The following is a 46,242-nucleotide window of genomic DNA, read 5'->3' as shown; positions in this document are numbered from 1 at the left end:
CAACTCGTCAAACAATCGAAGAGACTTTTTCCTGAAATCAACTGTGTTGTCGCTGATGCTGGGTATAAGACACCTAAGTTTGTTCACTTTTTGACTCATTTGAACCTTCGACCTTGTTTGCCTTATTCAAGGCTCAAAGGGAAAAAGGGGCTATTATCAAAAAATGAGTTTCTCTATGACGAGTATTATGATTGTTACATTTGTCCGCAGGATCAAATGCTCGCTTTTTCAACGGTCACACGAGACGGGTATCGTGAATACAAATCGAATCCAAAAGAGTGTGTGCACTGCCCTCTGATAAAAACATGTACGAAAAGTAAAAATCATCAACGAGTCATCACGAGACATGTTTGGGGAGATCTGATGGATGAAGTGGAACATCTTCGCCTAACGGATCTGAATAAATCAATTTACAAAAAACGAAAACAAACGATTGAACGAATATTTGCAGATGCAAAAGAAAAGCATGGGATGCGTTGGACCAAGTATCGAGGCTTGGAAAAAGTCGCGACGCATACGATGCTGGTGTTTGCTGCAATGAATTTAAAGAAATTAGCCACCTGGCTATGGAAAGGCAAGGAGCCTTTATTTTTTTGTCCTGAATGTCGAAAGAAATCAGATAAAAAGACGTCCCAAACTCAAATTACGAGTTCGAGACGTCTTTTGTCTACAGTCTGACGCGCTCCTAAATTAAGGAGCGCGTTTTTGAGATATAAAGAACTTCATCGCTTTTAAGAGAAAATTGACCGCTGTGTAGGATCTTGCAGAAAAGCAGTGACTTGTTGTGCGTCTTCAGGTGTCTTTGAGATGATAATAATTGTATCGAAACTCGCCATCGTTGCAACAATCAACTCACTCGAAAGATCATCCAGAACAGAAGCCAATAGATGCGCATTATCAGGAAGTGTACTGACTATGGTCATAAATTGAACAGTATCGACTTTGACGATAACATTGTTTGTCATACGAATGAGTCGCTTAATATCATCATCCTCAGTCGGTTCTTGCTGGTCTTGGAACAATTCAAAACGTGGCTTGCCGGATTCATCAATCGTTTTTACGATTTTCAGATCACGAATATCGCGTGAAATCGTAGCTTGAGTCGCTGAAACTTGATACTGCTGTAAAAATTCCATCAATTCATTTTGATTTCGAATCGCGTTTTCTGAAATGATTTTCTTGATTAGTTCGTGTCGATCTTTTTTTCGCATAAAAAAACTCCTTAATTATATAATAGCAGAACGGTCAAATTATAAATCCTTAAGATTAAGTTGAAGGTTATCGTGAATAGCTCTTAATGGTTTGAGCATTCTTTTTCTAAAATCAGTACCGAATAAATGATAATTATGCATTCAGTATAGCAGAAAAAGATTTTTTAAACAGTATTCCTAGCTAAATAATAATTAACGAAAAGCTAAAGAAAAAAGATTGATTTATTAAAAAGAGTCTTGTATAATTACTAATTGTGTGTGGGCGACTATGCATAATAAAATCCACATTCTGGCTTGATTTGTGAGGCGGTGCTGCTAGTCAGTTCCTTATGAAGAAGAGAGCAGGAGAGGAAAACAAAAACCAAATTGGAGGAAACACAAATGTCAGTATTGTCTATGAAACAATTACTAGAAGCCGGCGTACATTTCGGTCACCAAACTCGTCGCTGGAACCCAAAAATGAAGAAATATATCTTCACAGAAAGAAACGGAATCTACATCATTGACTTGCAAAAAACAGTTAAATTAGTAGATGCAGCTTATGATTACATGAAAGATGTTGCTGAAGATGGCGGCGTTGCATTATTCGTAGGTACTAAAAAACAAGCTCAAGAAGCAATTAAAGAAGAAGCAGTTCGCGCTGGACAATTCTACGTAAACCATCGTTGGTTGGGCGGAACTTTAACTAACTGGGATACAATCCAAAAACGTATCGCTCGTTTAAAACAAATCAATGCTATGGAACAAGATGGTACTTTTGAAGTATTACCTAAAAAAGAAGTTGTTGGTTTGAACAAAGAACGTGAACGTTTAGAAAAATTCTTAGGCGGTATCGCTGATATGCCTCGCATCCCTGATGTTATGTATATCGTTGATCCTCGTAAAGAACGTATTGCTGTTCAAGAAGCTCAAAAATTAAACATTCCAATCGTTGCTATGGTTGATACAAACTGCGATCCAGATGAAATTGACGTAGTTATTCCTTCAAACGATGACGCTATTCGTGCCGTGAAATTAATCACTGCTAAAATGGCTGATGCGTTCATCGAAGGAAACCAGGGTGAAGATCAAGTAGCAGAAGAAGACTTCGTTGCTGAAGATGGCGGACAAGCAACTTCAATCGAAGAAATCGTTGATGTAGTGGAAGGCGACAACGCTTCTACTGAATCAGCTGAATAATTTCGTAGCATATGCTGCTTCAAAGTAAATATTTTCCTTTGAAGCAGCTTTTTTAGAAAATCTAAGGAGGCCCTTAAAATGGCAGACGTAACAGCTAAAATGGTAAAAGAACTACGCGACATGACTGGCGTAGGGATGATGGATGCGAAACGCGCACTAGTAGAAGTAGAAGGCGACATTGAAAAAGCTGTTGATCTTTTACGCGAAAAAGGTATGGCTAAAGCAGCTAAGAAAAATGACCGCATCGCTGCTGAAGGTTTAGCTTCAGTTGCAATTCACGGCAATACTGCAGCAATTGTAGAAGTGAACTCTGAAACAGACTTTGTTTCAAAAAATGAAATGTTCCAAGATCTAGTTAAAGAAATCGCAGCATTAGTTGCTGAACATAAACCAGCTGACATGGATGCAGCAATGAAATTAACAAACGCTAAAGGTGAAACGTTAGAAGCAGCATTGATCGAAGCAACACAAGTTATCGGTGAAAGAATCAACTTCCGTCGTTTTGAAGTTGTTGAAAAAGACGACAACGCTGCATTTGGTGGCTATTTACACATGGGCGGACGTATCGCTGTTTTAGCTCTATTGAACGGCACAACTGACGAATCAGTAGCAAAAGACGTTGCGATGCACGTTGCAGCAATCAACCCTCGTTATGTAAATGAAAGCCAAATTCCAGAATCAGAATTAGAACACGAAAAAGCAGTTCTAACTGAACAAGCATTGAACGAAGGCAAACCAGCGAATATCGTTGAGAAAATGGTTATTGGCCGTTTGAACAAGTTTAAAGCAGAAATCGCTTTGGTTGACCAACCATTTGTTAAAGATCCTGATATGACTGTTGAAAAATATGTATCTTCTAAAGGTGCTACAGTTGCAAGCTTCGTTCGTTTCGAAGTTGGCGAAGGTATCGAAAAACGCGAAGATAACTTTGTTGAAGAAGTTATGAGCCAAATTAAAAAATAATTCTGTTTTTTAAACAGTTGGGAACGCACGGAAAATGTGCGCTCCCTTTTTTTAAGCAAATTCAAATTTGGCTGGCTTCGAAGGCAGAGTATGCTAAAATATCAATAGAGTGACAGTGGAGGTATTGTGATGAATGAACCAAAGTATAAACGTGTAGTATTGAAACTCAGCGGGGAAGCATTGGCAGGCGATGAAAAATTTGGTATTAAACCACCGGTTATCCAAGAGATCGTAGAAGAAATTAAAGAAGTTCATGATTTAGGAATCGAAATGGCTATTATTGTTGGTGGTGGAAACATTTGGCGTGGGCAAATTGGTGCTGAAATGGGAATGGAACGTGCACAAGCAGATTATATGGGCATGTTAGCAACAGTGATGAATGCTTTAGCTTTACAAGATGCACTAGAAAATATCGATGTACCAACTCGCGTTCAAACATCAATTGAAATGCGTCAAATCGCTGAACCATACATCCGCCGAAAAGCAGAACGTCACCTTGAAAAGGGTCGTATTGTTATTTTTGCCGGCGGGACGGGAAATCCTTATTTCTCAACTGATACAACAGCAGCATTAAGAGCAGCAGAAGTAAATGCTGACGTAATCTTAATGGCGAAAAATAACGTAGATGGTGTTTATTCGGCTGATCCAAAACTTGATGAAAATGCTGTGAAGTATGAAGAATTAACACATTTAGATGTGATCGCTAAAGGATTGCAAGTTATGGATTCAACAGCAAGCTCATTAAGTATGGACAATGATATTCCACTTGTTGTCTTCAATTTAAATGAACCAGGAAATATTAAACGTGTTGTACTCGGTGAAAACATCGGGACAACTGTAAGGGGGAAATAACATGGCAGATGCAGTAATGAATGAAGCAAAAGACAAAATGAAGAAGGCTCAAGAAGCTTTGCAACGCCAATTAGGCCAAATTCGTGCAGGGCGTGCGAATGCGAGTTTACTTGACCGCATCACAGTTGATTATTATGGCGTACCAACACCAGTTAATCAAATGGCATCAATTACGATTCCTGAAGCACGTGTATTAATGGTTACACCATTTGATAAAAATATGATTAACGATGTGGAAAAAGCTATTTTAGCTAGCGATATTGGGCTGAATCCAGCTAATGATGGAAATGTGATTCGTTTAGTGATTCCTCAATTAACAGAAGAACGCCGAAAAGAATTGGCTAAAGAAGTAAAGAAAGAATCAGAAGGCGCAAAGATTGCTGTTCGTAACATACGTCGTGATGCGATGGATGAGTATAAGAAGCAACAAAAGAATGGTGATCTAACGGAAGATGATTTACGTAATATGGAAAAAGACATTCAAGCGTTGACAGATGACAATATCAAAGCCATTGATGGAATTGTTGCTGAAAAAGAAAAAGAATTATTAGAAGTTTAATTGATAAAACCTGAAGAATCGTTCTTCAGGTTTTTTTGTTGCTCATAAAAATCATTGAAAAAGCCTAAAGGTATTTATTTTTCGTAGGAATAGCCGCATTTTATTGTTATAATGGCAGATGACTTTTTAAAAGTATTTTTAAGTTATTCATTTAATAAAGGAGGGGAAAACATGGTGTTACGATTTTTTCCACAAAAACAGAAATACACACCAGAAGAATCGTCCTTCGTTTTTGATCCTAATAATGCAATTCCAAAACATATTGCGATCATCATGGACGGAAATGGGCGTTGGGCACAAAATCGTCGTTTACCAAGGATCGCGGGACACAAAGAGGGCATGGAAACAGTAAAAAAAATCACAAAGCATGCTAACCGTTTAGGGGTTAAAGTATTGACGCTGTATGCCTTCTCAACCGAGAATTGGAAACGGCCTGAAGAAGAAGTAAATTTCTTAATGCAGTTACCCGTTGATTTTTTTGATACTTTTGTTCCAGAATTGATTGAGGAAAATGTACAGGTTCACGTGATGGGATACGAAGAGTATTTACCTGCACACACTCAAGACGCAGTGAAACGGGCAATTGAGCAAACAGCACAAAATGATGGGTTGATTTTAAACTTTGCCCTGAATTATGGTAGTCGTGCTGAGATTATTACGGCGATCCAACAAATCGCTGAAGAAGTTAAAAATGAGGAGCTTGCAGTTCAAGAGATTAATGATGATATTGTCGGTAATCATTTGATGACAGGATTTCTACCTAAAGAACTTCGGGATCCAGAGCTAGTTGTACGCACTAGTGGAGAAGAACGGATTAGTAATTTTTTGCTTTGGCAATTGGCTTATAGCGAATTATATTTTACGAAAGCTCTGTGGCCAGATTTTGATGGTGATCACTTAGAAGCAGCGATTGCTTCGTTTCAACAAAGGAATCGGCGTTTTGGTGGACTAATTAAGGATACAAGTTCCACCTAAGTATAGAGTCAGTAATATAATGTATACTGTAGCTTAAATGTAGAATAAATACTTTGATTTAAACAAGGAGGATAATAAATGAGACAGCGAGTCATTACCGCGGTTGTCGCTTTAGCGATCTTTATTCCGATTCTATATGTCGGAGGTATTGCAGTCGAATTAGCTGCGGCAGTATTGGCGGGGATAGGTGTGTATGAATTATTCCGCATGAAAGGACTTGCGATTTTGAGCTTTGAGGGAGTTCTTTCAATTTTGGGAGCAGTCTTTTTGGTCTTACCAGCGGAGCGTTGGCTGCCATTTTTAAGTGGTAACAACAGCAATTTTCTTTTATTTTATTTACCAGTAATGATTATTTTAGGCTTCTCTGTTGTTTCTAAAAATACTTACACTATAGATGAAGCCGGCTTTCCCGTCGTAGCAAGTTTATACGTTGGCGTTGGCTTTCAAAATTTAGTTACAGCACGAGCAGAAGGTTTATCTATTTTACTTTTTGCATTCTTTGTTGTTTGGGCAACAGATATCGGCGCTTATATGGTTGGACGCCAATTTGGTAAACACAAATTATGGCCAGAAATTTCTCCGAATAAAACGATTGAAGGTGCTTTAGGAGGAATTGCCAGTGCTGTTGTGGTGGCGATAGTGTTCTTCTTAGTACAACCAGGAATTTTTCAACACAATTTGGTGATGATGGTTCTCTTCACAATTGTTTTCTCAATTGTTGGCCAATTTGGAGACTTAGTAGAGTCAGCAATCAAACGTCACTATGACGTAAAGGATTCGGGGAATATTTTACCCGGTCATGGCGGAATCTTAGATCGTTTCGACAGTATGCTGTTTGTTTTTCCCATGATGCATTTACTAGGAGTATTTTAAAAAGAGTGGAAACACTCTTTTTTTGATAAAAAATTATAAGCAGCTGAGATCAACAACAAATTTTGGATAAAGGAAATGTTTTTATACAAGGATTTTAATTTTATAAGTCTATTCTCAAGTGGATTTTCTTTCTGATAGACAGTTTTTGGATTCGCTTGAATAAAAAAGTATTGTTTTGATTGCAGCGTTCCATTGAAAATGATTCAGTCGCAAAGAGAGCGATAAGTATGTTAGTAGTAGATAAATGAGATCTGTGTCCTACAGAAGTTCTTTTTTAAATTTTCTATGAATTGATCTGTAAAAGAATATCTTATTGTCAGATTGTGATAAACTATCTCTAAGAAACTAATGAAGGTAGGAAAATTATGCGTACGATTATTACATTTTTAATCGTTTTTGGTGTTTTAGTGATCGTTCATGAATTTGGACATTTTTTCTTTGCAAAACGTTCAGGAATTTTAGTCCGAGAATTTTCGATCGGTATGGGTCCAAAGTTGATTGCTCATATGGGCAAAGATGGGACAACTTATACACTACGTCTATTGCCAATTGGCGGTTATGTAAGAATGGCTGGTCTGGAAGATGAAGAAACTGATTTGAGTCCTGGGATGCCTTTATCGGTTGAGTTGACTTCTAAAAATGAAGTGCAGCGAATTAATGTCAGCAAGAAAGTTCAATTACCTAGCAGTATCCCAATGGAACTGATTTCAGCTGATCTTGTCGACGATTTGATTATTAAAGGTTATGTGAATGGTGACGAAAGTCAAGAAACAACATACAAGGTTCAACATGATGCTACGGTGATTGAAGAAAATGGTACGGAGGTTCGAATTGCACCAAGAGATGTTCAATTTCAATCAGCAAAGTTAGGTTCACGTATTTTGACCAATTTCGCTGGGCCAATGAATAACTTTATTTTAACCGTGATACTATTTATTGCACTCGCTTTTTTACAAGGTGGCGTAGCAGTTTATGATACGAATCAAATTGGTGAAGTTCAGGAAAATAGTCCGGCTGCCACTGCTGGCTTAAAAGATAATGATACGATTTTGGCAGTTGACGGAAAGAAGATTTCTTCATGGGATGATCTGACAAATACGGTAACAAAAAAGCCAGGGAAAGAATTGAGCGTGTCAATTGAGCATGATGGCAAAGAAAAAACTGTTCAAATGACACCAAAGACAGTAAAAAGCAATGGTGAGAAGGTCGGACAAATTGGAGTCGGACCTTACATGAAAACGGGTTTTGGAGATAAAATCGTTGGAGGTTTAACTCAGTCATGGGACATGGTCAAGAGAATTTTTAGTGCTTTAGGTTCTCTATTCACAGGATTTAGCTTGGACAAGCTAGGTGGCCCTGTTATGATGTACCAGATGTCAGCAGAAGCATCACGTGCAGGAATTAGGACAGTTATCTATTTAATGGCGCTATTGTCAGTCAACTTAGGAATAGTCAATCTTTTACCGATACCAGCCTTTGATGGTGGAAAGATTCTTCTGAATCTAATTGAGGGGATCAGAGGCAAACCACTTGATCCGGATAAAGAAGGTATGATCACCATGATTGGTTTTGGTTTTATCATGCTTCTGATGATTCTCGTGACGTGGAACGATATTCAGCGTTTCTTCTTTTAAAATGAAAGGATCGAAATTTTTTCGATCCTTTTTCTAATGCAATCATAAAAAAAAACAGGTATACTTGAGCATACTTGAAAAAGTGAAGGAGATGTCATTTTGTCTAAGAATCGTGAACTATTTGAAAATTTATTACGACAAATTGAATTAGCCGAGGCGGAACAGCAGCATCCAATGATCCAGGCGTCAGAGATCAAAGAAGTGATTGTTCATGAAAGATCACGGGTGTGGGAATTTTTTATTCAAACTCCGCAAATTTTGCCGGCTAAATTATTTTATGCGTTCCATCAGAAACTGCAAATAGCGTTTCAATCAATCGCATCAGTGAAATTACATATTATTCCAGAAGATAATCAGTTTGAGGAAGAGCTTTTGCAGAACTATTGGCAATTGGCTTTGACTGAACAGGATTGCGATACACCGTTAGTCAAGCAGGTTTTGAGTACACCTTTGCCTGTAATTCAAGGTAAACGAATTGTTTTGCTGATTGATAATGAAACGGTCATTCCTTTTTTGAAACAGCAATATTTACCATTAATTGAGGAAAACTTGGTTTCTTATGGGTTTCCCCATTTGCGAATTGATCCTGAGGTTGATAAAGAACAGGCAGATAAAAAATTACAAGAGTTTGAAGTGCGAAAACAAGAACAGGCGCAGGCAATGCAAGAACAGGCTGCTGCCAGCTTAGCTCAATATGAATCGAAGAAAAAAGAGCAGAAGGAAAGTGCTGCTCATTTTGATGGACCTATCCAAATGGGTCGAAATATTCCAGCAGATGAAGCTATTACTCCAATGGGGAATATCATCGAAGAGGAACGACGTATTACGATTGAAGGGTTTATTTTTGATAAAGAGGTCCGCGAGTTACGCTCCAAACGAAAGATTCTGATCTTAAAGATGACTGATTATACATCTTCATTTGTAGTAAAGAAATTTTCTAACGGTGAAAAGGATGAAGCAATCTTTGAAGCAATCGCAACTAAGAGTTGGATTCGTGTACGAGGTAGTGTTCAGGAAGATACCTTTATGCGTGACCTTGTCATGAACGCTCAGGACATTCAAGAGGTTAAGCATCCAGAGCGTCAGGACACAGCGACAGAGAAGCGTTCTGAGCTGCACTTGCATACGAATATGAGTACGATGGATGCCATCAACAGCGCTAGTGACCTAGTAGCCCAAGCTGGAAAATGGGGGCACAAAGCCATTGCTATTACGGATCATGGTGGTGCGCAATCTTTCCCCGAAGCTCATGCGGCGGGAAAAAAGGCTGGTGTGAAGATTCTTTACGGGGTTGAAGCGAATGTTGTTTCTGATGGGGTACCGATTGCTTACAATGATGCTCATGAATCATTAACAGATGCTACTTATGTTGTATTTGATGTGGAAACCACAGGGTTATCTGCAGTATACGACACGATTATTGAGTTGGCTGCAGTTAAGATGCATAAAGGAAACGTGATTGATACGTTTGAAGAGTTCATTGATCCTGGTCATCCGTTATCAGAAACAACGATCAATTTAACTGGAATCACTGACGAAATGGTGCGAGGATCAAAACCAGAAAAAGAGGTCATGGAGCTATTTGAAAAATTTTGCGAAGGGTCAATTTTAGTTGCTCACAACGCAACCTTCGATATTGGTTTTATCAATACAACTTATTTACGACACAATATGCAGGAAACACCAAATCCGGTAATTGATACGTTGGAATTGGCGCGTTTCTTATACCCTGAGTTCAAACGATTTGGTTTAGGTGTCTTAACTAAGAAGTTCGGCGTAAACTTGGAACAACACCATAGGGCTGTGTATGATGCGGAAGCAACTGGCCATTTAGGTTGGATTTTTGTTAAAGAGGCAATCGAAAAGCATGGTATGAATTACCATGATCAATTGAACGATCACGTTGGTGAAGGCGATTCTTATAAACGGGCACGTCCATTTCATGCAACGATTTTAGCGAAGAATCAGGCAGGCTTAAAAGATCTATTCAAACTAATCTCTATGTCTAATGTAGAATACTTCGAAAGGGTACCACGAATTCCACGTTCGCAATTAAATAAATTGCGGGAGAATCTTTTGGTAGGTTCAGCTTGTTCACAAGGTGAAATCTTTGAGGCGATGATGCAAAAAGGAGTAGAAGAGGCGAAAAATCGTGCTGCTTTTTACGATTACATTGAAGTGATGCCTAAGGCTGTTTATGCTCCCTTGATTGAGCAAGAATTAGTAAAGAACGAAGCAGACTTAGAAGATATTTTACGTAATCTGATTCAAATTGGTAAGGATCTAAATAAAACAGTTGTCGCTACTGGAGATGTTCATTATTTAAATAAGGAAGATGCAATCTATCGGAAAATTTTGATCAGTTCGATGGGTGGAGCTAATCCATTGAACCGTCATAGTTTACCAGATGTTCACTTCCGCACGACGGATGAAATGCTACAGGCCTTCAGTTTCTTGGGTCCAGAACTAGCAAAAGAAATTGTAGTTGATGGTCCCGATAAGATTGTTGAAAGCTGTGAAGAAATCATTCCAGTTAAAGATGCCTTGTATACGCCAAAAATCCCAGGATCAGAAGAGGAAATCAAGGATCTAAGTTATAATCGGGCGCGAGAGCTTTACGGTGATCCATTGCCAGATATTATTGAAAAGCGTTTAGAGAAGGAATTAAATTCAATTATCGGAAACGGGTTCTCAGTGATCTATTTGATTTCTCAGAAACTTGTGCATAAGAGTAATGCTGACGGCTATTTGGTTGGTTCACGGGGGTCCGTGGGGTCAAGTTTTGTAGCTACAATGACAGGGATTACCGAAGTAAATCCATTGCCGCCACATTATTATTGCCCTGAGTGTCAATATTCGGAGTTTTTCGAAGACGGCTCTTACGGTTCTGGTTTTGATATGCCAGAAAAAGCTTGCCCTAAATGTGGTGCGCGGCTAAATAAAGACGGACATGATATTCCCTTCGAGACTTTCTTAGGTTTCCACGGCGACAAAGTTCCCGATATCGATTTGAACTTCTCTGGGGATTATCAAGCAGAGGCTCATAACTATACGAAGGTATTGTTTGGTGAGGACTATGTTTATCGTGCCGGAACGATCGGTACAGTTGCAGATAAGACGGCATACGGTTTTGTTAAGGGATATGAACGGGATCACAATTTACATTTCAGAAATGCTGAAGTTGATCGTCTAGCTAAAGGTGCAACTGGGGTTAAGCGAACAACGGGACAGCATCCAGGTGGGATCATCGTTATTCCAGACTATATGGATGTTTATGATTTCACACCGATCCAATACCCAGCGGACGATCAGAATTCTGAATGGAAAACGACTCACTTTGATTTCCACTCGATTCATGATAATGTTTTAAAACTCGATATTCTTGGACACGATGATCCAACAGTGATTCGGATGTTGCAAGAATTGTCTGGGATCGATCCTAAAACGATTCCAACTGATGATCCAGAAGTTATGAAGATTTTTGCTGGACCTCAAGTTTTAGGTGTGGAGGCTGATCAAATTTATTCGAAAACTGGAACTTTGGGAATTCCTGAATTCGGAACACGATTTGTTCGTGGAATGTTGGAAGAAACGAGCCCGACGACTTTTGCTGAATTATTGCAAATTTCTGGGTTGTCTCATGGTACCGACGTTTGGTTAGGCAATGCGGAAGAATTAATTAGTCGCGGAGAAGCAAACTTAGCTGAGGTTATCGGTTGTCGGGATGATATCATGGTTTATCTCATTCATGCAGGACTTGATAGCGGTATGGCCTTTAAGATCATGGAGACCGTGCGTAAAGGACAATGGAACAAGATTGATGATGATTTGCGTGAAACCTATTTGACTGCAATGAAAGAAAATAATGTACCAGACTGGTATATTGATTCCTGTTCGAAAATCAAGTATATGTTCCCGAAAGCCCATGCAGCAGCTTATGTATTGATGGCATTACGAGTAGCGTATTTTAAAGTATATTTTCCAATCCTTTATTATTGTGCCTATTTTTCTGTTCGAGCTGATGATTTTGATTTAGTTGCGATGGCTAAAGGAAAAGATGCGGTGAAGGCCGCAATGAAGGCTATCACAGATAAAGGGATGGATGCATCCACAAAGGAAAAGAATCAATTGACTGTTTTGGAATTGTGTAATGAAATGCTGGAACGAGATTTCCATTTCGGTATGATCGATTTATACAAATCGGATGCGCAAGATTTTGTGATTGATGGAGACACATTGATTGCACCTTTCCGTGCCGTACCGGGACTTGGTTTGAACGTAGCCAAACAAATTGTTGAAGCTCGTAAAGACGGTATTTTCTTATCGAAAGAAGATCTGGCTTCACGTGGGAAGGTTTCTAAGACCTTGATTGAGTACATGGACACTCATGGCGTCTTGAAGGATCTTCCAGATGAAAACCAACTTTCACTCTTTGATATGTAAAGAAAAAGATAAGTTCAATATAAAAATGAAAGAAAATTCCATCATGAAAATGACAAGGTTGAATTTTCAATAGAATTGTGCTAATATAACAATGTAATCATAGACTGATGATGAGTGAGCGGATTTTTCGCTCACTCTTTTTAATGGAATAAAGGAGGCTGACAGTTTGAGCAGTGTAGTCGAAACAGTGACTGACTTGGTAACACCAATCTTGGATGAACAAAATTTTGACTTAGTCGAGGTTGAGTTTGTCAAAGAAGGAAAAAGTTGGTTTTTAAGAGTATTTATTGATAAAGAAGGCGGTATCGACATTGAAGAATGTGCCTTTGTTAGTGAAAAGCTTAGTGAAAAGCTAGATTCAATCGATCCTGATCCAATCCCACAAGCATATTTTCTTGAGGTTTCTTCACCGGGGGCCGAACGTCCATTGAAAAAAGAAGAAGATTACCAAAAGGCGATGGGAGAATACATTAACATCTCACTTTATCAAAATATTGACGGTGAAAAACAGTATCAAGGTTTTTTGAAAGAATTGACTGAAGATGAACTGACTTTAACCGTCAAAATTAAGACACGCACTAAAGACATGGTTTTTGATCGTAAAAACATTGCTAAAGCGCGCTTTGCAATAGAATTTTAAACAATTGAAAATCAAACCTGTTTTTCTTTGGAAAATAGATTTGTCAGTTTTATTTCTTGCTTTAGCAAGTTAGTAAAATGGTATGCGTACGAGAGTTGCTTAAATTTTTACGTTAGAAAAATTCACACGTTATTAGCGAGCTAGCCCTCTTATTTAGTAAGTTAGCTAAATAATATGTGTAGGGAATTTTGATAATAGATGTATTAGCATGAATTTAGGAGGAAAGTTAAAATGAGTAAAGAAATGCTGAATGCGTTGGATACTCTAGAAGCAGAAAAAGGTGTTTCGAAAGAAATCGTAATTGATGCCTTGGAAGCAGCATTAGTTTCTGCCTATAAGCGTCATTATGGTCAATCACAAAATGTTGAAGTGGAATTCAACGAGAAAAAAGGTGACATTCATGTTTATGCCGTGAAGGAAGTAACGGAAGAAGTCATGGATTCGCAATTGGAAGTGTCATTGAAAGATGCGATGGAAATCAACCCAGCGTATGAAATTGGTGATACAATCCGTTTTGAAGTAACACCAAAAGATTTTGGTCGAATTGCTGCTCAAACAGCAAAGCAAGTAATTTTACAACGTGTTCGTGAAGCAGAACGTAGCATTATTTATAACGAGTACAGCGCCTACGAAAAAGATATCATGCAAGGTGTGGTAGAACGTCAAGATAATCGCTACATCTATGTAAACTTAGGGAAGATCGAAGCTGTTCTTTCAAAACAAGACCAAATGCCTAATGAGCATTATAAACCTCATGACCGCATTAAAGTGTATGTTTCCCGAGTAGAAAACACGTCAAAAGGTCCGCAAGTATTTGTAAGCCGCAGTCATCCCGATTTGTTACGCCGCCTATTTGAACAAGAAATTCCAGAAGTCTATGATGGAATCGTCGAAATCGTCAGCATTGCTCGCGAGGCTGGTGATCGTGCGAAAGTTGCCGTTCGTTCAACCGATCCAAACATCGATCCAGTTGGAACATGTGTCGGACCGAAAGGACAACGTGTACAAGCGATTGTAAATGAATTAAAAGGTGAAAACATGGACATCGTCGAGTGGGATGAGGATCCAGCGGTATTTATCGCAAATTCTTTAAACCCTGCGCAAGTAGAAGATGTTATCTTTGATATCGACAATCCAAAAGTTTGCACTGTAGTGGTTCCGGATTATCAATTGTCTTTAGCTATTGGTAAGCGTGGACAAAATGCCCGTTTAGCTGCTAAATTGACAGCACATAAGATTGATATCAAATCTGAGTCCGATATGGAAGAGTTTTATGCTAACTATGATGAAGAAGAAGTAGAGGAAGTCGCAACTGAGATTGAAGAAATTACTTCTGAAGCAGAAGCAATCGAAACTGAGGTAGCAGATATTGAATCCGAAGCAGAAGTAACAGTTGATGATATGATTGAAGACGAAGAAAACGTTGCTTCTGATCAAACAGATCAATAATTTATTAGGAGGACAGCAAATGAAAAAAAGAAAAGTTCCTTTGCGAAAATCGGTCGTTTCCGGTGAAATGTTCCCAAAAAAAGAATTGATTCGGATCGCTAAGTCCAAAGAAGGTGAAGTTTCCATTGATCCTTCAGGCAAGAAACCAGGACGTGGCGCCTATGTTGCGCTAGAACCAGCTGAGGTCGAGGAAGCGTGGAAAAAACGTATTTTGGACCGTACGCTTGGTACTGAATTAAGTGATGATTTTTATCAAGAACTACTTGATTATGTAAAACACCAAAAAGCCAGAAAAGAGCTCTTCGGCAATGAATAAACAGAAGGCCTTGAACATGTTAGGCCTTGCAATGCGTGCAGGCAAACTGATCACAGGAGAAGAAATGACGATCAATGAGATTCGTAAAAGGAAAGTGAGTCTCGTTATTGTTACTACTGATGCGAGTGAAAACACTCAAAAGAAAGTATCAGATAAAAGTAAGTATTATCAAACGACATGTTTTGTCGAATTTACTCAAGGGGAGATTTTAGGCGCGATTGGCAAACCTAGAAAAGTAATCGGGGTTTTAGACCAGGGATTCGCCGACAAAATTATGACGTTAATAACAGGTTAGGAAGGTGATTGCATGGGAAATAAAAGAGTATACGAATTTGCCAAAGAAGTGAATCAATCAAGTAAGGATGTTGTAGAAAAAGCACAAACTTTGGGGATTGATGTAAAAAATCATATGGGTTCATTATCTGGAGATGATGAATCAAAATTGAAACAAGCTTTTTCTAGCAAACCGAAACAAAATACTCAGGCAAAGCCATCAGCTAACCAGCACGAAAAACCAAAATTCCATGGAAAGAGCTCGAAGAACAACCCAAATTTCCAGAATAGAAAAGGAAATAAAGACTTGACACAAAATAATAGACAGAATAACTCAGCGAACGCAAACCGTTCAAACCAAGGACAACAACGTCCAACACAAGGAAACACAAACAATACACAACGCCAAAATCAGGGCCAACGCCCCGCACAAGGCAGTGGAAATAATGCGCAACGCCAAAACCAAGGGCAACGCCCAACACAACAAGGTAGCACAAATAATGCGCAACGCCAGAATCAAGGACAACGTCCAACACAGAGCAATGCAAATAACACTCAACGCCAAAATCAAGGGCAACGTCCAACACAAGGCAACGCAAATAATGCGCAACGTCAAAACCAAGGGCAACGCCCCGCACAAGGCAGTGGAAATAATGCGCAACGTCAAAACCAAGGACAACGCCCAACACAAAGCAATACAAAAAATGCGCAGCGTCAAAACCAAGGGCAACGCCCAACACAAGGCAACGCAAATAACGCTCAACGCCAAAATCAAGGGCAACGCCCAGCACAAAATAGTGCGAATCAAGGAGCGCGTTCAAACCAAAGTAGTTCAAATCAAGGACAACGTTCGAACCAAAGTGGTACAACACAAGGCGGCAACCAAAATCGCAATAAAAACAATTATGGCAACCAAAACCGTAACAATAGTTTTGGCGGCAATCAAAATCGTAACAAAAACAAATTTAACAAAAAAGGTAAAAAAGGTAGACAGCAACAAAGTAATAAACCTGCCGTTCCACCACGTAAGTTCCGTGAATTGCCAGAAGTATTGGAATATACAGAAGGCATGAACGTAGCAGATATCGCGAAGAAGATTCATCGCGAACCAGCTGAGATCATCAAAAAATTATTTATGATGGGGGTTATGGTCAATCAAAACCAACCATTAGATAAAGATACAATCGAACTGTTAGCTACGGATTATGGAATTGAACCACAAGAAAAAGTTACAATTGATATTGCGGATATCGACCGCTTCTTCGATGCAGAAGATATAAATGAAGAAAACTTAGTATCACGTCCACCAGTTGTAACTATCATGGGACACGTTGACCATGGTAAAACAACGTTACTAGATACTTTACGTCATTCTCGTGTAACAAGCGGAGAAGCAGGCGGAATCACGCAGCATATTGGTGCTTATCAAATCGATATCGATGGTAAACCGATTACTTTCTTAGACACACCAGGGCATGCTGCCTTCACAAGTATGCGTGCACGTGGAGCAAGTATTACAGACATCACTATTTTAGTTGTAGCAGCTGATGATGGTGTGATGCCGCAAACAATCGAAGCGATCAACCATGCGAAAGCAGCAAAAGTGCCAATCATTGTAGCAGTTAATAAGGTTGATAAACCAGGTGCCAACCCACAACATGTCATGCAAGAGTTAAGTGAATATGAATTGATTCCTGAAGCATGGGGCGGCGATACAATTTTTGTTGAAATATCAGCAAAATTCAATCAAAATATCGATGAACTATTAGAAATGATTCTATTAGTTGCTGAAGTTGAAGATTTGAAAGCTGATCCAACCCAACACGGAATCGGAACGGTTATTGAAGCTCGTTTAGATAAAGGTAAAGGACCAGTTGCGACCTTATTAGTTCAACAAGGTACGATGAACGTTGGTGATCCGATCGTTGTCGGTAACACGTATGGTCGTGTTCGTGTAATGACGAATGATATTGGCCGTCGTGAGAAATCTGCCGGACCAGCGACACCAGTGGAAATTACTGGTTTGAATGATGTTCCTCAAGCTGGGGATCGTTTCGCAATCTTTGAAGACGAAAAAACGGCTCGTGCTGCTGGGGAAGAACGTGCAAAACGCGCATTGCTCGAACATCGCAGTGCAAGTGCTCGTGTAACATTAGACAACTTGTTTGAATCTCTTAAAGAGGGCGAATTGAAAGAAGTTAATGTTATCATCAAAGCTGATGTGCAAGGATCTGCCGAAGCATTGGCAGCTTCATTGAAGAAAATTGATGTTGAAGGCGTACGTGTGAAGATCGTCCACTCAGCTGTAGGTGCCATCAATGAAAGTGATGTTACTTTAGCAGCGGCAAGTAATGCGATCATTATCGGCTTTAACGTTCGTCCTACACCACAAGCGAAACAACAAGCGTCAACCGAAGAAGTAGACATTCGTTTGCACCGTATTATCTATAAAGCAATTGAAGAAATTGAAACAGCGATGAAGGGTATGCTTGATCCTGAATACGAAGAAAAAATCACTGGTCAAATGACTGTACGTGAAACCTATAAAGTTTCTAAAGTTGGTACAATCGCCGGATGTTACGTTAACGAAGGATCCATCCAACGTGATAGCGGAGTACGTATCATTCGCGATGGAATCGTAATTCTTGAAGGCAAACTTGCTAGCTTGAAACGTTTCAAAGATGATGTGAAAGAAGTTAAGATGGGCTATGAATGTGGTGCCATGATCGAAAACTTTAACGACATCAAAGTTGATGACGTAATCGAAGGGTTCGTTATGGAAGAAATCAAGCCTAAATAGTATTACTCGTTCCGCTTCCTGCTTTTAAAAATAGCGGAGCGGAACGGGATCTGCTAAAAATTCGTCCATTATTTGTAGTTAGTTATTTTTTTAGTTAGTGGAAATAGAAGGAGGCAGTCGTTATGCCAAATTATCGTGATCGTCGTCTGGCTCAGGAAATCTTGAAAGAAGTCAATGACATCTTACGAAAAAAAGTCCGTGATCCACGTGTCCAAGAGGTGAACATTACTGATGTTCATGTCACCGGAGACCTACAACAAGCAACGATTTATTATAGTTTATTGTCTGATAAGGCATCGGATAAAGAAAAAGCGCAAGAAGGATTGAACAAGGCAAGTGGTTTGGTTCGACGTGAACTTGGTCATGCTTTGTCGATTTACAAGACTCCGGAATTGTTTTTTGAACTAGATGAATCGGTTGAGTATGGTTCTAAGATTGATCAAATGATCCGTGACTTAAATAAAGAATAAATTCGTTAGAACCTGAAAAATTTTTCGGGTTCTTTTTTGCATTATTGGGCAAATCCTGTTAAAGTGTATGCAGTTTGTAAATAATCCTTTTGCTGGATATTTTCAAGGAGGCAGAGTCTAGAATGACTACGGAATTTGAAGAACGGATGAAGGAACTCCACAAAGAATTTGACAACCTAAGTCCAGAAGAACGCAAAGCCGTTAAACAAAAAATAAAAAGAATCAACGTTTTAACTTCTCGAAAGTTGGAACGTATGAAACATGATTTGCTGCGTATGGAAACAAAGCGTGCCCAGCTTTCATTAGATGGTGAGTCGCAAGAATTATCCGAATTAGAAGATCGAATCATCAGTAAAAAAAGAGAGTTCTTGAAGCTATTATGTAAGGCAAAAGAGAATTGTTCCAAGAGGTGAGTGAATGGGCTTAATTGAGATTATCATCATTTTAGCCATTGCCATTACCTTGTCGAATGTTTTAGCAAAAGTTTTCCCGTCTTTTCCAATTTTTATGATCCAGATTATCCTCGGCATTATCCTTAGTTTTACAGAAGTTGGTAGCTCGATCCATTTTGAACCAGAGGTTTTTCTTGTAATGATTATTGCACCTTTGCTATTTAGAGAAGGCGAGACAGCCGATATTCCCTCAATATTGAAGCATTTTGGCTTGATCTTGCTGCTAGCTTTTGGTGGAGTGATTTTCACTCTGTTTGGATTGGGCTTTGTTCTGCATAGTATTTTACCGGCAATCCCGATTGCTGCTTGTTTGGCCTTTGGAGCTTCTTTAGGACCAACCGATGCAGTAGCAGTTAGCTCGCTGGCGAAACGTTTAAATATCCCCGAATCGGTCATGCACGTTTTAGAAGGGGAAGGCTTAATCAATGATGCAAGGGGTGTTACTGCCTTTCAGTTTGCCGTCGCCGCACTACTAACCGGACAATTTTCGGCGGCTGATGCATCGATATCTTTACTTGAATCAAGTGTTGTAGGAGTATTGGTTGGTCTTGTAATTATTTGGTTTAAGAATGAAGTCATAAAAATTATTGAACGAATCTCTGCACAAGATGTATCGGCGTATCTGCTGATTGAATTAATACTTCCGTTCGTTGCTTATTTTATAGCTGAATTGTTTCATGCTTCAGGAATCATCGCAGCGGTTGTAACGGGTGTATTACAAGCTACTGGTTTCCGACGCGTAAATCTATTCGAGGCGCAGCTTTCTAATGTAACTGAAAGCTCATGGAGTACGATTAGCTTTATGTTGAATGCATTGGTTTTTATTTTTTTGGGAATCGAACTTTCTCAAGTCTTTTCACCTGTGTGGAATAGTCGAAATTATTCCAATGTGCATTTGTTAGGGATTGTATTATTATTGACAGCCCTACTTTTTGTTTTACGCTTTTTATTCGTTAGCGGCTTTTACATTGTTACTCAAGGCTGGAAGAAAAATCATGAACAGCTGAGAGATCGCTTGCTACTGACCTTTGGCGGTGTTAAAGGTACAGTCAGCATTGCGACAATTTTTATTTTACCAACAACGATCAACGGTTTGGAGTTTCCCGAACGATCTTTACTGCTATTTATCACAGCCTGTGTAACCTTTCTAACGTTGATTATCGGAATGATTTTATTACCCATCTTATCTGAAGGTGAAGTAGTACCGTTAACCGATCCCAAACGAATGTTAATCTTGCGGGAAGTCATTAGCGAGTTATACGAAGATTTAGACGATAAAAAATTGAATGAAAAGGAACGTTTTGCACTGCTAGCGGTGATCGCAAATTATCAGGGGCGAATCCAGATGCTCTTCAATAATTCGATGCCGGAAAGTGCGCAACAAGAATTCCAAGAAATTCAAGCCTTGATTATTTCGGTTGAACGGGATGGATTGGATGAAAGCTTTAGAAGACATCAAATCGATTCAGGTGCCTATCGTTTGTATTCCCGTTTCATTTCAAATGTATCTGAATCAGTGACGAAACAAATGTTGTCATTACTTAGCTTTTGGTTAATTTTCGTACGAAGGATTATTCGCGTTATTATGCATCCAAAAATGTTTTGGGAACGTCGGCAAAGGCGTAAAGAGACGGTTGATAATGAAGATATTTCAACTCTTAGAAAAATCTTTATTCGCAATAGTGAAGCTATATTAGATAGTTTGGAAAATCTGCGGGATGTTTATGATGAGGATTTAATTGATTTTTTTGTGGATGAACGAAAAAATTTGATGAATCAAGTCAGTGGACACGGATTATTTGGCACTTATTTGATTCAACAAGATCCACTTTACGCGAAAGAGCTGATTCGCGGATTTTATTTAGAGAGAAAGATTATTGACAAATATGAAGTAAATGAAGATATCTCCAATTTTTCAGCAAATAATTATCGTGATCAAGTCAATCAATTAGAATCCTATGCGATGCAGCAACGATCAGAACCAAGTATTTCATTTGTGATCAATCGTCAGCGGCAAAAGAAAAAAGCAAAAGAAAAGAAATATTAAACCGTCATCTTGGCGGTTTTTTTCTTTGGACTTTAATAGAAATAGAAAGGGACTTCTACGTTTTTATTAGAAAGATAAGGCGAACATCTTCAGAGAGTTGGCTTGTCATTTCTTAGATCAGCTATGCTATAATGGGAGCGTTGATTATAAATAGAAATGAGGAAACAGCGATGGACGGTATCTTGCCGTTATGGAAAGAGCGCGGCATGACAAGTCATGACTGTGTCTTTAAGTTACGAAAAATTCTGCAAACCAAAAAGGTTGGTCACGGGGGAACTTTAGATCCTGATGTCGATGGTGTCTTACCTATCTGTATTGGCAAGGGAACCAAGGTGATCGAATATTTACAAGATAGTGGGAAAATTTATGAAGGTGAGATTACGTTGGGTTTTTCTACAACTACAGAAGATCGTAGTGGCGAAATAGTAGAGACAAAAGCAGTAGACCACCCTTTAAGTGAAGCTGAAATCGATCGAGTAATGGCTACATTTATCGGAAAAATCAAGCAGGTACCGCCAATGTATTCAGCGGTTAAAGTCAATGGGAAACGATTGTATGAGTATGCGCGTGCTGGTGAAACGGTTGAACGACCTGAACGGGAAGCGGAGATTGAGAGTTTTCAACGTACGACTGATCCGATTTATAATGAAGAGGCAAAAACTCAGAGTTGGCGATTTCAGGTTACTTGCGGGAAAGGGACTTATGTTCGAACCTTGGCTGTGGATCTTGGGACAAAGCTAAACTATCCTGCCCATATGTCCGATCTGACTCGTTTAGCCAGTGGCGGTTTTTCAGTGGGACAGGCAGTTACCTTGGCGCAAGTTAGCGAATTGATGGAAAAAGGTCAGATCAATCAAGCGTTGCAGCCGGTTGAAGAGGCAATGAAGGAATTTCCGCGAATTGATTTAACAGCTGCTGATTGGCAAAAGGTGAAAAATGGACAAGTTTTGCCTATGAAATCTTTTGGAATCAAAAAGATGCCAGCTAATCTAATCGCATTTTTTTATCAAGGCCAACTAGTTAGTCTTTACGGACAACACCCAGAAAAAAACTGGCTCTTGAAGCCAAGCAAAGTAATTCGAAACGAAATTGCTCAAGATCCTCACGCTTAGTGGCTGAAGAAAAATAATTATATTATTAAGAATTAAGATATCAGTCCAACTTTTGGCAGTGATTAAAGAGGAAAAGAACTATCTGATTACAACTAGAAAAAATATAAGCATGTATAGTTGGATGATATACGGCATGAAGATCAGACTTATTTTTCTTCAAGAAAAATAAATACATTACTATGAATTAGGAGGCACACTAAATGGAAATTGTTAAATTGCGGCATCCATATAAATCAGAGGAAATTCCTGCTGGAGATTGTGTGTTGGTGTTAGGATTTTTTGATGGTGTTCATCGTGGTCATCAAGAGGTCATTAATACTGGTAAAAAAATTGCGAAAGAAAAAAATTTAAAATTAGCTGTGATGACGTTTAATCAGCATCCGGCAATTGTTTTTCAACAAGTACAGAGCAAGCCGATTCAATATCTTTCGACTTTGAAGCAGAAAGAAGAACGGATGTCAGAGCTTGGTGTTGATTTGTTATATGAGGTAGCCTTCACCTCTTCGTTCGCTGCGTTAAAGCCTCAAGAGTTTGTCGATCAATACATTGTAGGGCTACATGCAAAAGTGGCAGTTTCAGGCTTTGATTACAATTTTGGAAAAGACCAAACGGCTGATGCCGAAAACTTACCTAACTATGCGAAAGATCGCTTTGAGGTAGTAATTGTTGCTAAAAAGACAGAAGAAGACGAAACTGAAAAAATTAGTTCTTCACGAATCCGCCGCTTATTGTCTGAAGGAAGACTAGACGAAGCCAACCACTTACTTGGCTATATCTATGAGATCATCGGGACGGTGATTCACGGCGAAGCGCGGGGACGAAAACTGGGTTATCCAACTGCAAACATCCAAGTGCCCGATGATATGAAATTGCCCAAAGAAGGGGTATATGTCAATGAGATTCAGATTGGCGATCAATGGTATCCGGCGATGGGTTCGATAGGCCATAATGACACTTTTGGAACCAATCGCATGCTGACAGTAGAGATCAATATTTTAGACTTTAATGAAGAAATTTATGGTGAAAAAGTTAAGGTACGCTGGTATCATATGTTGCGGGGACAAGTAGCTTTTGAATCAGTTGAAGGATTGATTCAGCAGCTTGAGATAGACGAAAAGGCTACTAGAGAATATTTTAAGGGTTAAGTAAGTAGGACATTCAAAAATGAGTGTCCTTTTTTGATTCCACCATTTGTAGTTAACGTTGTTTTATTAGAAAATAGCAATCTATTAAATTGTGTAAGTTCTAGTATTTTGATGGTTATTTGTTAGTATAAAATAAAAGGAGTTTTTTAGATGGAAAGTTCTTGGTATATTCGCCCTTATCAAGAGGAGGATGCAGACGCTTTATTTGAAATGATGAAAAAAGAGTCCGATTGGGCTGGCTATTGTATTGGTGAGGGGAAGAAAAAATACGCGCGAGCTTTATTGACATCAACAACTTATTTACTTTTTGAGAAAGAAAAGATTTGTGGGTATGCTCGTTGCCGAGAAGATGACGGTTTTGGCATATATGTTTATGATTTATTAGTAGATGCTGATTGTCGTGGAAAAAGCTATGGTCGCTTGTTAATGGAGCAAGCCTGTAAAGATTTTCCTGACCAAACGGTATATGTGATGAGCGATGTTGATCCTTACTACGAAAAGCAAGGCTATCAAAAAGAGGGAACGATTTTCATTGTGAAGCCGCAATAAAAATTATCCGCACGCTGTTGACTCTCCCTTAACAGGAGACAGTATTCTGTTAATGAAAGGGGAGGATCATCATGAGTATAGCTATCACAGCTGATCAATTAACGAAAGAAATCGGCGGTAGAAAAATCGTCAACCAACTCTCCTTCACCATCAATAAGGGTGAAGTTTTTGGTCTATTGGGACCAAATGGAGCAGGGAAAACGACTACTATTGAAACACTGCTGGGGATTAAACGACCGGATTACGGATCAGCAAAAATTTTAGGACTAGATCCACGCAAGCGAAGAAGAGAAGTTTTCGAAAAAGTTGGAGTCCAACTACAATCTTCCAGCTATCAAAACAATATTCGTGTGAATGAGCTCTGTCAAGAACTGTCTAGTTTGTATCAAAAACCTAGAGATTACTATGAGTTGCTGAAATTGTTTAAATTAGAGAAGTTTGAAAAACAATCTGTTGAGAAGCTATCAGGCGGAGAAAAGCAAAAGTTGTCGATCGTGCTAGCATTAATTCCTGATCCAGAGATTATTTTCTTGGACGAGTTGACGACTGGATTAGACACGGAGGCACGCAGAACAGTTTGGCAGACCTTGCTAAAATTAAAGAAGACAAATTTAACGATCTTTTTGACGACGCATTATATGGAGGAGGCTGAGATTCTGTGTGATCGTATTTGCCTCATTAAGCGTGGTAGCATTGTCGTTGAAGGAAGTATTCCAGAATTATTGGCGGAGAGTTCTCAGAGTAATTTAGAGGACGCGTATCTTTGGTTTGTAGGGGAGGACGAAGATGAATAAGGTAATCAATTTGGCAAAGGTTGAAGGAAAACTGGCGATTCGTTCTATTGACGGAATTTTATTTGGGATCGGAATGCCACTGGGTGTTTTACTGTTGACGACAATGATCGCTGGGAACAAGCAAGCGGGCAATACTTCTTATACTTTTTTAGATAGCAGCTTTAGTTCACTTTTAGTCGTTGGCATTTGCGCCACTGCATTCATGGGAATTCCGTTGACGATTTGTGATTATCGCGATAAAAAAATCTTGAAGCACTTTTTTGTGACCCCCGCTTCACCCGGACATTTAATCGCAACTCAAGTGTTAGTAGCTATGACAACGGCAATCGTTTCTGCCGGATTTGTTGCACTGGTAGCCATCGTCTTTCTTGATTATAGAATGCAGGGAAATTGGGTCTTGTTGATTGCTAGTTATTTTTTAGTTATGATTGCTATGTACAGTTTAGGATTATTGATCGCAAGTCTATGTAAAAATATGAAGATCGCAAACCTTGTGTGCAGTCTGGTTTATTTTCCGATGCTCTTTTTATCTGGTGCAGTGATTCCCTTTGAGATCTTTCCAAGAGGAATGCAGAAAGTAGCCAGCGTGCTTCCCTTAACTCAAGGTGTTCAATTGTTAAAAAGCGTTAGTTTGAATCAACCAGTCGGAAATCCACAATTTGTCCTGATATTATTGATCGTGATTTCAATCGTGGGATTTGGTTTAGCGGCAAAATTCTTTCGCTGGGAGTAATGAGAAAATAGGGGGTTGAGTAATTGGATCACGAATGTGAAAAAGTTCAGGAGCAATTATATCGAATCGGTATGTTTTCGAAAATGAATCAGGTTACAATCAAAGCACTACGCTATTACGATGAAGTGGGGCTGCTTCGCCCCCGTTTTATCGATCCTGATAACGGCTACCGCTACTATAGTTCGAGTCAACTGGAGCCGCTGCATCGTTTACTGGCGTTGCGTAGAATTGGCTATAGTATAGAAGAAATCAAGCGCGTGCAAGATGGAGAAAGCGAGCAGCGAATCTTGCAAAGAAAAAAACAGCAGCTGCTGAAAGAAATTTCTGATCGCATGTCGATGCTTTCTCAGATTGAAGGGTATTTGCAGCAAGAGGATGATAATTATCACATGGTGATCAAGCGATTACCAGAAGTCATCGTGGCATCAATGAGGAAAATCATTCCGAGCTTTGAGGCACTTTCTTCAATGATTCCCGAAATGGCTTCACAGATGGAGAAGGCTGGTTGTGTCTGTGCATTGCCAGAGTACTGCTTCAATATTTATCATGATGCAGGGTATAAGGAAGAGAACATTGATATTGAAGTCTGCGAATCTGTGGTTGAAATGAAAGAAGAAACTGATGAATTGAAATTCAAAAGAATTGATGAAGTTCCTCAAGCTGTCTGTACAATGCACAAAGGGCCTTATGAAAATATTCCTAAAGCATTCGCGGCAGCGATTAAGTTTGTTGAGGACAATGATTATGAAATAGTTGGCCCTGTTCGAGAAAGTTATATAGATGGTATGTGGAATAAAGATAGCGAAGACGACTGGCTGACAGAGATTCAAATACCTGTAAAAAAATCTGAGAAAGCTTCGCAATAAGCTTTCTCAGATTACAGAAAAAAAGTTCTAAGTTCACAGTTCGAGCTCAGAACTTTTTTCTATTTCATTTCAAAATTTTGAGTTTCGAAGCTATTGAAAGTTCGAGATAAAATTTTATTTTTAATCGTAAATGTGGCAAAAGAAAAATAGACAGATCCTATGCAAAATAAGAGTAAGTGTATCCTTTTTTTACGCTAATTTTGTGCATTTTTGAAGAATAATGACCATAAGCAATTGTTTGGTTGTCTTGGTTATGCTACGCTAGATTTAGTTTCATGAAAACGTTATACAAAAAATAGAAAGAAGGAATTGAAATGGCAAAGGATCGTTTTGTAAGGGTTTATTCTCAAGGGAAATTGGATGCGATTATGATTTTTGTTGATCGGGAGACAGGTGTCAACTACATGTTCAACAAAGTAGGCTATGCTGGAGGATTGACACCTCTATTAGATAAAGATGGCAAACCAGTAATCACACCAATTGAAGAGTTAGACAAATAGCAGACAGCACTAGCGAACAAGCCTGCATCTAAAAGATATGCTACTATTTTCTCATAAAGATGATGGCGGCATGAAAATCAGATTTATTTAAATAAGGCGTGAGTTAGATGCATGCTTGGGATGCTATTCAAAGGTCAGTGGATTATGTGGAAGAAAATATCAAGGAAGAGTTATCGATCGAAGAGTTAGCAAAGGTTTCTTATCTATCGGTATACTATTTTCAAAAATTATTTAATCGTTTGGTTGGAAAAACAGTTAATGAGTATATCAAGGCGAGAAGAGTGGCAAATGCTAAACCGCTATTGAAGAGTGATAAACGGATTGCTGATATTGCTTGTGAGTTCGGTTTTAACAGTCATGAAACTTTTACAAAAGCCTTCAAAGAAATCTATGGTGTTACACCGGAAACATATCGTAAAAATGATCTATTATTAACGGATTTTTTAAAGCCAGATCTATCAATTTATTATACGCTGGTGGATGAAGGGGTACCTTTGGTGGTAGATGATCTAGTTCTTGAAGTAAATAGGCGAGAACTGACAAAAACGGAATACTATACTGGTTTTTCCAAGCAAGTCGATTCTGTTGAAATGAACAAAGTAGGCGTCAATGTTCTGATTGAGTTATGGGATGATTTCCATGAGAAACAGAAGACGATTCCTAATTTAATTGAGGATGGGGTTCACATCGACTGCTTCACGAGTGATACCACTCCTGGAAAAGTCCAATACTTTGTAGGTGGACTATCTGATGATCAAACTTTTGCGGATTATTGTCAGTATCGAATGGAACCTGGAAACTATTATGTTTGCACGTTTGAAGCAGAAAACTTCAAGTATTTGGTTGAAGATGCTTTGTACAAAGCTAACGATTATTTCTTTGGAACTTGGCTCAAAAGACACGGAATAGAGATGGAAGATATGGCTCCTTTCCTGGTACAAAAATACGTGAATGTAACGGATGAGCCGAGGATTGAAATATGGATTAAACCGACCAAAGATTTAGAAAACATTTGATAGAAAAAAACTTCGGATCAATTATATTGATGATCCGAAGTTTTTTAGTTCTTTTTTTCTTTACTGATTGAAATTGAGGCTTCTTTGTGAAGGATATAGCCCCAAAAAATCCCGGTTAATTGTGTCATCAAAAAGAGAACGATCAATGGAATCGCTGCTTCAAAAGGTGAAGAGGAGTGATATAAGCTAACTAAAGGACTTTTAAAAACAATCAAGGAGCAGCTCAATATGATATTGATAAGATTACCGAAAACCAACAAAGATAGCTGTTGAGTAATTTTTGCATAAAAACCAATCATTACAGTAAGGAGCAAGAATAGAAAGATCCCTATGATTGAATCAAACAGGTAATCAATTGCTAAAGATAGATGAACATAAGGAATTAAATAGAAAACAAAAGGTATACGCATGATTGTTTTCTTATTCATTGTAGGGACCACCTCGACAATCGTTTATTGTATGGTTATTTTATGATTGTTAAATGGTCAATTCAACACAAAACGACAAATTGCTTTGGATAATGAAAGTTCTTTTATGCTGCTATCAATGAATCATAAGTTATTTAGAGCTAAATTTTTTTATTTTGAAATAGTTTTTACGATTATAAAAAAGAAAGAGTCATTAAACGAATGAACGTCTAAAAAAAGCCTGCAAGTGTTGAAACAATTCATGGAAGATCATCAATTCTTTTCAAATCACTACCATACAGCCGATATTTTTTCTTTACTATCTGAGCTTTTGTGATAATATGATTAGAAATGGAGGGGTTATATGAATAAATTGCAAGATCGATTTAACAAAAATGTCTATGAAATCGCCGTCTCATTGATTCGTCAATTTGATGAAAAAGTTTCTGGAATTCCTAATATGTTGAAGTTGACGTTAGGAGAGCCGGATTTTAATACCCCTGAACACGTAAAAGAAGCAGGGCAACAGGCGATTAAAGATAATTTTAGTCATTATACCGGCATGTCTGGTTTGATAGATGTTCGAGAAGCTGCGAGTCGTTTTTTATCTGAAAAATATGCGGTCAATTATCAGCCGACGACTGAGGTGCTAGTGACTGTAGGAGCAACGGAAGCTTTATCGGCAAGTTTGTTATCCATTTTGGAAGCTGGTGATAAAGTACTGCTTCCAGCTCCAACTTATCCAGGCTATGAACCATTAATCTTACTAGCAGGTGCTGAACCTGTTTATATTGATACGCGAGAAACGGGTTTTGTGTTAACGCCTGAACAGATTGATCAGGCGATGGCAGAACATGGCGATAAGGTGAAAGCGATCATTATTACATCGCCATCAAATCCAACAGGCGTTGCTTATAATGAAGCCGAAGTATCTGCCTTGAGTGAAACATTGAAGAAGTATCCGGTTTTTGTGATTAGTGATGAAATCTATAGTGAATTGAATTATGAAACCAAACACGTTTCATTTGGAAAATATTTACGCGAACAAACAATTGTGATCAATGGATTGTCAAAATCGCATGCGATGACTGGTTGGCGGATTGGCTTTATTTTTGCTCCGGCGGAATTGGTAGAACAAATCATTAAAGTTCATCAGTACTTAGTCACTGCGGCTTCAACAATCTCACAAAAAGCTGCTGTTCGAGCATTAGTACAAGGAATTTCTGATGCAGAAGTGATGCGGGAAGAATATCGCGAACGACGGGATTATGTCTATCAAGCAATGACGAAAATGGGCTTTGAGGTAGCACGTCCATCAGGAGCGTTTTACATTTTTGCGAAGATTCCAGCTGAATATGAGCAAGATTCGATGGCTTTTTGTATTGATTTAGCTGAGAAGAATCAATTAGCGATTATTCCAGGAATTGCCTTTGGCCCAGAAGGTGAAGGCTATGTCCGGATTAGTTATGCCGCTTCAATGGAGAATTTGGTTGAAGCGATGAACCGTTTGGCAGCCTATTTAGGAAAATAAAAAAGAAACGATCAAATCTATTTTGGTTTGATCGTTTCTTTTTGCTTATCATAAACTTTATTTACATGTTTAGGTAGTTGAATAGACCGCTGATCGTTTTGTCTTTCAAATCAATCTCGTTGCCATCAACAGTTGCTTTTACCACATGGTAATAATCAGGCAGATCGGGAACTTCTTTTAATTGTGCAGCGACAAAATCATTGGCACTGGAATAAGTTTTTTCTTTTTCTGAGTCGTTTAATGCATAGGTAATCACTAACATGTCAGTTCGCTTCTCTCGTTTATAATTTTTATTGCATGAGTATTGTACATCAAAACTAATATAAAGTAAGGAATTTTGTCTTTACTCAATATTTACAGTTCTTTACGGTTCATTTACATCGCTTCAATCAGATATTTACGTTTCATTGGTAAAGTATCAGTGTACTAAAAATAAGAGATACGGTAAAAGCTTACTGCCGCTTCTCTTATGGAAATGTTTACTATCTAAATTAAGGAGCGTACATGATGAAGAAAATTATTTTAGCATTCGCATTTTCAGGAATTCTTTTAGCAGGGTGTGGTACTGGAAATGCAACGAAGGATTCGGGTTCAGCAAAAGAGGATACGGCGAAAATTACAGCGGTAGGGTCAACAGCTTTACAACCGTTAGTTGATGCAGCGCAAGAAAGCTACACGCAAGATCATCCGAATGTTCAAATCTCTGTGCAAGGAGGCGGAAGCGGAACCGGCTTAAGTCAAGTTGAGAGCGGCTCGGTTGAAATTGGAAATTCCGATGTTTTTGCTGAGGAAAAGGATGGCGTAGATGCTAGTAAGTTAGTTGATCATAAAGTAGCAGTCGTTGGTTTTGTTCCAGTTGTTAACAAGGATGTTGGTGTCAAGGATATCACTAAACAACAACTGATCGATATTTTCACTGGAAAAATCAAAAACTGGAAAGAACTCGGTGGTAAGGATGAAGCAATTCAGGTAGTTAATCGTGCTTCTGGTAGTGGTACTCGTGCGACTTTTGAGAAATGGGGCTTAGATGGAAAAGAGCCAATTCAGTCACAAGAACAGGATTCATCAGGAACGGTGAAAAAAATTGTGGCAGAAACTCCCGGATCAATTAGCTACTTAGCATTATCCTATGTTGATGACAGTTTACAAGCCCTACAATTAGACGGCGTCACAGCTAATGATAAAAACATCACTACTAATAAATGGCCAATCTGGTCTTATGAACACATGTATACAAATGGCAAACCAGAAAAAGCGTTAGCAGATTTCTTGGAATACATGGTTAGTGATGATGTGCAAAATGGTCCGGTGAAAGAACTGGGCTATCTGCCAATTACTTCAATGGAGGTTGAACGTTCTGCTGATGGAACAGTGAAATAATAATTAAAAGTAAAAAAATTCGAACCCCGTTAGTATTTTCGTAATGAATGTACTAACGGGGTTACTTTTATTTGTTTGGTAATGTGACTGTAAAGGTGGAGCCTAAGTGAGGGTGGCTCTCGACCTTAACCTCTCCGCCGAGAATTTCGCTGTATTCCTTAACAATTGCAAGACCTAATCCGGTCCCGCCAGAATGGCGAGCTCGGGCTTTATCCACACGATAAAAACGTTCAAAAATTCTTTTTTGATCGTCTTTTGATATACCGATGCCATGATCTGTTACAGTTATTTCTAATTGGTCAGTTAGATGATAGGTTACTTCGATATGACTTTCTTCAGGCGAGTATTGGATCGCATTTTCAAAAAGATTCTTTATGATCGGTTGAAAGAAGGTCAAACGTGTCTGGTAGAAACAATTTTCTGCGCCATTAATCGTGACAGTGATCTGTTTATCTTTTAGTAAATGCTGATATAACTCAACTTGCTGGTGCAAAAAATAATTTAGCTCAATCGTTTGCCGATCTTCTGCTAGATCATCGCTATCCTTTGATAATTCGATGATATCCTGAATCAGTCGCTGCAATCGCTTGGCATCCTTTTGCATGATCGTCAGAAATTCTGTGGTCAGCTCGGGATCATCTTTTGCACCGTCCAAGAGTGTTTCGGCAAATCCCAACAATGAAGTTACCGGTGTTTTTAATTCGTGGGAGACGTTACCGACAAAATCCTTTTGAATTTTTTCTAAACGACGAACATGTGTCAAGTCGTAGACGGTACCCATGATTTGATCACCTTTGATTTCATTTTCAATATAACGTAGGCGAATATCCAAATTCATCGAGCTTGGTAGTTTAGTCGAGATTTCCTGATGCACTTGATTTTTATCGACTAACACCTGTTGGATCAATTGGATGAACTTATGATCCTCAATCACTTGCCAATAATATTGCTGACTAATACCCCCGATTTGCAGCAGCTCTTCCATAGCGGGATTAATCATAATAAAACGTCCTTCGGTATCAATGATGAAGACACCAATCGTCAGTTCGTGAAAAAGGGTGGAAAATTGCTCTTCCGTCGATGTATAGGCGGCATAGGTCGCATTCAATTGTTCACTAATCTGATTCACTGTGACATAAAGCTCCTGCCACTGTGGCGAGTTCTGCATCACATAATTGCTTTTCTCTGGTTCCTTCAACATCCGCTGTAAAACCGGGAGTACGGTTTCGATTGGTCGATTCCGCTGATAGGTTAAGTAGCAAATAATCAAATAAATGAATGTATAAAAAAGCAATAAAATAACGAAAATTGTTCGCTGGAAGTTTCGTGTTTTCGGTTGAAAGGCAGAGGTTTTTTTGGCAACTCGCAAAATACCAACCGTTTTATCGGCAGCTCTGATGGGTTGAGCTGTGTACAGTAATTCTGTTTTTAAAGTACTGCTATAGCGAACGGAAGAACCAATATTATTGCTGTTTAAAACAATTTTTACTTCTGGTCGATTTTCTCGACTTCCTGAGAGATGTGGTTCGGAACTGTCAAAAATAATTTTTCCGTCAGCATCTAACAAGGTGATCCGATCATTGGCCTCTTTAGAAAAATTTTCTATCGCTTTCTTATTTTCGTCAGAATCAAGGTGATTGAGGTCCAATCGATGGATTATTAGTTCACCATTACTACTCAAAAATTCTTCCTGCTGCTCCAATAATTCTTTTGTATAGAAATGATTGGCTAATTTCCAACTGCCGAGAAAGAGTAAACAAATAAGTACTAAAGGAACAAAATAATCTAAATGTTTGCGTCTCATTGAGCTGGCACCTGGAACTTATAACCGAAACCCCGAACGGTTTGTAAATATTGCGGATGTTTAGGATCCACTTCGATTTTTTCTCGTAAATGGGACACATGGACATCTACGATTCGGCTTTGACCAGAAAAATCATATTGCCAAATGCGATCAAGCAGAGTATCGCGATCAATCACTCGTTCTTTGCGTTTCATGAAATAGACTAGCAGTTCAAACTCTTTTGGTGTTAGTTCAATTTTTTTGTCTCGAACTGTGACCTGATAATTTGATAAATCTGCTTTAATATCGCCAGCAGTCAAAAATTCGTGTTCAACAGATTCCTGACGCGGTTCGACACGTCGGAAGATCGCCTTCATGCGGGCTAAGACCTCTCTTGGAGAAAATGGCTTAGTCAAGTAGTCATCGGCCCCGATCTCCAAGCCTAGGATGCGATCAATGGTGTCGTCCTTTGCCGTTAACATTAGAATGGGCGTGTCGACTTTTTCCTGACGCAGTTTTTTTGCAATCTCCAGACCGTCCATTGATGGCAGCATGACATCTAAAATAATGAAGTCGAACTTTTCGTTTAAGGCCAATTCATAGCCTTCTTTTCCATCTTCGGCAGTGGTGACGGCGTAGCCTTCTTTTTCTAAATTAAAGCTCAATAATTTTACGATTGAAATCTCATCGTCTACAACTAATACACGTTTCATATGTGTCTCCTTTTTTATAAGAACATTTGTGAAAGACTATTTCCATACCTGAATAAATGGTATAATGGGAAGGCAGTTTTGTCACCTATTTTCTATTAATTTGATGGGAGAAATAACAATGCTAGGGATCAGTGCTTGTTTGGGCGGCATAGCTTGTCGTTATGATGGTGGGGCAAATGAGATTGATGAGTTGAAAAAGCTGGTTGATGCGAATCAAGCAATCATGATTTGTCCAGAAGTGTTGGGTGGATTACCTACACCACGACATCCTGCTGAGATACAAGGCGGCGATGGGTATGACGTATGGGAAGGTCGAGCAAAAGTTCTAGATAAGGAAGGCAATGATTTGACTGAAGCCTTTAAACAAGGAGCGATCAAGGCCTTTGAGGAAATACAAAAGCTGAAGATTACGGGCTTAGTTTTAAAAGAGAGAAGTCCATCTTGTGGTAGCAGCCTGATCTATGACGGCAGTTTTTCCGGTACTCGGATCAAAGGGATGGGTGTGGCAACCGCGTATTTTATCCAACAAGGCTTACCCGTTTACTCTGAAGAAAATTGGCAGGAAATGAGGATAACGTAATGGAGATCGAAAAAACGAATCGCATGAACGCGTTGTTTGAATTTTACGCGACGCTATTAACTGAGAAGCAAATGAATTATATGGAGCTGTATTACGCCGATGATTTTTCTTTAGGAGAAATTGCTGAGGAATATCAAGTGAGTCGTCAGGCGGTTTATGATAATATCAAAAGGACAGAAAAAATCTTAGAGGATTACGAGCGCAAACTCCATTTGTTCTCTGACTATATTGTAAGAGAAGAGCAATTAGATAAACTGGCGCTATATGTGACTGAGCATTATCCCAAGGATGAGTTTTTAGCCGAAACAATTACCGGCATACAAGATTTAGATGAATAGAAAGGAAAATAAGCAATGGCATTTGAAAGTTTGACGCAGCGCCTACAAGCTGCGATGGGGAAATTACGTAAAAAAGGAAAGGTTACCGAAGCTGATATTACTGAAATGATGCGAGAAATCCGTCTCGCTCTATTAGAAGCCGATGTTAACTTGCAGGTTGTGAAGCAGTTTACCAAAGAAGTGCGGACACGTGCTTTAGGCGTAGAAGTCTTGGAAAGCTTAACTCCTGCACAACAAATCGTTAAGATCGTTGATGAAGAATTAACCAAAACCTTAGGATCTGAAGCAGTTGGAATTGAGAAATCACCAAAAATCCCAACAGTTATCATGATGGCAGGTTTGCAGGGGGCAGGTAAAACAACCTTTGCCGGAAAACTTGCTAATCAATTGATCAAAAATGAAAAAGCCCGTCCTTTAATGATCGCAGGAGACGTTTACCGTCCAGCGGCTATCGACCAGTTAAAAGTATTAGGCCAACAATTAGATGTGCCTGTCTTTGATATGGGAACCGATGTTAGTCCAGTTGAGATCGTTCGTCAAGGGATGGAACAAGCCCGTGAAAATAAAAATGATTATGTTTTGATCGATACGGCAGGTCGTTTGCATATTGATGAAGCGTTAATGGATGAGTTAAAACAAATCAAAGAAATTGCCCAACCAAATGAAATTCTATTAGTCGTTGATGCGATGACGGGGCAAGATGCGGTTAACGTAGCCCAAAGCTTTAACGAACAATTAGGAATTACTGGGGTCGTGATTACTAAATTGGATGGTGACACTCGTGGTGGTGCGGCACTTTCAATCCGTGCTGTGACGGGAGCACCAATCAAATTTATCGGTTCTGGTGAAAAACTAACCGACCTAGAAGTCTTCCATCCAGATCGGATGTCTAGCCGAATCTTAGGTATGGGTGACATGCTGACGCTGATCGAAAAAGCCCAGCAAGATTACGATGAAAAGAAAGCTGAAGAACTTGCTCGCAAGATGAAGGAAAACAGCTTTGATTTCAATGATTTCATTGAGCAGCTAGACCAAGTGATGGGCATGGGACCAATCGAAGATTTACTGAAGATGATTCCAGGAATGAGTCAAATGCCGGGGATTGAAAATGTCAAGGTTGATCCAAAGGATGTAGAACGTAAAAAAGCGATGGTTTACTCCATGACCCCTGCTGAACGTGAAAATCCAGACTTATTAAATCCTAGCCGTCGTCGGCGGATTGCTGCTGGTTCAGGAAACTCAGTTGTCGAAGTTAATCGCATGATTAAGCAATTCAAAGAATCCCGGAAAATGATGCAGCAAATGAGCAAAGGCAGCATGCCTGCTGGAATGGATCAAATGTTTGGTTCAGGCGTCAAAGGAAAAATGGGTAAAATGGCGATGAATCGCATGGTCAAGAAAAACAAGAAGAGAAAAAAGAAACGCAAATAATAGAAGCAGTTTGTTTCTAATGTGAAACATAAATAGCGTCTGTCTCGTTTTAGTAGAGACAGACGCTATTTATTTGAGTCGTTTACAATTAGCGGAATCATATACATGATGAAGATAGGCTGTTAAAAAAAATTCTATTCATCGAGTCAGGCTATAGAAAGAATCGCCAATGGAAAAACAGAAAGACACCGGCAAGACTTAAGATTAGATAAATCTGTGGTTCTCGTTGCGAAAAAGACTGGATATCTTTCGGAGTTTTATTGAATAATTTACGATAAAGCAGCCAAATTAGGAAACCGGCAAATGCACCTAACGTGTTCATTAATAAATCATCAATATCAGTTGCTCGACGATTAAACAATTGGAGCAGTTCGATCATCAATGAAAATTGGAAGCCCAATAAAACTGTGGAGGCAAGTTTGCGACACTGTTTCCAAATTAACGGCAATAAAAAGCCTAACGGTGTAAACATGATGATATTCAAAAGATTCAATATGCCAACACCTGATTGAAAGGGAACCAGATTGATCTCATCGGGGCGAAGCAATTCTGGATAACTTAAAAGGTCTTCCAATGTACCGACACCGGTCACATCAATCACTAGATAGAGGTAGAACAAAAAGATGAAGCGCCAAACCATGGAAGAAACAGTAATTTTTTCTTGCTTCTTTCTTAGTGAAAAGTACTGATAGATCAAGCAAGGAAGAAAAATACAGCCAAAACGATAAATTGGAAATAAAATGTCTAAAGCACTCAAAGGATTCACCTCGTTTGATGGGTTAATTTGTTAAGGGCTCTTGATAAGATCTTCGTTATATCAGTGAAGAATACGATTAGTGCGCAGATACAACCGACAATTAACGTTACTGAAAAAGTTGTTATGATTGGACCGCTGATTGAAATATCAACCTGTTCGTAAACACGTCTGCTAAAAAAATAAATCCAGGAATTAAAAAAGGTCATATTTAGAATGAACGTAGTAAACAACGTCATGATTCCCCAGATCAGCCAGCGTGATTTTTTGTAGAGTAAATAGTTCGTATCATTTTCTAGTGAAAGAGTTTGATATTTTTTATAGCACCAGAATAATAGAAGAATACTACTAATAATAAAAATCAAGTTGATCCACCAATGCCCTCCCATTTTTCCAACTGAGAAAACAAACAGAGTTTCAGTGAATGATTTATGAATGATATTTTTCGCTGTGTAGATGAGACTTCCTAAAGAATAAACAGCTCTTGGAAGTAGGATCATCAGACACCAATAAACAATCCAAGTTAACGGACCGAAAATTATATTTCCTACCATTGCTCCAATAAATGCGCTAGAGCAAAACATTACTAGCAACAAACAGAAGTTGCTCAGAACGGAAATAAATAATTGTCCTAACGTTGCATTCATATAAGGTGCTGGGATAAGAGTATGGATCAAACACGCATAGAGTGATTGACCAACGAATATCGAGAGTAGAAAAGGAATAGCCACATAGATAATTTTGCTCTTAAATAAATCTTTCCGCGAAAGTGGCAAGGAAAAGAGAAATTGATTGAAGCCTGTTTTTTGGTCAATAAAAAAGAGTAAAAAACCTAATAAAGGAACAATTAGCAATAAAGAAAGACCGATATAGAATTGTCCTACACTTGACCTGTATGAAATCTTATTAGAATAGTTTTCAGCTTTTGACATCGTTTTGATGCTAAAGTCTGAATATCCAGAATAGACATTATAAAAAAGTCGCGTCGCATCGCGATACTCTTTATAAGATTTATAGTGAACAAAATCCATTTCTCCTTCATCGTAATACTTATACTCGTTACGATTCGATTCAAAATCAATTTGAGAGGGAGGATTGTTATATAAATTTTTCCACTGATTATTTTGTACAAGAGCGGTACAAACACTCAAGCCAATTACTAGCAAACAAGCAGCAATCAAAGCCTTTTTATAGCGTTCAATAAAAATGGAACGAATCATTTCATCATCCCCTTTCGATAGGGTTTTAGATTTGCTTCGAAGAGGTCTTCTAGAGACAAGGGTAATTCTTCGTAAACCAGCGGGTTGTATGCTTTAATTGCTTGCTCAAGTTCCGCTGAGAAATTTTCGAAGACAACAGTAACGACACGACCTTGAAAGTCCAGCAGTTTAGAGTTTTCCTTTACAATTGTCGGTACTTTTTTTGTTTTAAAGACAAGCTGGAGCTTCTTGGCCTGTTCTCGCATTTCTTCCAGTCGATAGTCTTTAATGATGGTTTGATTTTTTAGCAGTAGTACGCGATCAATTAAATTTTCTAGTTCTAGTAAATTGTGTGAGGAAATTAAGGCAGTTCGTGATTGTTCACCTAATTGCTCCATCAATAATCCAATCATTTCCTTTTTTATAATAATATCCAATCCGTCAAAAGGTTCATCCAGCAACAGGTATCGTGCATTGGAGCAGATAGCCAAAATAATTTGGAACAACCCTTGTTGTCCTTTTGATAGGTGACGGTAATTTCTATTTAATGGAAATTCATGCTCCTTGATCAGATTCGTAAATAATGGCTGATCGAATTTGGGATAAGCGAACTGATAGAATTTCGCAATTTTATTCAGGGAGTAGGTCCTTAAAAAGTTTTCTTTTTCGTCAATAAAAAAAATTTCCTGTTTTACTTCCGGATGTTGGTAAATCGATTTTTGATTAATGAGTATCTCTCCATTATCAGGGAGATAGTGACCAGCGATTACCCGAAATAGAGTCGTTTTTCCAGAACCATTCCGACCAACTAAACCAACGATTTCATTATCAAATAATTGAAAGTCGATACTTTTAAGAATGGACTGCCCCTCAATTTTTTTAGTTAAATTTTTAATCCTCATAGGGGTTAACCTCCCAAGTTTTTTTCTGCTTCTTTAATCCAAGCCAATAATTCCTCTTGGGTAATTTGCAGATGTCGCGCTTCGATGACTAATTCATTCAGAGTGTCTTTCAATTCTTGGACCCGGATTTCATCTCGAGGTGTTTCTTCAATCCCTCGCACAAAGGTGCCTTTTCCTTTGACTGTGACTAAAACTTTTTCCGTTTCCAATACCTTATAGGCTTTACTGATGGTGTTCGGGTTCATTAATAGCTGCTTAGCCATTTCTCTAACAGAAGGAATTTTGTCTCCTGGTTGTAAAATGCCCTGTAAGATATCTTCTTTGATTCCTAATACTAATTGCTCGTAGTAGGCCCGACTGCTATTTTTATCGATACGAACCATTCGCTCACCTCCGTGTCTCTATGTGTACTAGTATACATAGTACACTTTGGTTAGGCAATGACTTTTTTTCATTTTCTGGTATACTGAAGGGGAGCGTATGTTCGTTTTTTTAAATTTAAGAGTAGGAGTGATGAGGATGTATCGGTGTCAATGGTCAGGAAATAATGAAAATATGCAGGTGTATCATGATACGGTATGGGGAACGCCAGAATACGATGATCAACATCTTTTTCGAAAGTTGGTTTTGGATATGAATCAGGCCGGATTAAGCTGGCAAACGATTTTGAATAAGATGGATAATTTTGACAACGCCTACGAACAATTTGAGATTGAAAAGGTCGCAGCGTTTGATGAAGCAAAAATCGAGTCTCTAATGGAGGATGCAGGAATTATTCGGAATCGGCGAAAAATCGAAGCGGCGATCATCAATGCACAAAAGGTCTTGGAGCTGCAAGCTGAAGGGATAAGTTTTTCGGATTATTTGTGGGGATTTACAGATCACCAAGTAATAGATCATGAAATTGGCGACGCTTCAGAGATACCGGCAAAAACAGAATTGTCTGATCAGATTGCCAAGGATTTAAAAAAGCGCGGGTTTAAATTTGTTGGTAGTACAACGATTTATGCATTTTTACAAGCAGTCGGGATTGTTAACGATCATGAGACGGCATGTTTTCGCTATGAAGAACTGAACGCTACGATGAAGCAAAACGAATAAGATAGGCAATAAAGTTGAATTGGTGTTGCCACTTGATAAAATGAATAGAAGAAAGAGGTGGGATTAGATGGCACGCGCAGTCTTTTACGGAGCTATGAGTTTAGATGGGTATTTAGCGGATAAGGAAGACGGTTTAGGTTGGTTATATCAGCAAGAAGGTGGCGAATTAGTACCTTATGATGTATTTTATCAAGCGATTGATTATACGATGATGGGACGCAGAACCTATGAAGTAGTAAAACGTGATGCACAGTTAGAAATTCTTTATCCGGAAAAGGAAAATTTTATCTTTAGTCACTCAGATATCCGTGTTGATGACAACCTGAAAGTGATCAATGAGGATCCCATAACGTTCATTCAAACTTTACCAGCTGATAAAACCATTTGGGTTGTGGGCGGTGGTGCGCTATTGCAGCCAGTGATTGAAGCTGGCTTAATTGAAGAATGGTGGATTCAAATCGTACCCATACTATTAGGCGAGGGCGTTCCGCTCTTCTTACCACAAACCAATCAACAAAAGTTAAAGTTGGTCGAAACAGAACAGTTCGGTCAGTTTGCACAGCTACATTTAAAGCAAGCTTGATCGAAATTTCTTTATAAAATAAAAGCGAACGCTCCTGTTCCTTTCCAATTGGAAAGAGTAGGAGCGTTTTGCCTTAATACTCGTTTTCATCGATTTCGCTTGCAGCTGCTTCAAACTTTGCCTGGCAAGGTAAGACTTTCTTCTCTTTTTCAGGAAAGGTTTGATCAAAAGCCTCTAATCCTTGGGGATCAGGATATAACCCTTCTGAAAAGACAATACGACCGCTAATACCATCAAGCGCGCCATCTTTTAGCGGTAAGGCCATAATACCAGTATAAAATTTTCCATCTGGCATGGAGATATTGTACTTCTTCGTGCCAATAAAACCATATGTATGGTAGTGATAAGTAAAGCCGCCCAGTACGATTGCCTCATAGCCTAAGCGTTTTGCTTCATTGATGGAGTGTTCGATCAGCATTCGACCATATCCTTGTCGATGATACTCTGGTGCGATACTAACAGGACCAAAGGAAATGACTGGATACTCGTTGTTATCAGCATCAACGATTTTGGCTTTACTATAAAAAATACTGCCAATAATATTTCCATCTAGCTCAATGACAAAGGTCAGTTCTGGAATAAAATCCGGATGTTTGCGAAGCGTGTGAGCAAGATAATGTTCCTCAGCTCCAGGTAAATATAAATTCCAAAAAGCTTCGCGAGTAATTTCTTCAACCCTGCGATAATCTCGTTCTTCTTCAAGTCTAATGGTAATAGTCAAATAATAGCCTCCAATCTAATTCTAAATTAAGTATAGCATAATAAGTGCATCAAAAAAGACTGCGGACATCGTTCATTTAAGAACAGTATCCGCAGTCTTCTGGTGAAATTATTTAACTAATTTATTGAAGAATTCGATATATTTATCTGTGATTGTTTTAAAGAATTCAACTGTGCCATCAGCAATATGCCCGTCATTATCAACAAGATTCATAATGCCGCCAATGTAAGCTTCTGGTTGTTGCAAAGTAGGTACGTCTAAGAAAACTAATGATTGACGTAATGCGTGGTTTGCACCAAAGCCGCCAGGGCCACCAGGGGATACAGTCACGACTAAACCAGGTTTGCCGCCCCAAACACTGCTGCCCATTGGACGAGAACCAACATCTAACGCATTTTTCAACGCTGCCGGAACAGAACGATTATACTCTGGAGTAACGAAGAATAATCCATCGACGCTATTTACATCGTTACGGAAACGTGTCCAAGCTTCAGGAACAGAGCCTTCCACTTCAAGATCTTCATTGTAAAATGGAAGATCGCCAATTTCAATAAATTTTGCTTCAAAGCCATCAGGCAGCAATTCTGCAAATTGTTTTGCAACGATTTTATTGTAAGAATCCTTGCGCAGACTGCCGACTAAAATACCGATTGTTTTTGTCATAATAATTCCTCCTAAATTCGATCGTTATGATCGCTGTTGTTGTCTACATTTATTATCTTACAAAAAATAAGTAAAAGACGCAAAAGATATGCTTCAAAAGAAAAATAAGACTGTAAAGAAAAAACTCTTTACAGCTAACTAAAAGCGTGTTAGACTACATCTTGTGATTAATTATATGGAGGTGTAGTTATACAATGGCAGTTAAAATTCGCTTGAAACGTATGGGTTCTAAAAAGAAACCTTTCTACCGTATCGTTGTTGCTGATTCTCGTTCTCCTCGTGATGGACGTTTTATCGAAACTGTGGGTACTTACAATCCTTTGAAAAACCCTGCAGAAGTCGTATTAAAAGAAGAAAATGTTTTAGACTGGTTACAAAAAGGTGCACAACCTTCTGATACCGTTCGTAACATTCTTTCTAAAGAAGGCATCATGCAAAAACACCACGACGCTAAATTCGCTAAGAAGTAAGGTGATCAATTATGCAAGATTTAACTAACCTTGTGTTGACCATTGTTCACCCTTTGGTGACCAAACCTGAAGAAGTGAAGCTAGAGATTGAAGAGTCTAAAGATTTCTTTGAGTACAACCTCACCGTTGCACCAGAAGATATCGGCAGAATTATCGGAAAACAAGGTCGAGTAGCAAAAGCGATCCGTACGATCGTGTACAGTGTTCGAACGAATGGACCGAAAAAAGTTCGTCTCAACATCGTGGATGGTAAATAAAGCAAGAACACTCGAGTCAGTTTGATTCGAGTGTTTTTTCGTTAGAGATACGGTAAACTAAGGGTGGAGGTGTTCCATTATGAAAAAATATTTGTTGTTGTGCAGCGCGTTGTTTGTGTTGGCTGCCTGTAATTCAGGAAATAATGATTCGAAAGATAGCACCACGAAGTCGACCGCTGCTGCGACTGTGAAAAGCAGTTCCGTGCGTTCGGAAAAAAGTGATTCAAGTACAAGTACAAATTCGTCCGCCACTTCAAGCACGAAGACTGCGACGAGTTCATCCGGCACAGATTCCACGCATGGCAATCACGGGATGGCAGCTATCGATGAACTTCAAGCCAATTACCCAAATGATAAGTTTCCTGATCCGGCAACCATCAGCGGCGGGAAGGAAATTGGGATCAGCGCTTCTGAAGAGCAAGGGATTTTGAAGGTTAATTATTACGTTGTAAATGAAGAAACGCCCTTTAACGATCCGTCATTGAAGAATCAGACACCAGTTGCTTACTTCCAGCGCCAAGCCTTTGACTCAAAAGAAACTGCTAAAAATGAGGTTGGACAAACTTATGACGCGAATGGTCAACAGGTAGATCTAGGTCATACTATCACAGGTTATCGAAGTGCTGGTGCGGGTTCTAGTTTTATTATGTGGAAAGAGGGCAATTGGAGTCTGGCCGTACAGGCAAACAATCTTGAACAAGAAGATCCGGTTCCACTAGCCAAACAAACAGTTGAATATCTGGAAGGGGCTTTCTTGCCAGTACCACATGATACCGGACAAATCTCATTGCGTGTAGCCAAAGGAGATTATCAATCCAATCGTGTCGTTTGGCAAAATAACCAAACGGTCTATACAATCATGAATAGTGATTCAATGAGCGCTTTAAAAATGGCTGTCTCAATGGCAAAATAGATAAAAAGAAAGAGGAAAATACGTGACTAATTATTACAAAGTCGGAAAAATCGTCAATACTCACGGGATCCGTGGTGAAGTCCGAGTCATTTCTACAACTGATTTTACGGAAGAACGTTATCAAGTTGGAGAACAGCTTTTCCTATTCCGTGATAAGCAGGATGTTCTTCCACTAACAATCGCAAGTTATCGTCGACATAAAAATTTTGATTTGCTTAGTTTTGAAGGTTATCCAAATATCAATGATGTTGAAGCTTTTCGTGATGGCATTTTGAAAATCTCAGAGAAACAGTTAAGCGAGTTAGATGAACATGAATATTACTACCATGAGATTATTGGGCTAACGGTTGTAGATGAGAAGGACCAAGAAATCGGTAAGATTACTGAAATTTTATCCCCTGGAGCCAATGATGTTTGGGTGGTTAAACGTAAAGGGAAAAAAGATGGCTTGATTCCTTACATCGAATCGGTAGTGAAAGACATTGATTTAACCGAAGGGGTCGTCCACGTGGAAATTCCAGAAGGGTTGTTGGACGATGCGGATTGATGTACTAACACTTTTTCCAAAAATGATTGAAGGTCCCTTGGGCGAATCAATTATCGGCAAGGCTATCGAGAAAGAGTTATTGGAGATCAAGGTCCATGACTTTCGAGAGTATTCGGGAAATAAGCATATGCAAGTGGATGATTATCCCTATGGCGGTGGTGCTGGTATGTTGCTGAAGGTACAACCAATCTATGACAACTTGAAAGCTATCGAAGCCGAAACTGGTGAGCAGAAAAAAAGAGTCATTTTACTTGATCCTGCCGGAAAACCGTTCAATCAAAAAATGGCGGAGGAATTTTCACAGGAGGAGCAATTAGTCTTCGTCTGCGGACATTACGAAGGCTATGATGAACGAATCCGGTCATTGGTGACGGACGAAGTTTCATTAGGAGATTATGTCCTAACTGGTGGCGAACTTGGAGCGGTTGTAATGATTGATGCGACTGTTCGCTTGCTGCCGGAAGTATTGGGGAATCAAACTTCGGCTAAAACTGATTCTCATTCAACTGGACTGTTGGAGCACCCGCAGTATACTCGACCCGCTGAATTCGAGGGGATGACCGTGCCAGAAGTTCTGATGAATGGTAATCACCGTTTAATTGAAGAATGGCAATTAAAAGAATCACTGCGCCGTACCTATTTGCGTCGACCAGATATGTTGGAGAAATTAGAATTGACACCTGAAATGGAAAAACTCTTAGTAGAGATTAAACAAGAAGAACAATAGTGTATGTCGAGCCCTTGATAAAAAAAGGGCTCTTTTTTTAGTGTTTTTGATTAAATACTGCTAAATCAACCTTGTTACGTTACGTAACCCTTTTGCTACAAAGAGTTTCTTCCCATAACCGACTGATTAATTGTATGATTGAATTAGAAAAGATAGCGGGGGAAAATAGATGCTTAGTGGTGAAAAAATTAAACGATTGCGATTAGAGCAAGAGTTATCGCAGAAGGAATTAGCAGAGAAACTAGAGGTATCGAGACAAGCGGTTGCTAAATGGGAGACCAATCGTGGAATTCCAGATATCGAGAATTTAAAGAGGATAGCCCAGCTTTTTAAAGTGAGTATCGATTATTTAGTTAATGATCAAGAACCGATTGATAATCACTTAATCAAACTAGCAATTGATCGATCGAATTACACAAAACCCAAAGGAAATGCCTTGTTGGAAGATCAAATTGTATTAGAAAAATTTCCGAATGCGGAAACAATCTGTGAATTATACCGTAAAAGAAAATTGACGAATAAAGAAAAGATTGTCGATTTTTTACTGCTTCCGGGTATCCATGAAGTGGAGGATCATTGGCGTAATCCTAGTAAATATTACTTAATTAAGGAAAAAGGAATCTACTATCTGATCAATATCACCCAAAATGAACTTCTTACTCGCAGATTGACGGTTGATGTTCGTGAAGACAGCCTTGATTTTGCGGAAAATCACTTCATCAAAACGCGACGAAAACTGAAATAATCATCTTCTGACAAGAATTTTATCTTTACAGATAGATACTCGTCTGTTAGAATATTCAGGTGAGTGTAAAACTCATCTATTATACGATATTCCGCTGGGACAAGTGGTCCTATGAATGTTTGGAATAAGGAGAATGATAAAGATGAATCCATTGATTCAAGAACTAACTCAAGAACAATTACGTACTGATATCCCAGCATTCCGTCCTGGGGACACTGTTCGTGTTCACGCGAAAGTTGTCGAAGGAACTCGCGAACGTATCCAGTTATTCGAAGGCGTTGTTATCAAACGTCGTGGAGCTGGCATCAGCGAAACTTACACAGTACGTAAAATCTCTAATGGTGTTGGTGTGGAACGTACTTTCCCACTACACACTCCACGTGTTGCGAAAATCGAAGTTGTTCGTTACGGTAAAGTGCGTCGTGCAAAACTTTACTATCTACGTGCATTACACGGAAAAGCAGCTCGTATCAAAGAAATTCGTCGTTAATTTTAAAGATGTATTTCGAACCCTTGAGAAATCAAGGGTTTTTTTAACATTAAAGGAAGTATAACATTTTAAGCGGTCAAAGGATTGATACATCAATCTTTTGACCGCTTTTCATCTGGTCTTTTTCCTATTAAACTAGAGAGATGAAACCCAATA

The 46,242-nt window shown here is 38.9% G+C and carries 50 protein-coding genes; 39 read left to right on the top strand and 11 right to left on the bottom strand.

What is annotated here, in order from left to right; genetic code table 11:
• A partial coding sequence (locus tag KQI58_RS17900) for a transposase (protein WP_216410355.1) occupies positions 1-678 on the top strand: 678 nt, incomplete at its 5' end.
• Positions 679-731: 53 nt separating this feature from the next.
• On the opposite strand, the gene KQI58_RS17895 is transcribed toward KQI58_RS17900, so the two are convergent.
• Positions 732-1,211: an arginine repressor gene (locus KQI58_RS17895; protein WP_216410354.1), complete on the bottom strand. Its 480-nt coding sequence runs from the start codon at positions 1,209-1,211 to the stop codon at positions 732-734.
• A gap of 381 nt (positions 1,212-1,592) precedes the next feature.
• Between KQI58_RS17895 and rpsB the strand changes: the two genes are divergently transcribed.
• The 24 genes from rpsB to KQI58_RS17775 all read left to right on the top strand — a co-directional run bounded on the left by rpsB (position 1,593) and on the right by KQI58_RS17775 (position 27,851).
• Entirely contained in the window at positions 1,593-2,390 is a 798-nt protein-coding gene (gene rpsB, locus KQI58_RS17890; RefSeq protein WP_127978808.1) for a 30S ribosomal protein S2, read from the top strand.
• A gap of 78 nt (positions 2,391-2,468) precedes the next feature.
• Positions 2,469-3,353: a translation elongation factor Ts gene (gene tsf / locus KQI58_RS17885; RefSeq protein ID WP_216410353.1), complete on the top strand. Its 885-nt coding sequence runs from the start codon at positions 2,469-2,471 to the stop codon at positions 3,351-3,353.
• Positions 3,354-3,482: 129 nt separating this feature from the next.
• The gene (gene pyrH / locus KQI58_RS17880) at positions 3,483-4,205 is read left to right on the top strand and encodes a UMP kinase (protein ID WP_048721031.1); all 723 of its coding nucleotides are present in this window, start codon (positions 3,483-3,485) and stop codon (positions 4,203-4,205) included.
• 1 nt (position 4,206) lies between these two features.
• A complete protein-coding gene (gene frr / locus KQI58_RS17875) occupies positions 4,207-4,764 on the top strand; it encodes a ribosome recycling factor (protein ID WP_216410352.1) in 558 nt (185 codons plus the stop codon).
• Between the two features lie 174 nt (positions 4,765-4,938).
• Positions 4,939-5,739, top strand: coding sequence for an isoprenyl transferase (locus KQI58_RS17870; protein ID WP_216410357.1), 801 nt, complete (start codon positions 4,939-4,941; stop codon positions 5,737-5,739).
• 78 nt (positions 5,740-5,817) lie between these two features.
• Positions 5,818-6,612, top strand: a complete 795-nt coding sequence (locus tag KQI58_RS17865; protein WP_216410351.1) for a phosphatidate cytidylyltransferase — start codon at positions 5,818-5,820, stop codon at positions 6,610-6,612.
• A gap of 365 nt (positions 6,613-6,977) precedes the next feature.
• On the top strand, positions 6,978-8,246 hold the full coding sequence (gene rseP / locus KQI58_RS17860) for an RIP metalloprotease RseP (RefSeq protein ID WP_216410350.1): 1,269 nt from the start codon (positions 6,978-6,980) through the stop codon (positions 8,244-8,246).
• Positions 8,247-8,345: 99 nt separating this feature from the next.
• Complete coding sequence (locus KQI58_RS17855) at positions 8,346-12,689, top strand: PolC-type DNA polymerase III (RefSeq protein WP_216410349.1); 4,344 nt, start codon at positions 8,346-8,348, stop codon at positions 12,687-12,689.
• Positions 12,690-12,855: 166 nt separating this feature from the next.
• Positions 12,856-13,329, top strand: coding sequence for a ribosome maturation factor RimP (rimP, locus tag KQI58_RS17850; RefSeq protein WP_216410348.1), 474 nt, complete (start codon positions 12,856-12,858; stop codon positions 13,327-13,329).
• 231 nt (positions 13,330-13,560) lie between these two features.
• Entirely contained in the window at positions 13,561-14,778 is a 1,218-nt protein-coding gene (gene nusA, locus KQI58_RS17845) for a transcription termination factor NusA (protein WP_216410347.1), read from the top strand.
• Between the two features lie 19 nt (positions 14,779-14,797).
• Positions 14,798-15,094, top strand: coding sequence for an RNase P modulator RnpM (rnpM, locus tag KQI58_RS17840; protein WP_216410346.1), 297 nt, complete (start codon positions 14,798-14,800; stop codon positions 15,092-15,094).
• On the top strand, positions 15,087-15,389 hold the full coding sequence (locus KQI58_RS17835) for a L7Ae/L30e/S12e/Gadd45 family ribosomal protein (protein WP_216410345.1): 303 nt from the start codon (positions 15,087-15,089) through the stop codon (positions 15,387-15,389). The genes rnpM and KQI58_RS17835 overlap by 8 nt, the downstream gene beginning before the upstream one ends.
• 12 nt (positions 15,390-15,401) lie before the next feature.
• Entirely contained in the window at positions 15,402-18,167 is a 2,766-nt protein-coding gene (infB, locus tag KQI58_RS17830; protein ID WP_216410344.1) for a translation initiation factor IF-2, read from the top strand.
• 122 nt (positions 18,168-18,289) lie between these two features.
• Positions 18,290-18,637, top strand: coding sequence for a 30S ribosome-binding factor RbfA (gene rbfA, locus KQI58_RS17825; RefSeq protein ID WP_010746073.1), 348 nt, complete (start codon positions 18,290-18,292; stop codon positions 18,635-18,637).
• 122 nt (positions 18,638-18,759) lie between these two features.
• Positions 18,760-19,050, top strand: coding sequence for a hypothetical protein (locus KQI58_RS17820; protein WP_216410343.1), 291 nt, complete (start codon positions 18,760-18,762; stop codon positions 19,048-19,050).
• A 4-nt stretch (positions 19,051-19,054) separates the two neighbouring features.
• Positions 19,055-21,136: a cation:proton antiporter gene (locus KQI58_RS17815; protein ID WP_216410342.1), complete on the top strand. Its 2,082-nt coding sequence runs from the start codon at positions 19,055-19,057 to the stop codon at positions 21,134-21,136.
• A 170-nt stretch (positions 21,137-21,306) separates the two neighbouring features.
• A complete protein-coding gene (gene truB, locus KQI58_RS17810) occupies positions 21,307-22,248 on the top strand; it encodes a tRNA pseudouridine(55) synthase TruB (RefSeq protein WP_216410356.1) in 942 nt (313 codons plus the stop codon).
• A gap of 200 nt (positions 22,249-22,448) precedes the next feature.
• Positions 22,449-23,393: a riboflavin biosynthesis protein RibF gene (gene ribF, locus KQI58_RS17805; RefSeq protein WP_216410341.1), complete on the top strand. Its 945-nt coding sequence runs from the start codon at positions 22,449-22,451 to the stop codon at positions 23,391-23,393.
• Between the two features lie 150 nt (positions 23,394-23,543).
• On the top strand, positions 23,544-23,942 hold the full coding sequence (locus KQI58_RS17800; protein WP_216410340.1) for a GNAT family N-acetyltransferase: 399 nt from the start codon (positions 23,544-23,546) through the stop codon (positions 23,940-23,942).
• 71 nt (positions 23,943-24,013) lie between these two features.
• Positions 24,014-24,736, top strand: coding sequence for an ABC transporter ATP-binding protein (locus KQI58_RS17795; RefSeq protein WP_216410339.1), 723 nt, complete (start codon positions 24,014-24,016; stop codon positions 24,734-24,736).
• Entirely contained in the window at positions 24,729-25,469 is a 741-nt protein-coding gene (locus KQI58_RS17790; RefSeq protein WP_216410338.1) for an ABC transporter permease, read from the top strand. Before KQI58_RS17795 ends, KQI58_RS17790 begins: the two co-directional genes overlap by 8 nt.
• A 23-nt stretch (positions 25,470-25,492) precedes the next feature.
• On the top strand, positions 25,493-26,335 hold the full coding sequence (locus KQI58_RS17785; RefSeq protein WP_216410337.1) for a MerR family transcriptional regulator: 843 nt from the start codon (positions 25,493-25,495) through the stop codon (positions 26,333-26,335).
• A gap of 314 nt (positions 26,336-26,649) precedes the next feature.
• Positions 26,650-26,835 carry a DUF6440 family protein gene (locus tag KQI58_RS17780; protein WP_216410336.1) on the top strand — a complete coding sequence of 62 codons (186 nt, stop codon included), beginning with the start codon at positions 26,650-26,652 and terminating at the stop codon, positions 26,833-26,835.
• 107 nt (positions 26,836-26,942) lie between these two features.
• A complete protein-coding gene (locus KQI58_RS17775) occupies positions 26,943-27,851 on the top strand; it encodes a helix-turn-helix domain-containing protein (protein WP_216410335.1) in 909 nt (302 codons plus the stop codon).
• A gap of 44 nt (positions 27,852-27,895) precedes the next feature.
• Here the strand turns inward: KQI58_RS17775 and KQI58_RS17770 are convergent, their stop codons facing one another.
• Positions 27,896-28,279 carry a hypothetical protein gene (locus KQI58_RS17770; protein WP_216410334.1) on the bottom strand — a complete coding sequence of 128 codons (384 nt, stop codon included), beginning with the start codon at positions 28,277-28,279 and terminating at the stop codon, positions 27,896-27,898.
• 343 nt (positions 28,280-28,622) lie between these two features.
• Between KQI58_RS17770 and KQI58_RS17765 the strand changes: the two genes are divergently transcribed.
• Positions 28,623-29,789, top strand: a complete 1,167-nt coding sequence (locus KQI58_RS17765) for a pyridoxal phosphate-dependent aminotransferase (protein WP_216410333.1) — start codon at positions 28,623-28,625, stop codon at positions 29,787-29,789.
• Positions 29,790-29,850: 61 nt separating this feature from the next.
• Here the strand turns inward: KQI58_RS17765 and KQI58_RS17760 are convergent, their stop codons facing one another.
• Positions 29,851-30,051, bottom strand: coding sequence for a DUF4649 family protein (locus tag KQI58_RS17760; RefSeq protein WP_216410332.1), 201 nt, complete (start codon positions 30,049-30,051; stop codon positions 29,851-29,853).
• A gap of 245 nt (positions 30,052-30,296) precedes the next feature.
• Here KQI58_RS17760 and KQI58_RS17755 point away from each other — a divergent pair, with 245 nt between their 5' ends.
• On the top strand, positions 30,297-31,169 hold the full coding sequence (locus tag KQI58_RS17755; RefSeq protein ID WP_216410331.1) for a phosphate ABC transporter substrate-binding protein PstS family protein: 873 nt from the start codon (positions 30,297-30,299) through the stop codon (positions 31,167-31,169).
• A 67-nt stretch (positions 31,170-31,236) separates the two neighbouring features.
• On the opposite strand, the gene KQI58_RS17750 is transcribed toward KQI58_RS17755, so the two are convergent.
• Together KQI58_RS17750 and KQI58_RS17745 are read right to left on the bottom strand one after the other, a co-directional pair.
• On the bottom strand, positions 31,237-32,973 hold the full coding sequence (locus KQI58_RS17750) for a sensor histidine kinase (RefSeq protein ID WP_216410330.1): 1,737 nt from the start codon (positions 32,971-32,973) through the stop codon (positions 31,237-31,239).
• On the bottom strand, positions 32,970-33,665 hold the full coding sequence (locus KQI58_RS17745) for a response regulator transcription factor (protein ID WP_216410329.1): 696 nt from the start codon (positions 33,663-33,665) through the stop codon (positions 32,970-32,972). The genes KQI58_RS17750 and KQI58_RS17745 overlap by 4 nt, the downstream gene beginning before the upstream one ends.
• A gap of 118 nt (positions 33,666-33,783) precedes the next feature.
• Here KQI58_RS17745 and KQI58_RS17740 point away from each other — a divergent pair, with 118 nt between their 5' ends.
• The 3 genes from KQI58_RS17740 to ffh are packed head-to-tail and all read left to right on the top strand — an operon-like array spanning position 33,784 to position 36,014.
• Positions 33,784-34,245, top strand: coding sequence for a DUF523 domain-containing protein (locus KQI58_RS17740; RefSeq protein WP_216410328.1), 462 nt, complete (start codon positions 33,784-33,786; stop codon positions 34,243-34,245).
• Positions 34,245-34,583: a putative DNA-binding protein gene (locus KQI58_RS17735; protein ID WP_216410327.1), complete on the top strand. Its 339-nt coding sequence runs from the start codon at positions 34,245-34,247 to the stop codon at positions 34,581-34,583. Before KQI58_RS17740 ends, KQI58_RS17735 begins: the two co-directional genes overlap by 1 nt.
• A gap of 15 nt (positions 34,584-34,598) precedes the next feature.
• Positions 34,599-36,014 (top strand): signal recognition particle protein, encoded by a 1,416-nt coding sequence (ffh, locus tag KQI58_RS17730; RefSeq protein WP_216410326.1) that lies wholly within the window; start codon positions 34,599-34,601, stop codon positions 36,012-36,014.
• A 151-nt stretch (positions 36,015-36,165) separates the two neighbouring features.
• Here ffh and KQI58_RS17725 read toward each other — a convergent pair whose 3' ends face one another.
• From KQI58_RS17725 to KQI58_RS17710, 4 genes are read right to left on the bottom strand one after another with little or no spacing between them, the layout of a single operon-like run.
• Complete coding sequence (locus KQI58_RS17725) at positions 36,166-36,780, bottom strand: VanZ family protein (RefSeq protein ID WP_367397950.1); 615 nt, start codon at positions 36,778-36,780, stop codon at positions 36,166-36,168.
• The gene (locus KQI58_RS17720) at positions 36,777-37,988 is read right to left on the bottom strand and encodes an ABC transporter permease (protein ID WP_216410324.1); all 1,212 of its coding nucleotides are present in this window, start codon (positions 37,986-37,988) and stop codon (positions 36,777-36,779) included. The genes KQI58_RS17725 and KQI58_RS17720 overlap by 4 nt, the downstream gene beginning before the upstream one ends.
• Positions 37,985-38,869 carry an ATP-binding cassette domain-containing protein gene (locus tag KQI58_RS17715; protein ID WP_216410323.1) on the bottom strand — a complete coding sequence of 295 codons (885 nt, stop codon included), beginning with the start codon at positions 38,867-38,869 and terminating at the stop codon, positions 37,985-37,987. The genes KQI58_RS17720 and KQI58_RS17715 overlap by 4 nt, the downstream gene beginning before the upstream one ends.
• Before the next feature lie 5 nt (positions 38,870-38,874).
• On the bottom strand, positions 38,875-39,252 hold the full coding sequence (locus KQI58_RS17710) for a GntR family transcriptional regulator (RefSeq protein WP_216410322.1): 378 nt from the start codon (positions 39,250-39,252) through the stop codon (positions 38,875-38,877).
• Between the two features lie 136 nt (positions 39,253-39,388).
• Between KQI58_RS17710 and KQI58_RS17705 the strand changes: the two genes are divergently transcribed.
• On the top strand, positions 39,389-39,970 hold the full coding sequence (locus tag KQI58_RS17705; RefSeq protein WP_216410321.1) for a DNA-3-methyladenine glycosylase I: 582 nt from the start codon (positions 39,389-39,391) through the stop codon (positions 39,968-39,970).
• A 67-nt stretch (positions 39,971-40,037) separates the two neighbouring features.
• Positions 40,038-40,553 (top strand): dihydrofolate reductase family protein, encoded by a 516-nt coding sequence (locus tag KQI58_RS17700; protein ID WP_216410320.1) that lies wholly within the window; start codon positions 40,038-40,040, stop codon positions 40,551-40,553.
• 73 nt (positions 40,554-40,626) lie between these two features.
• On the opposite strand, the gene KQI58_RS17695 is transcribed toward KQI58_RS17700, so the two are convergent.
• Entirely contained in the window at positions 40,627-41,274 is a 648-nt protein-coding gene (locus KQI58_RS17695) for a GNAT family N-acetyltransferase (RefSeq protein WP_216410319.1), read from the bottom strand.
• Between the two features lie 108 nt (positions 41,275-41,382).
• Positions 41,383-41,937, bottom strand: a complete 555-nt coding sequence (locus KQI58_RS17690) for an NADPH-dependent FMN reductase (RefSeq protein WP_016180740.1) — start codon at positions 41,935-41,937, stop codon at positions 41,383-41,385.
• Positions 41,938-42,131: 194 nt separating this feature from the next.
• On the opposite strand from KQI58_RS17690, the gene rpsP reads away from it, so the two are divergent.
• From rpsP to rplS, 7 genes are all read left to right on the top strand, one after another.
• Positions 42,132-42,407, top strand: coding sequence for a 30S ribosomal protein S16 (gene rpsP / locus KQI58_RS17685; RefSeq protein WP_137619621.1), 276 nt, complete (start codon positions 42,132-42,134; stop codon positions 42,405-42,407).
• Between the two features lie 11 nt (positions 42,408-42,418).
• Positions 42,419-42,664, top strand: coding sequence for a KH domain-containing protein (locus KQI58_RS17680; protein ID WP_216410318.1), 246 nt, complete (start codon positions 42,419-42,421; stop codon positions 42,662-42,664).
• Between the two features lie 79 nt (positions 42,665-42,743).
• Complete coding sequence (locus tag KQI58_RS17675) at positions 42,744-43,577, top strand: hypothetical protein (RefSeq protein WP_216410317.1); 834 nt, start codon at positions 42,744-42,746, stop codon at positions 43,575-43,577.
• 22 nt (positions 43,578-43,599) lie between these two features.
• Positions 43,600-44,124 carry a ribosome maturation factor RimM gene (gene rimM, locus KQI58_RS17670; RefSeq protein ID WP_216410316.1) on the top strand — a complete coding sequence of 175 codons (525 nt, stop codon included), beginning with the start codon at positions 43,600-43,602 and terminating at the stop codon, positions 44,122-44,124.
• Complete coding sequence (trmD, locus tag KQI58_RS17665) at positions 44,114-44,851, top strand: tRNA (guanosine(37)-N1)-methyltransferase TrmD (protein ID WP_216410315.1); 738 nt, start codon at positions 44,114-44,116, stop codon at positions 44,849-44,851. The genes rimM and trmD overlap by 11 nt, the downstream gene beginning before the upstream one ends.
• A gap of 169 nt (positions 44,852-45,020) precedes the next feature.
• Positions 45,021-45,596 (top strand): helix-turn-helix domain-containing protein, encoded by a 576-nt coding sequence (locus KQI58_RS17660; RefSeq protein ID WP_216410314.1) that lies wholly within the window; start codon positions 45,021-45,023, stop codon positions 45,594-45,596.
• Between the two features lie 142 nt (positions 45,597-45,738).
• Positions 45,739-46,086 (top strand): 50S ribosomal protein L19, encoded by a 348-nt coding sequence (rplS, locus tag KQI58_RS17655; RefSeq protein ID WP_010746105.1) that lies wholly within the window; start codon positions 45,739-45,741, stop codon positions 46,084-46,086.
• The last annotated feature ends 156 nt before the right edge of the window (positions 46,087-46,242 follow it).

Origin of the sequence: Enterococcus raffinosus (assembly GCF_018917525.1) — a bacterium.
GTDB lineage: Bacteria > Bacillota > Bacilli > Lactobacillales > Enterococcaceae > Enterococcus_A > Enterococcus_A raffinosus_A.
This window is presented reverse-complemented; position numbering and strand designations above follow the sequence as displayed.

Coding starts and splice junctions, on each gene's coding strand:
- KQI58_RS17895 (WP_216410354.1), bottom strand. CDS start 1,211: ATGCGAAAAAAAGATCGACACGAACTAATCAAGAAAATCATTTCAGAA.
- rpsB (WP_127978808.1), top strand. CDS start 1,593: ATGTCAGTATTGTCTATGAAACAATTACTAGAAGCCGGCGTACATTTC.
- tsf (WP_216410353.1), top strand. CDS start 2,469: ATGGCAGACGTAACAGCTAAAATGGTAAAAGAACTACGCGACATGACT.
- pyrH (WP_048721031.1), top strand. CDS start 3,483: ATGAATGAACCAAAGTATAAACGTGTAGTATTGAAACTCAGCGGGGAA.
- frr (WP_216410352.1), top strand. CDS start 4,207: ATGGCAGATGCAGTAATGAATGAAGCAAAAGACAAAATGAAGAAGGCT.
- KQI58_RS17865 (WP_216410351.1), top strand. CDS start 5,818: ATGAGACAGCGAGTCATTACCGCGGTTGTCGCTTTAGCGATCTTTATT.
- rseP (WP_216410350.1), top strand. CDS start 6,978: ATGCGTACGATTATTACATTTTTAATCGTTTTTGGTGTTTTAGTGATC.
- nusA (WP_216410347.1), top strand. CDS start 13,561: ATGAGTAAAGAAATGCTGAATGCGTTGGATACTCTAGAAGCAGAAAAA.
- rnpM (WP_216410346.1), top strand. CDS start 14,798: ATGAAAAAAAGAAAAGTTCCTTTGCGAAAATCGGTCGTTTCCGGTGAA.
- KQI58_RS17835 (WP_216410345.1), top strand. CDS start 15,087: ATGAATAAACAGAAGGCCTTGAACATGTTAGGCCTTGCAATGCGTGCA.
- infB (WP_216410344.1), top strand. CDS start 15,402: ATGGGAAATAAAAGAGTATACGAATTTGCCAAAGAAGTGAATCAATCA.
- rbfA (WP_010746073.1), top strand. CDS start 18,290: ATGCCAAATTATCGTGATCGTCGTCTGGCTCAGGAAATCTTGAAAGAA.
- KQI58_RS17820 (WP_216410343.1), top strand. CDS start 18,760: ATGACTACGGAATTTGAAGAACGGATGAAGGAACTCCACAAAGAATTT.
- KQI58_RS17815 (WP_216410342.1), top strand. CDS start 19,055: ATGGGCTTAATTGAGATTATCATCATTTTAGCCATTGCCATTACCTTG.
- truB (WP_216410356.1), top strand. CDS start 21,307: ATGGACGGTATCTTGCCGTTATGGAAAGAGCGCGGCATGACAAGTCAT.
- ribF (WP_216410341.1), top strand. CDS start 22,449: ATGGAAATTGTTAAATTGCGGCATCCATATAAATCAGAGGAAATTCCT.
- KQI58_RS17800 (WP_216410340.1), top strand. CDS start 23,544: ATGGAAAGTTCTTGGTATATTCGCCCTTATCAAGAGGAGGATGCAGAC.
- KQI58_RS17795 (WP_216410339.1), top strand. CDS start 24,014: ATGAGTATAGCTATCACAGCTGATCAATTAACGAAAGAAATCGGCGGT.
- KQI58_RS17790 (WP_216410338.1), top strand. CDS start 24,729: ATGAATAAGGTAATCAATTTGGCAAAGGTTGAAGGAAAACTGGCGATT.
- KQI58_RS17780 (WP_216410336.1), top strand. CDS start 26,650: ATGGCAAAGGATCGTTTTGTAAGGGTTTATTCTCAAGGGAAATTGGAT.
- KQI58_RS17775 (WP_216410335.1), top strand. CDS start 26,943: ATGCATGCTTGGGATGCTATTCAAAGGTCAGTGGATTATGTGGAAGAA.
- KQI58_RS17770 (WP_216410334.1), bottom strand. CDS start 28,279: ATGAATAAGAAAACAATCATGCGTATACCTTTTGTTTTCTATTTAATT.
- KQI58_RS17765 (WP_216410333.1), top strand. CDS start 28,623: ATGAATAAATTGCAAGATCGATTTAACAAAAATGTCTATGAAATCGCC.
- KQI58_RS17760 (WP_216410332.1), bottom strand. CDS start 30,051: ATGTTAGTGATTACCTATGCATTAAACGACTCAGAAAAAGAAAAAACT.
- KQI58_RS17755 (WP_216410331.1), top strand. CDS start 30,297: ATGAAGAAAATTATTTTAGCATTCGCATTTTCAGGAATTCTTTTAGCA.
- KQI58_RS17750 (WP_216410330.1), bottom strand. CDS start 32,973: ATGAGACGCAAACATTTAGATTATTTTGTTCCTTTAGTACTTATTTGT.
- KQI58_RS17745 (WP_216410329.1), bottom strand. CDS start 33,665: ATGAAACGTGTATTAGTTGTAGACGATGAGATTTCAATCGTAAAATTA.
- KQI58_RS17740 (WP_216410328.1), top strand. CDS start 33,784: ATGCTAGGGATCAGTGCTTGTTTGGGCGGCATAGCTTGTCGTTATGAT.
- KQI58_RS17735 (WP_216410327.1), top strand. CDS start 34,245: ATGGAGATCGAAAAAACGAATCGCATGAACGCGTTGTTTGAATTTTAC.
- ffh (WP_216410326.1), top strand. CDS start 34,599: ATGGCATTTGAAAGTTTGACGCAGCGCCTACAAGCTGCGATGGGGAAA.
- KQI58_RS17720 (WP_216410324.1), bottom strand. CDS start 37,988: ATGATTCGTTCCATTTTTATTGAACGCTATAAAAAGGCTTTGATTGCT.
- KQI58_RS17715 (WP_216410323.1), bottom strand. CDS start 38,869: ATGAGGATTAAAAATTTAACTAAAAAAATTGAGGGGCAGTCCATTCTT.
- KQI58_RS17710 (WP_216410322.1), bottom strand. CDS start 39,252: ATGGTTCGTATCGATAAAAATAGCAGTCGGGCCTACTACGAGCAATTA.
- KQI58_RS17705 (WP_216410321.1), top strand. CDS start 39,389: ATGTATCGGTGTCAATGGTCAGGAAATAATGAAAATATGCAGGTGTAT.
- KQI58_RS17700 (WP_216410320.1), top strand. CDS start 40,038: ATGGCACGCGCAGTCTTTTACGGAGCTATGAGTTTAGATGGGTATTTA.
- KQI58_RS17690 (WP_016180740.1), bottom strand. CDS start 41,937: ATGACAAAAACAATCGGTATTTTAGTCGGCAGTCTGCGCAAGGATTCT.
- rpsP (WP_137619621.1), top strand. CDS start 42,132: ATGGCAGTTAAAATTCGCTTGAAACGTATGGGTTCTAAAAAGAAACCT.
- KQI58_RS17680 (WP_216410318.1), top strand. CDS start 42,419: ATGCAAGATTTAACTAACCTTGTGTTGACCATTGTTCACCCTTTGGTG.
- KQI58_RS17675 (WP_216410317.1), top strand. CDS start 42,744: ATGAAAAAATATTTGTTGTTGTGCAGCGCGTTGTTTGTGTTGGCTGCC.
- trmD (WP_216410315.1), top strand. CDS start 44,114: ATGCGGATTGATGTACTAACACTTTTTCCAAAAATGATTGAAGGTCCC.
- KQI58_RS17660 (WP_216410314.1), top strand. CDS start 45,021: ATGCTTAGTGGTGAAAAAATTAAACGATTGCGATTAGAGCAAGAGTTA.
- rplS (WP_010746105.1), top strand. CDS start 45,739: ATGAATCCATTGATTCAAGAACTAACTCAAGAACAATTACGTACTGAT.